The organism is Streptomyces sp. NPDC007205, from assembly GCF_040634095.1.
In the GTDB taxonomy this organism is placed as follows: domain Bacteria; phylum Actinomycetota; class Actinomycetes; order Streptomycetales; family Streptomycetaceae; genus Streptomyces.
In genome coordinates, this window is sequence record NZ_JBEYEW010000018.1 from 1 (window position 1) to 52,389 (window position 52,389).

The window sequence follows — 52,389 nt, forward strand, 5'->3', positions numbered from 1 at the left end:
CCGAGGGTGTAGCCGAAGCCCGGCTCCAGCGGCTCGATCACGAACCGGGAGCGGAACTCGTCGACGACCTCTTCGGTCAACGAGGGACGCTGAGCGATCAGCATGTGTGGATCAGATCCTTCATTCGTGGACGCCCGCTATTTGACGCCCGACGGAAACCGCGCCCGTGGAAAAGCGCGGGTACTGCAAGGGTACGGGCGATACGGCCCTTTTACGGAGCCGTACCGCCCGAAAAGCCCTGAAGCAGCCGGTGCGTCAGACGCGGCGGCGCTTCGGCGGGCGGCAGCCGTTGTGCGGGGTCGGGGTGACGTCCTGGATGGAGCCGACCTCGAGGCCCGTGGCCTGCAGGGAGCGGATCGCGGTCTCACGACCGGAGCCCGGGCCCTTGACGAACACGTCGACCTTGCGCATGCCGTGCTCCTGGGCACGACGGGCAGCCGACTCGGCGGCCATCTGCGCGGCGAACGGCGTGGACTTCCGGGAGCCCTTGAAGCCGACGTGGCCGGCGGAGGCCCAGGAGATCACGTTGCCGGACGGGTCCGTGATCGAGACGATCGTGTTGTTGAACGTGCTCTTGATGTGCGCGTGGCCGTGAGCGACGTTCTTCTTTTCCTTGCGGCGCACCTTCTTGGCAGCGCCCTGACGTCCCTTGGGGGGCATCTACTAACTCCTACGGGAGGTGGTCGGTCCTACAGCGAAGACCGTGGACAGGTGTCCGCTGCGGACTACTTCTTGCCCGGCTTCTTCTTGCCGGCGATGGCGCGACGCGGGCCCTTGCGGGTACGGGCGTTGGTGCTGGTGCGCTGACCGCGGACGGGCAGACCGCGACGGTGACGCAGACCCTGGTAGCAGCCGATCTCGACCTTGCGGCGGATGTCGGCCTGGATCTCGCGACGGAGGTCACCCTCGGTCTTGATGTTGTTGTCGACGTACTCGCGGATCGCGACCAGCTGCTCTTCGGTCAGGTCACGAACGCGGGTGTTCGGGTCGACGCCGGTCGCAGCCAGCGTCTCCTTCGAGAGGGTCCGGCCGATGCCGAACACGTAGGTGAGGGCGACCTCCACGCGCTTTTCGCGCGGGATGTCAACACCGGAAACGCGTGCCATTCAATGGCTCCTGGTGAATCTTCGGAGGTCTTCCACAGAACCGGATCCCGGCCGCCGTACCAGGTACGAACCGGGTCCCCGGCCTCCGAACCGGGGGTGTCAAGCCGCTCGCGACGACTTGGGTCCTGCGTATGAACATATTCAGCTCGCGTCGCGCGAATCTCTGCGATAGAGGTGCAGAGGGTTACGGTCGTGCGTCAGCCCTGGCGCTGCTTGTGGCGCGGGTTCTCGCAGATGACCATGACCCGACCGTGACGGCGGATCACCCTGCACTTGTCGCAGATCTTCTTGACGCTCGGCTTGACCTTCATTGGATTGAGGTTCTCCGGGTCAGTGCCACCACCCCGCCGAGGCGGGATGCGGGCAAGATCTACTTGTAGCGGTAGACGATCCGGCCACGCGTCAGGTCGTAAGGAGACAACTCCACCACGACCCGGTCGTCAGGGAGGATGCGGATGTAGTGCATACGCATCTTGCCGCTGATGTGTGCCAGGACCTGGTGGCCGTTCTGGAGCTCGACCTTGAACATGGCGTTCGGCAGAGACTCGACGACAGTGCCCTCGATCTCGATGGCACCTTGCTTCTTGGCCACGCTTCGCCCTTCGAATCGACTACCTTGACCGGCTTTCGTCACACTCGCAAGCACGCAGGCATGGGGGTGCACGAGAGCCGACGAGTCAGTCTACGTCGGCACACCGGGAAAGGCGAATCGAGAAAGTCTGCCCCACGCGGGAGATCCTTATGCCAGGGGGTCGGGAGCGGCCGTGATGCCGTACTCCGCCAGCTTTGCCTTGCCGCCGTCGGGAGCGGTGAGCACCAGCGGGCCCTCCGCCGTCAGCGCGACCGAGTGCTCCCAGTGCGAGGACCACGTGCCGTCCGTCGTGATGACCGTCCAGTCGTCCGACAGGACCTCCGTACGCGGAGTGCCGAGGGACACCATCGGCTCGATCGCGAGGCAGAAGCCGGGCACCAGCTTGGGCCCCTTGCCGCGGCGCCGGTCGACGTAGTTCAGCAGGTGCGGGTCCATGTGCATCTCGGTGCCGATGCCATGGCCGCCGTAGTCCTCGATGATCCCGTACTTGCCGCCGCCCGGCTTGGGCTGGCGGCGGATGTAGGTCTCGATGGCCCGCGAGATGTCGACCAGGCGGCTGCCCTGCTTCATGGCCGCGATGCCGGCCCACATCGACTCCTCGGTCACCCGGGAGAGCTCGACCAGCTCCGGCGCGTGACCGGAGCCCACGAAGGCCGTGTAGGCGGCGTCGCCGTGCCAGCCGTCGATGATCGCGCCGCAGTCGATGGAGATGATGTCGCCGTCCTTGAGGACGACGTCGTCGGAGGGGATGCCGTGGACGACGACGTCGTTCACGGAGGTGCAGATGGTCGCGGGGAAGCCGCCGTAGCCCAGGAAGTTCGACCTGGCACCGTGCTCGGCGAGGACCTTGCGGGCGACCTCGTCCAGGTCCTTGGTGGAGGCGCCGGGCACCGCGGCCTCACGGGTGGCCGCGTGGATGGCGGCTACGACCAGGCCCGCCGCACGCATCTTCGCGATCTGCTCGGGCGTCTTGATCTGCACCATGGGGCCTGCGCTCTCCCTCACTCACATCGACTGGGTTACGTACACAACAGTACGGCCGCGGCGCCCGGTGAAGGGCACCGCGGCCGGAAGGACCGCGATCTACTTGCTCTTGAGCGCTCCCAGCGCCCGCTGCGTGATCTCGTCCACCGGACCCAGGGCGGAGATCGTCACGACCAGGCCCTGCGCCTTGTAGTAGTCGATGATCGGCTCGGTCTGCGTGTGGTAGACCTCCAGCCGCTTGCGGACGGTGTCCTCGGAGTCGTCGTCGCGCTGGTACAGCTCGCCGCCGCAGACGTCGCAGACGCCTTCCTTCTTCGGCTGGCTGTACGTCACGTGGAAGACGTGCGAGGAGTCGTTGCGGCAGATGCGGCGGCCGGCGATGCGCTTGACGACCTCGTCCTCCGGGACCTCCAGGTCCAGGACCGCGTCCAGCGTGATGCCCTCGGTGCGCAGCAGCTCGTCCAGCGCCTGGGCCTGGGAGACGTTCCGGGGGAAGCCGTCCAGCAGGAAGCCGCCCTCGGCGTCCGGCTGCTCCATACGGTCCTTGGCCATGGCGATGGTGACCTCGTCCGGGACGAGGTTGCCGGCGTCCATGTAGGACTTCGCGAGCTTGCCCAGCTCCGTCTGCTGGCTGATGTTGGCCCGGAAGAGGTCACCCGTGGAGATGTGCGGGATCGCCAGCTTCTCTGCGAGACGGACGGCTTGCGTTCCCTTACCGGCACCCGGCGGCCCGACGAGGACGATACGCATCAGCGGAGGAACCCTTCGTAATTGCGCTGCTGGAGCTGGCTCTCGATCTGCTTCACCGTCTCGAGGCCGACACCCACGATGATCAGGATGCTGGTCCCGCCGAAGGGGAAGTTCTGGCTTGCCCCGAAGCCGACCAACGCCATTGTCGGTACGAGAGCGATCAGACCCAGATACAGCGAACCCGGCCAGGTGATCCGGTTGAGCACATAGCTGAGGTACTCAGCGGTCGGTCGGCCAGCCCGGATGCCCGGGATGAAGCCACCATACTTCTTCATGTTGTCGGCGACTTCCTCGGGGTTGAAGGAGATCGCCACGTAGAAGAACGCGAAGAACACGATGAGCAAGAAGTACATCGTGATGTAAATCGGGTGGTCGCCCTTGGTGAGGTTCTGCTGGATCCACTGCTTCCAGTGCGAATTGCCCCCCGCGAACTGCGCCACGAGCGCCGGGATGTAGAGCAGCGAGGAGGCGAAGATGACGGGAATCACACCCGCCTGGTTCACCTTGAGCGGGATGTACGTGGACGTACCGCCGTAGGAACGACGGCCGATCATGCGCTTGGCGTACTGCACCGGGATGCGGCGCTGGGCCTGCTCGACGAAGACGACCAGACCGACCATGACCAGGCCGACCAGGATCACGGTGCCGAACTCGATCCAGCCGCCGGCCAGCGTGCCCTGCTTCTTGATGGCCCACAGCGCGGACGGGAAGGTCGCGGCGATCGAGATGAACATCAGGATCGACATGCCGTTGCCGATGCCGCGGTCGGTGATCAGCTCACCGAGCCACATCACGACGGCCGTACCGGCGGTCATGCAGATGACCATGGTGATCGTCGTGAAGATCGCCTGGTCGGGAACGATGTTCGACGCGACCGAGCAGCCGCTGAAGAGGGCGCCGCTGCGGGCGGTGGCGACCAGGCCGGTGCCCTGCAGGATGGCGAGCGCCACGGTGAGATAGCGGGTGTACTGCGTGATCTTCGCCGTGCCGGCCTGGCCCTCCTTCTTGAGGGCTTCCAGGCGCGGGATGACCACGGTCAGCAGCTGAAGGATGATGCTGGCCGTGATGTACGGCATGATGCCGAGCGCGAAGACCGTGATCTGCAGCAGCGCACCGCCGCTGAACATGTTCACAAGGCCGAACAGGCCCTGGTTGCCCTGTGCCTCGGTCACACACCGCTGGACGGCCTGATAGTTGACGCCGGGGATCGGGATGTGGGTACCGACCCGGTAGACCACGATGATGGCCAGCGTGAAGAGCAGCTTCTTGCGCAGGTCGGGCGTCCTGAACGCCCGGGCGAACGCGGTGAGCACGGTGCCTCCTGCGACCCCCGCGCAACTGCGTCAAGGGTGACGGTCTTGAGGTTCGACGGATACAGACGAATAACTAACGGTCAACTGCCGCTCAGGGTGCCCCATGGGAGGCACCCGGTGAAAGTAGGCAGTGCTGGCCACCTTACCGGCGAGAGCCCCGCCCTAGGAACGACCAACCGGGGATACCCCTTTTGTGGGGTATCCCCGGTCGGGATCGTTCACGTCATCGAGTGGACCTGAGGGACTCAGACCAGCTCGGTGACCGTACCGCCGGCAGCGGTGATCTTCTCCTTGGCGGAGCCGGAGACGGCGTCGACCGTCACCTGCAGCGCCACGGAGATCTCGCCCTGGCCGAGGACCTTGACGAGGCTGTTCTTGCGAACGGCACCCTTGGCCACCAGGCCCTCGACGGTGACCTCGCCACCCTCGGGGTACAGCGCGGCCAGCTTGTCGAGGTTCACGACCTGGAACTCGGTCTTGAACGGGTTCTTGAAGCCCTTCAGCTTCGGGAGGCGCATGTGCAGCGGCATCTGGCCACCCTCGAAGCGCTCCGGAACCTGGTAGCGGGCCTTGGTGCCCTTGGTACCACGACCGGCCGTCTTACCCTTCGACGCCTCACCACGACCGACACGGGTCTTGGCGGTCTTGGCGCCCGGGGCGGGACGGAGGTTGTGGATCTTGAGCGGGTTGTTCTCCGCCATGATCAGTCGACCTCCTCGACCGTCACGAGGTGGCGGACGGTGTGCACCATGCCGCGGAACTCGGGGCGGTCCTCCTTGACGACCTGCGTGTTGATGCCCTTGAGACCAAGGGAGCGCAGGGTGTCACGGTGGTTCTGCTTGCTGCCGATGTAGGACTTGACCTGCGTGATCTTGAGCTGCGCCATGATTACGCACCCGCCCCGGCACGCGCACGCAGCAGAGCCGCGGGAGCGACGTCCTCGAGCGGCAGACCACGGCGGGCCGCGATCTCCTCGGGACGCTGCAGGCCCTTCAGGGCCTCCACGGTCGCGTGCACGATGTTGATGGCGTTGTCGGAGCCGAGCGACTTCGACAGCACGTCGTGGATACCGGCGCACTCGAGCACGGCACGCACCGGACCACCGGCGATCACACCGGTACCCGGAGACGCGGGCTTGAGCAGCACGACGCCGGCAGCCTTCTCACCCTGGATCGGGTGCGGGATGGTGCCCTGGATCCGGGGGACCTTGAAGAAGTGCTTCTTGGCCTCCTCAACGCCCTTGGCGATGGCGGCCGGCACCTCCTTGGCCTTGCCGTATCCGACACCCACGGTGCCGTCACCGTCGCCCACCACGACCAGCGCGGTGAAGCTGAAGCGACGACCACCCTTCACAACCTTGGCGACGCGGTTGATCGCGACGACGCGCTCAACGTACGCGGTCTTCTCGGCGGCAGCAGCGCCGCCGTCACGGCCCTTCCGGTCCCGCCGCTCGCCGCCACCGGCACCGCTTCCGCGGCGCTGGGGTCCAGCCATTGGATTACCTCTCTCTTTCCGCTAGCTACAAGCGGCTCAGAACTTGAGCCCGGCCTCGCGGGCGGCGTCCGCCAGGGCGGCGATGCGCCCGGCGTACTGGTTGCCACCACGGTCGAACACGACGGCCTCGACACCGGCGGCCTTGGCACGCTCGGCGACCAGGGCGCCGACCTGCTTGGCCTGCGCGGACTTGTCGGCCTCGCCGCCACGGATCGACGCGTCCAGAGTGGACGCCGACGCCAGGGTGTGACCCTTCAGGTCGTCGATCACCTGCGCCACGATGTGGCGGTTGGAGCGGGTCACGACCAGACGGGGGCGCTCCGCCGTACCGGAAATGTTCTTGCGGATCCGGATGTGACGGCGCTTGATCGCGGCGCGCTTGTAGGCGTCGCCCTTGAGGATCTTCTGCCCGTATGCCATGGCTTACTTACCCGCCTTTCCGACCTTGCGGCGGATGACTTCGCCCTCGTACTTGACGCCCTTGGCCTTGTACGGGTCGGGCTTGCGCAGCTTGCGGATGTTGGCCGCAACCTCGCCGACCTTCTGCTTGTCGATGCCCTCGACCTGGAAGCGGGTCGGGGTCTCCACCTTGAAGGTGATTCCCTCGGGCGCCTCGACGACGATCGGGTGGCTGTAGCCGAGCGCGAACTCGAGGTTCGAGCCCTTGGCCGTCACGCGGTAACCGACACCGCTGATCTCGAGCTTCTTCACGTAACCCTGGGTCACGCCGGTGATCATGTTCGCCACCAGCGTGCGGGACAGGCCGTGCAGGGCCTTGTTCTGACGCTCGTCGTTGGGGCGGGTCACCTGCAGGGTGCCGTCCTCGCCCTTGACGACCTCGATCGGTGCCGAGACGGTGTGGGTCAGCTCGCCCTTGGGGCCCTTGACCGCGACCGTACGGCCGTCGATGGTGACGTCCACGCCGGCGGGAACCGCGATGGGGAGCTTGCCGATGCGCGACATAGCTGTTTCCTCCGTTCCCTTCTGCTACCAGACGTAGGCGAGGACTTCCCCACCCACGCCCTTCTTGCCGGCCTGCTTGTCGGTGAGGAGCCCGTGCGACGTGGAGATGATCGCCACGCCGAGGCCGCCCAGCACCTTCGGCAGGTTGGTGGACTTCGCGTACACCCGGAGACCGGGCTTGGAGATCCGCTTGATGCCCGCGATGGAGCGCTCACGGTTCGGGCCGAACTTCAGCTCGAGGGTGAGGTTCTTGCCGACCTCGGCGTCCTCGACGCGCCAGCCCGTGATGAAGCCCTCCTGCTGGAGGATCTCCGCGATGTGCGACTTGATCTTGGACGCCGGCATCGTCACGGTGTCGTGGTACGCCGAGTTCGCGTTCCGCAGACGAGTCAGCATGTCTGCGATCGGATCAGTCATGGTCATGAATTGGCCTGTGGCCTTTCTCGCCGGGGTTTCCTATATGCGCCATCCCTCTCCCCGTACTTCTTGAGACGGGACGGGTGCGGTGCGGGGACCTACGGCGTAGTAAGTCGTTCAGGGCGGCAGAGGCCCAACCCTCCTAGCCTAAGCCATGAGGGCGGGGTCCCCTGCCGTCCCGGTTGCTTACCGAGAGGTCCAGGAATCCCTAATAAGGGGATTACCAGGAGCTCTTGGTCACGCCCGGCAGCTCGCCACGGTGAGCCATCTCACGAAGGCACACGCGGCACAGGCCGAACTTGCGGTACACGGAGTGCGGACGGCCGCAGCGCTGGCAGCGCGTGTAGCCACGCACACCGAACTTGGGCTTGCGAGCAGCCTTGGCAATCAGAGCCTTCTTCGCCATCTCGCTCACGCCTCCTTGAACGGGAAGCCGAGGTGACGAAGGAGCGCGCGGCCCTCAGCGTCGTTGGTCGCCGTGGTGACCACGGTGATGTCCATGCCCCGGGTACGGTCGATCTTGTCCTGGTCGATCTCGTGGAACATGACCTGCTCCGTGAGACCGAAGGTGTAGTTGCCACGGCCGTCGAACTGCTTGGGGGACAGGCCGCGGAAGTCGCGGATGCGCGGGAGCGCGAGCGACAGGGTGCGGTCCAGGAACTCCCACATGCGGTCGCCACGGAGCGTGACGTGGGCACCGATCGGCTGGCCCTCACGCAGCTTGAACTGCGCGATGGACTTGCGGGCCTTGGTGACGGCCGGCTTCTGACCGGTGATCGTGGTGAGGTCGCGGATGGCGCCCTCGATCAGCTTGGAGTCGCGGGCGGCGTCGCCCACACCCATGTTGACCACGATCTTGACGAGGCCGGGAACCTGCATGACGTTCTCGTACTTGAACTCGTCACGCAGCTTGCCCGCGATCTCCTCGCGGTACTTCGTCTTCAGACGCGGAGTGGTGGTGGTAGCCATCAGATGTCCTCACCCGTCCGCTTGGCAACGCGGATCTTGTTGCCCTCTTCGTCGAAGCGGTAACCGACACGCGTGACGACCTTGTTGCCGTCCTTCTCCACGACCAGCTGAACGTTGGACACGTGGATCGGGGCCTCGGTGGTCACGATGCCGCCGGCCTGGGAACCGCGAGCGGTCGGACCGGCCTTGGTGTGCTTCTTGACCCGGTTGACACCCTCGACCAGGACACGGTCCTCGCGGGGGTAGGCCGCGATGACCTTGCCCTGCTTGCCCTTGTCCTTACCGGTGATGACCTGGACCAGGTCGCCCTTCTTGATCTTCATGCTTACAGCACCTCCGGAGCCAGCGAGATGATCTTCATGAACTTCTTCTCGCGCAGCTCACGGCCGACCGGGCCGAAGATGCGGGTGCCGCGAGGGTCGCCGTCGTTCTTCAGAATGACGGCGGCGTTCTCGTCGAAGCGGATGTACGAGCCGTCCGGACGACGGCGCTCCTTGACGGTGCGAACGATGACCGCCTTGACGACGTCACCCTTCTTCACGTTGCCACCGGGGATCGCGTCCTTGACGGTGGCGACGATGACGTCACCGATGCCCGCGTAGCGGCGACCGGAGCCACCGAGCACACGGATGCAAAGGATCTCCTTCGCACCAGTGTTGTCGGCGACACGCAGTCGCGACTCCTGCTGGATCACGTCTATCTCCTGTTTGTCTGCCGGTTCCCGGCAGGGGCCGCCTCTTTACGAGGGGAGCCCCTGCCGAGCCTGGCGGAACTGTCCTGCGAGGGATGCCCCGCAGGAGAATTACTTGGCCTTCTCGAGGATCTCGACGACGCGCCAGCGCTTCGTCGCGGACAGCGGCCGGGTCTCCATGAGGAGGACGCGGTCGCCGACACCCGCGGCGTTCTGCTCGTCGTGGGCCTTGAGCTTGTTCGTACGGCGGATGACCTTGCCGTACAGCGCGTGCTTCACACGGTCCTCGACGGCGACGACGACGGTCTTGTCCATCTTGTCGCTGACGACCAGACCCTCACGGGTCTTGCGGAATCCGCGTGCCTCGGTGTTCTCAGTCACGTTGCTCTCGCTCATCAGGCGCTCTCCACCGTCTCGATGCCCAGCTCGCGCTCACGCATCAGGGTGTAGATCCGCGCGATGTCCTTACGGACGGCCTTCAGCCGACCGTGGTTCTCGAGCTGACCCGTCGCCGCCTGGAAGCGGAGGTTGAACAGCTCTTCCTTGGCCTCGCGGAGCTTAGCCAGAAGCTCCTCGTTGCCCAGCTCGCGCAGCTCGGACGCCTTGGTACCGGCCGACATCACGCTTCACCTGCCTCGCGCTTGACGATCCGGCACTTCATCGGCAGCTTGTGGGCCGCACGGGTCAGCGCCTCACGGGCGATCTTCTCGTTGGGGTACGACAGCTCGAACATCACACGTCCGGGCTTGACGTTGGCGATCCACCACTCCGGAGAACCCTTACCGGAACCCATGCGGGTCTCGGCCGGCTTCTTGGTGAGGGGACGGTCCGGGTAGATGTTGATCCAGACCTTGCCGCCACGCTTGATGTGGCGGGTCATCGCGATACGAGCCGCCTCGATCTGGCGGTTCGTCACGTAGGCCGGGGTCAGCGCCTGGATGCCGTACTCGCCGAACGCAACCTGCGTTCCACCCTTGGACATTCCGTTGCGCTTCGGGTGGTGCTGCTTGCGGTGCTTGACCCTACGGGGGATCAGCATGACGGTCAGGCCTCCGTTCCGGTGCTCTCAGCCGGAGCGGCGGCGGGAGCCTCGGCCTTGGGGGCCTCGGCGCCGGCAGCCTGCTGCGGCTTGCGACCGCGCCGCTCGCCACCGCGGCCACCACGGGCCGGGCGGTCGGCGCCACCGCGGGCCGGGCGGTTACCCGCACGGGCGGCAGCGTTCTCGGCGCGGACCTCGGCGATGTTCTTGACGTCGCCCTTGTAGATCCAGACCTTCACACCGATGCGGCCGAAGGTCGTCTTGGCCTCGAAGAAGCCGTAGTCCACGTTCGCGCGGAGCGTGTGCAGGGGCACGCGGCCCTCGCGGTAGAACTCCGAGCGGGACATCTCGGCGCCGCCGAGGCGGCCACCGCACTGGATCTTGATGCCCTTGGCGCCCGCCTTCATCGCCGACTGCATGCTCTTGCGCATGGCACGGCGGAAGGAGACGCGGGAGGACAGCTGCTCGGCGACGGCCTGGGCCACCAGCTGAGCGTCCGTCTCCGGGTTCTTGACCTCGAGGATGTTCAGCTGGACCTGCTTGCCGGTCAGCTTCTCCAGGTCACCGCGGATGCGGTCGGCCTCGGCGCCGCGGCGGCCGATGACGATGCCCGGGCGAGCCGTGTGGATGTCCACGCGGACGCGGTCACGGGTGCGCTCGATCTCAACCTTCGAGATACCGGCGCGCTCCATGCCGGACGTCATCATCCGACGGATGGCGACGTCTTCCTTGACGTAGTCCTTGTACAGCTTGTCGGCGTACCAACGCGACTTGAAGTCGGTCGTGACACCGAGGCGGAACCCATGCGGGTTAACCTTCTGGCCCATTACCGGGTTCCTTCCTTGCTGCTGACGACCACGGTGATGTGGCTGGTCCGCTTGCGGATCCGGTAGGCGCGGCCCTGGGCACGCGGACGGAACCGCTTCAGGGTCGGGCCCTCGTCGACGTAGGCCTCGGAGATGTAGAGGCTGTCGGCGTCGGTGTGGTCGTAGTTGTGCGCGGCGTTGGCAATGGCGCTGTCGAGCACCTTGCCGACCGGCACGGAGGCGGCCTGCGGAGCGAATCGCAGGACGGCCTGGGCCTCCGTGGCGTCCATGCCACGGATGAGGTCCACCACGCGGCGGGCCTTCATGGGCGTGACGCGGATGTACCGCGCCTGGGCCCTGGCTTCCATGGTTGTCCCTTCAGTTACTTACGTGTCTGAATGCGATCCGCTGCTAGCGGCGCTTCGACTTCCGGTCTTCCTTGACGTGACCCCGGAAGGTGCGCGTCGGCGAGAACTCGCCGAGCTTGTGGCCGACCATCGACTCGGTGACGAACACCGGGATGTGGGTCTTGCCGTTGTGCACCGCGATCGTGTGGCCGAGCATGGCCGGGACGATCATCGAGCGACGGGACCAGGTCTTGATGACGTTCTTGGTACCGGCTTCGTTCTGGACGTCCACCTTCTTGATCAGGTGGTCGTCGACGAAGGGTCCCTTCTTCAAGCTACGAGGCATCTCAACCCGTCCTTAGCGCTTCTTGTTCGTCTTGCGGCGGCGGACGATGTACTTGTTCGACGCCTTCTTGGGCGAACGAGTACGGCCTTCCTTCTTGCCCCACGGGGACACAGGGTGGCGACCACCGGACGTCCGGCCCTCACCACCACCGTGCGGGTGGTCAACCGGGTTCATCACGACACCACGGACGGTCGGGCGAACGCCCAGCCACCGCTTACGGCCGGCCTTACCCCAGTTGATGTTGCTCTGCTCGGCGTTGCCGACCTCACCGATGGTGGCGCGGCAGCGGACGTCGACGAGGCGGACCTCGCCGGACGGCATGCGCAGGTGGGCGTAGGAGCCCTCCTTCGCGAGCAGCTGCACGGAGGCACCGGCGGAGCGGGCGAACTTGGCACCGCCACCGGGACGGAGCTCGATCGCGTGGATCGTGGTACCGACCGGGATGTTGCGGAGGGCCAGGTTGTTGCCCGGCTTGATGTCGGCCCCGGGACCGTTCTCGACGCGGTCACCCTGCTGCAGGTTGCGCGGGGCGAGGATGTAGCGCTTCTCGCCGTCGGCGTAGTGCAGCAGCGCGATGCGCGCGGTGCGGTTGGGGTCGTACTCGATGTGCGCGACCTTCGCCGGCACGCCGTCCTTGTCGTGACGACGGAAGTCGATCACTCGGTAGGCGCGCTTGTGTCCGCCACCCTGGTGGCGAACGGTCACACGACCGGCGTTGTTACGGCCGCCCTTGCTGTGCAGGGGGCGGACCAGCGACTTCTCCGGCGTGGACCGCGTGACCTCGACGAAGTCGGCGACGCTGGCGCCACGACGGCCCGGCGTAGTCGGCTTGTACTTGCGGATTCCCATTTCTCAGTCCTCGTCCGATATCGGACGATCCGGACCGCCCTTAGGCGGTCGGACCGCCGAAGATGTCGATACGGTCGCCCTCGGCGAGGGTCACGATCGCGCGCTTGGTGGCGGCACGCTGACCGAAGCCGGTCTTCGTGCGCTTGCGCTTGCCCTGGCGGTTGATCGTGTTGACCCCGGTGACCTTGACCTCGAAGACCGCCTGGACGGCCTGCTTGATCTGGGTCTTGTTGGCGCCCGGGGCGACGACGAACGTGTACTTGTTCTCGTCGAGGAGCGCGTAGCTCTTCTCGGAGACAACCGGCTTGAGCAGCACGTCACGGGGGTCCGTGAAGGACTTGCTCAGCGGGGTCTCGACGGTGTTCTTGCCCTCGGCGGCGTGACGGCGCGCCTTGGCGACGCGCGCGGCCTTGGCGGCCTTGGCGGCCTTCGAGGCGATAGCGGGGTGACGGATGGCCATCAGACCTCGCTCCCTTCGGTGTCGTTGGCCTTCGGGCCGGCGACGAAGGACTCGAAAGCGGCCTGGGTGAAGACCACGTCGTCCGAGACGAGAACGTCGTACGTGTTCAGCTGGCCCGGCTCCAGGATGTGGACCTGGGGCAGGTTGCGGGCGGACAGCCACGCGGCCTCGTCGGCGCGCTCGACGACCAGGAGCAGGTTCTTGCGCTCCGAGATCTTGCCGAACAGCGACTTGGCGGCCTTCGTGCTGGGGTTCGCGCCCTCGACCACGCCGGAGACGACGTGGATGCGGTTGTGGCGGGCCCGGTCGGTGAGGGCGTGGCGCAGGGCCGCGGCCTTCATCTTCTTCGGGGTCCGCTGCGAGTAGTCACGCGGCTGCGGGCCGTGGACGACGCCACCGCCGGCGAACTGCGGCGCACGGGTCGAGCCCTGACGGGCGCGGCCGGTGCCCTTCTGGCGGTACGGCTTCTTGCCGCCACCGCGAACCTCGCCACGGGTCTTGGTCTTGTGCGTGCCCTGACGGGCCGCGGCCAGCTGCGCGACGACGACCTGGTGAAGCAGCGGAACGCTGATCTTCTCTACGTCGAAGATCTCCGCGGGGAGCTCGACGGTACCGGCCTTGTCGCCCGCCGGCGAAAGGATGTCAACAGTGCTCATCGGTTACCTCAGGCCCCCTTGGCCGCGGTGCGGACCAGGACGAGGCCGCCGTTCGGACCGGGAACCGCGCCCTTGATGAGCAGCAGACCCTTCTCCGCGTCAACGGCGTGGACGGTCAGGTTCTGGGTGGTGACCCGCTCGTTGCCCATGCGACCCGCCATGCGGAGGCCCTTGAACACGCGGCCCGGGGTGGCGCAGCCACCGATGGAACCGGGGGAGCGGTGCTTGCGCTGGGTGCCGTGTCCGGCGCCGAGGCCCTTGAAGTTGTGACGCTTCATGACACCGGCGAAGCCCTTGCCCTTGCTCTTGCCGGTGACGTCGACCTTCACGCCGGCCTCGAAGACCTCGGCGGTGATTTCCTGACCGAGCGTGTACTCGGCGGCATCAGCCGTACGGATCTCGACAAGGTGACGGCGCGGGGTGACGTCGGCCTTGGCGAAGTGGCCCTTGAGGGGCTTGTTCACCTTGCGCGGGTCGATCTCGCCGAAGGCGATCTGGACCGACTCGTAGCCGTCGACGTCGTTCGTACGGACCTGGGTGACGACGTTGGGGCCGGCCTTGACGACGGTGACCGGAACAACACGGTTGTTCTCGTCCCACACCTGCGTCATGCCGAGCTTCTCGCCCAGGATGCCCTTGATCTGCTTAGCCATTCTCAGCCCACCAGCCTCAGAGCTTGATCTCGATGTCGACACCGGCCGGGAGGTCGAGTCGCATCAGAGAGTCAACGGTCTTGGGGGTCGGGTCGAGAATGTCGATCAGGCGCTTGTGCGTGCGCATCTCGAAGTGCTCGCGCGAGTCCTTGTACTTGTGCGGCGACTTGATGACGCAGTACACGTTCTTCTCAGTGGGCAGCGGCACCGGGCCCGCGACCGACGCACCAGTGCGGGTCACCGTCTCGACGATCTTCTTCGCCGAAGAGTCGATGACCTCGTGGTCGTAGGCCTTGAGCCGGATGCGGATCTTCTGTCCCGCCATGGCTACTCAGTAGTCCTGTCTCTTCTCACGCTCTGGAACCCGGCGGATTCCTTCTGCTGCCTTCGTTTCTCCGACCCACGCGGTCGGGCGTGTCGCTCTCCCGCTGACACAGATGCCCCTTGTTCGAACATCCCTGCGGGGAATGCGACGGCCCTTCCGGAACCGCGGACCGGGGACCTCAGGCCCACCGGGCGCCTGGCCGGTGCCGCGCCCACACTTCCCGGAAGATTCCCGTACGTCCGCCCCAGTGCTGCCATTCAGGCAGTTAGGGCGACGAGTACTGTGGGACTCGCTTCCAGTCCTCCCGGCGGGAGGCGCGCAGCATCAACACTCGACCGAGCAACTCGGACAGTCTGCCATATGGGGCGGGGAGCTGGCCAATCGAGGCGAAGAGATTACCCCGAGGGTGACGTAGGTCAAACCGGGGGTGTGCACGTCAGTACTGGGTGTCGAGGTCCGTACCCTTGGGCGCCCGCCAGCAGCCGGATACGACGTTGATCAGGATTTTCGGCTCCTCCTCGTGGCCGGCCGTCGGGCTGGACACCCAGAGTTCCGCGTTCACGGAGAAGGGCTCGGACCGAGAGTCGGCCGTCAGCTCAAGCGTCTTGTCCTTGCTCTTGTTGGGGCCGTACTGAACGATCTTCCACCCCTTGCCGAGGAGGCCTTCCTTGAGGCGTTGGAAGCTGGCCTTGAGCTCATCCTCGGAGACGTCGTAGACGGACCAGGGGTGAACGGTCTTGTAGATATGCCCGGGGTCCTCGTCGCAGGGCGCGACACTGGGTCCCGGTTCGGTGACCTTGCCAGCCCGAATACCGATCAGCTCGTACATCTGGCTGGACACGGCCTTCGCCTTGTCCTTGGCCTTGTCCGGATCCAGGGTGGTGGCCCGTGATCCGCTGGTCTCGTGCCCTGACGGGGAGGCTTCGCTGTGGTTCATGGTGTGTGAACAACCTGTTCCGATGAGGGAGAGAACGGCGCCGGCGATGGCGACTCCCTCACAGCGCTGCCCGTCTTCTGACGTGGGTCGACCCGCGGCGTGAGGTGTGCTGGACTGGCCGCAGATCAGAATTGGGGGAGACATGACAGCCGAGGAAACGACGGAAACAGCCGGATCCACCGAGGGACGCTCCGGGGATCTCCGCCGGGACGGCGACCGCATCGAGAACTGGTCGATGGCGTGGACGCTGTTGGCATTGGTGATGTGGGGATGGTTCGCCTACCTGCTGCTCGCGGACTACGGTCCCGAGAACTCGGCGTCCGGCGAGACCCGCAGCGCGTGCCGGGGCCCGCTGCTCGACCCCTCGTCGATGAACGACGTCTGCGGCGAGGACCACCTGCGCCAGTGGCCGACGCTGCTGGGCTTCCTCGCGCTCGCCCTCCTGCCCACCGTCCTGGCGGCGGCGACCACGGTGTACGCCAAGGTTCTGTCCCGGCTGGCCGACCAGGCAAAAGCCCGGTCCTAGGCGGAGGTCCGCTGGGCCGCTCTCAGCGGTCCTCCCAGTTGACGAAGTAACCCACGACAGCGAGCACGCCGAAGATCCCCAAGCCGAAGGTGCCGAGGATCGTCCAGATCCCCTTCCCGTCCCACGCGGAGCGCACCCCGCCGGCGAGCCCGCCGACGGCCATGCACATGCCGAGGACGAGAAAACGCGAACCGCCCCGGGGCCTCAGCCAGTGCCGCAGGTCCGGGCGACGGCGCCCGCGCGTGGGAGGGCCAGCGGAGTGCGTCATCGGTACCTCACCGTTGCGCGATCCCGGCGCTCAATACACCCGGCCAGGCGGCTGTGGGCCCCACTGCGGCGAAGGGGCCCACGCGGCGGCGAGCCGTCGGCGGTGGCGGCTGCGGCGGACGGCGGTGACGACGATGATGGTCACGGCTGTGGCGAACGCGGCGATGAAGCAGCCGATCGCCGCGGCGATGCTGCCGATCGTGGCACCCACCCGGGGCCTGTCCCCCAGCGCGAACTCGGCCGGCAGTTCCGACGTGCAGGTGAGCGTGTAGTCGCCGCTGCTGCCCGGCTTCACCTCGAAGACGCGGTCCCAGGTGCGGGAGCCGACGGTGATGCGGAAGGTGCTGCCCGGCTGCGTCATCGACCCTGACCGCATCTCCGGGATCCGGCAGTCGACGTGCCCCTGCCCGGACTGGGAGACGTAGATCGCCTTGGTCTCTCCCTGGACGAAGCTGAACGTCCGCGCGTCGCCGCTGGAGAAGCTGTGGGCGGTGTCGATCGATCCCACCGTGTTCTTCACCGTCACCACGATGAAGGCGGTACCGACACCAGCCAGCACGAGACCCAGCAGTGCAGCTACCAGGTACCAGATGCGCCGGGGCCGCAAGTCCCTGGCCGGGATGGCCGGCGGCGGGATCGGCGGGCCGCCGTACGGGGTTCCCCAGGGCAGACTCATGGACGGGCGGCCTCGGCCGCGTACGGCAGGAAGCCGGCCCAGGCGGTAGGCGTGACGGCGAGCTGCGGGCCTTCGGCGTTCTTGGAGTCGCGGATGTGGATGGTGGTGGGGGTGGGGGCGACTTCGAGGCAGTCGCCGGGCTCGCTGCTGCTGCTGTAGCTGCTCTTGAACCAGTGGAGCGCGACTTCGACGCAGTCGCCGGGTTCGGCGCTGCTGCTGTAGCTGCTCTTGAACCAGTGGAGGTCCGCGGTGCTCATAGTCTCCCCAGCGCTCGCTCGATAAAGGCCTGCGACTCCCTCGGCGTGAGAGCCTGCGCCCGGATCATGCCATAGCGCAGTTCAAGGATCCGGAGGTCCTTGGGGCTTGAGATCGGGCGGCCGTTGAACGCGCCGTCGGAACGTCCGATCGCCGTGCCGTCAGAGAACTTCAGCACCTCCACCAGGCCCGACGCCGCCCCAGCGTTCTCTTGCCGGTCGGTCGGCATGACCTGGAGTGTGACGTTCCTCAACTGCCCCACCTCCAAGAGGTGTTCGAGTTGTCGGCGCAGCACCATCTTCCCACCGTAGGGACGTTCGAGCGTCACCTGTTCCTGGACGAAACTGAGCGTCGGCGCGGGATCCCGCCGCTCGAAGACGGCCTTTCGAGCCATGCGCGCGGCAGTTTCCCGCTCCACGACGTCTTCGGCGAGTGCGGGCTGCCTCATCTCGTACATCGCTCGCGCGTACTCGGGCGTCTGCAACAGGCCATGGATGTTGTGGTTGCTGTACAGCAGCATCTCCACGGCCCGCCCCTCCATGTCCGCCAGCTCCCGGACCTTCTTCGGGTACCGGGCCTTCTCCATGTCCTTCATGAAGGCCCGCAGATGCCCCTGCGCCTTCAGCAGCTGGTCCGCCCTGTCCAGGAACTCCGGCCGGGGAATGCGGGCGCCCCGCTCCATCTTCCGGATCATGTCCTCGCCGTACCCCATGGCGTCGGCCAGCTCGGACACCGTCACCCCGGCCGCCTCCCGGCAGACCTTGAGCAGCCGCCCCACCGCCTGCACCACGGGCTCGATCTCGTCCCCCGGCTCGACGTCCCAACCGGCCTCGTCCACACCCTCGCCCATGGCTCCTCCTCCGACGCGCACTCGTACCCGTACAACGCCCGAGACAGCCGGGACAGCCGAGACAAAGCGGGGACAGTCACCGTACGTAGAAGCGTTGTCACTCCCCTAAGAAAGCAGGTTCCGCCACGCTCAGTGACATGAATCAAGAGATGGCTGCCCCTGAAAACCAACTCAGCAGCAACATCCCCAACTTCAGCGTCCGCCTGTCTCCCACACCACGCGGCGCCCGTCTCGCCCGCCTGCTCACCGAACAGCAACTCCGCAGCTGGGGGCTTCCGTTGGAGAAGGCGACGCAGATCGTCGCCGAGCTGGCTGCCAACGCCGCCACCCACGGCCGTGTCCCCGGCCGTGACTTCCAGTTGCTGCTCTACGTCGTCGGCGACACACTCCGCATCGAGATCACCGACACGCGCAGTGACCGCCTGCCCCGGCTCCAACCCCCGGTCTCGGACGGCGAATCGGGCCGCGGACTGGTCCTCGTCGAAGCCCTCGCCGACCGCTGGGGCGTCACCCATGGACGGCATCCGCGCAAGACCGTCTGGGCCGAGGTCACCTTCCCCGCACCGGTAGCCGGTGGGCCGTGCTCCGGTGCCATGGGCGGCCCTTCCCAAGGAAGAAATCGAGGATGAAAGAACCCCACCAAACCCCACCCCTCCCGCCGGCGACGCAAACTCACCCCTGGCGTGCCCCCGTACGCCCAGTCCCGCGTTGCCGCCAACAAGCACCCGAACCGGCGGCGACCCGCATCGCCGCCGCCCTGCGCGAGCTGGGGCCCCCGGTTACCCGCGCCGCGAAAGGTCCGCGTCCCCGGCGGCCGTATCGTCACCCGCGCCGTCTCCTGCAACCAGCCGGGCCGACACCGCGACTCGTCCGCAGCACCACCGACCCAGGCCCCGGCTCGCCGCGCGGCCACCGCCCCGCAGCAGAAGCCCGCACGCCGCGCAGCCCTCCCCGCCGTGCCGAAGCCCGCGTGCCCCTCCCCCGCCCTGCTCCAGGCGGCCACCGACGTCCTCGCCAGCCTGCGCCGCACGGACCCCCGCCGGCGTCTGGAGAGGGTGATGCCGGACGAGCTGCTGGCCCACAACGGCACACCCGATGTGGAGGACGAGCCCGAGGGCATCATGCGGCACCCCGACGTCATGGTCATCGCCTGGACCGATCTCAACGTCGAAGGCTCCATCGACCCGCATACGGTCGCCGCCGCCATCGAGGTCGTCTCCCGCTCCAGCCCGGAGAACGACTGGGCGGGCAAACTGCGCGACTACCCCCTGATCGGCATCCCGGTCTACGCGGTCTTCGACCCCCGCACCGACACCGGCGCCGCAAAGCGAAGAGGCCCGTACGACCGGAGTCGTACGGGCCTCCTCTCAGGTCAATCAGTGACCTTCAAGCAAGCGGAACTTACTTGACGATCTTGGTGACCTGGCCGGCGCCCACGGTGCGGCCACCCTCACGGATGGCGAACTTCAGGCCCTCTTCCATGGCGACCGGCTGGATCAGCTGGACGGACATCTCGGTGTTGTCGCCCGGCATGACCATCTCGGTGCCCTCGGGGAGGGTCACAACGCCCGTCACGTCCGTCGTACGGAAGTAGAACTGCGGACGGTAGTTGTTGAAGAACGGCGTGTGGCGGCCACCCTCGTCCTTGGACAGGATGTAGGCCTGGGCCTCGAACTCGGTGTGCGGGGTGACCGAACCCGGCTTGATGATGACCTGGCCGCGCTCGACGTCCTCGCGCTTGATGCCGCGGAGGAGCAGACCGACGTTCTCACCGGCCTGGCCCTCGTCGAGCAGCTTGCGGAACATCTCGATACCGGTGACCGTGGTGGTGGTCTTCTCGGTCTTGATGCCGATGATGTCGACGGTCTCGTTGACCTTCAGGACACCACGCTCGATACGGCCGGTGACGACCGTACCGCGACCGGTGATCGTGAAGACGTCCTCGATCGGCATGAGGAACGGCTTGTCGACGTCGCGCTCCGGCTGCGGGATCGACTCGTCGACGGCGTTCATCAGGTTGAGGACGGAGTCCACCCACTCCTTCTCGCCCTCCAGCGCCTTCAGCGCGGAGACGCGGACGACCGGCAGGTCGTCGCCCGGGAACTCGTACTCGGAGAGGAGCTCACGGACCTCGAGCTCGACGAGCTCCATGATCTCCTCGTCGTCCACCATGTCGGCCTTGTTCAGGGCGACGACGATGTACGGAACGCCGACCTGGCGGGCCAGGAGCACGTGCTCCTTGGTCTGCGGCATCGGGCCGTCGGTCGCGGCGACCACCAGGATCGCGCCGTCCATCTGGGCGGCACCGGTGATCATGTTCTTGATGTAGTCCGCGTGACCGGGGCAGTCGACGTGGGCGTAGTGACGCGCCTCGGTCTGGTACTCGACGTGCGCGATGGAGATGGTGATACCGCGCTGACGCTCCTCGGGCGCCTTGTCGATGTTGTCGAACGGGGTGGCCTCGTTCAGGTCCGGGTACGCGTCGTGCAGCACCTTGGTAATGGCGGCCGTGAGGGTCGTCTTACCGTGGTCGATGTGACCGATGGTGCCGATGTTGACGTGCGGCTTAGTCCGCTCGAACTTCGCCTTCGCCACTGGGGTCCTCCTGTGGAGTGGTTCTGTACGCCTTACTTCATCGGCGCCAGGTGATCTTTGCTGGGAAGCCCGGAACCCGGGGCATTCATCCAGGATTGCGGCTGAATGCCCCTTGAGGCTCCGGAGTCAAGCCTAAAGCGTGTGAACGCGGTGCGTTACTCGCCCTTGGCCTTCGCGATGATCTCCTCGGCGACGTTCCGCGGAACCTCGGCGTAGGAGTCGAACTGCATCGAGTAGCTTGCGCGACCCGACGTCTTGCTGCGGAGGTCGCCGACGTAGCCGAACATCTCCGACAGGGGCACGAGGCCCTTCACGACGCGGGCACCAGCCCGCTCCTCCATGGCCTGGATCTGGCCACGGCGGGAGTTGATGTCGCCGATGACCTCGCCCATGTAGTCCTCGGGCGTGGTGACCTCGACGGCCATCATCGGCTCAAGAAGCACGGGGCTGGCCTTGCGCGCGGCCTCCTTGAAGGCCTGCGAACCGGCGATCTTGAAGGCGAGCTCGGAGGAGTCGACCTCGTGGTAGCCACCGTCGATCAGGATGACGCGCACGCCGGTCATCTCGTAACCGGCGAGGATGCCGAACTGCATGGCCTCCTGCGCACCGGCGTCGACCGAAGGGATGTACTCCTTCGGGATACGACCACCGGTCACCTTGTTCACGAACTCGTACGAGGCGTCGCCGCCCTCGATGGGCTCGATCGCGATCTGCACCTTGGCGAACTGACCGGTACCACCGGTCTGCTTCTTGTGGGTGTAGTCGACGCGCTCGACGGCCTTGCGGATCGTCTCGCGGTAGGCCACCTGCGGCTTGCCGACGTTGGCCTCGACCTTGAACTCACGGCGCATACGGTCGACCAGCACCTCGAGGTGCAGCTCGCCCATGCCACCGATGATGGTCTGGCCGGTCTCCTCGTCCGAGTGGACCTGGAAGGACGGGTCCTCCTCGGCCAGACGCTGGATCGCGACGCCGAGCTTCTCCTGGTCGCCCTTCGACTTGGGCTCGATGGCGACCTGGATGACCGGCGCCGGGAAGTCCATGGACTCCAGGATGACCGGGTTCTTGTCGTCGGACAGCGTCTCACCGGTGGTGGTCTGCTTCAGGCCCATGACGGCGACGATGTCGCCGGCGCCCACCGACTCGATCTCCTCACGCTTGTTGGCGTGCATGCGGTAGATCTTGCCGATGCGCTCCTTCTTGCCCTTGACGGAGTTCAGCACCGAAGAGCCGGACTCCAGGCGGCCCGAGTAAACCCGGACGAAGGTGAGCTTGCCGAGGTGCGGGTCGCTCATGATCTTGAACGCCAGCGCCGACAGCGGCTCGTCGTCGGACGGCTTGCGCTTGATGACCGTCTCCGGGTCCTTGACGTCGTGGCCCTCGATGGCCTCGATGTCGACCGGGGACGGCAGGTAGCGCACGACCGCGTCGAGCAGGGGCTGGACGCCCTTGTTCTTGAACGCGGTGCCACAGAACACCGGGGTGACCGTGGTGCCGGTGCCCTTGCCGGACGCGATGGTGATACGACGGACCGCGGCGTACAGCTGCTCCTCGGTGGGCTCCGTGCCCTCCAGGTACAGCTCCATGATCTCTTCGTCGTTCTCGGCCACGGCCTCGACCAGCTTGCCGCGGTACTCCTCGGCAGCCTCGGTGTGGGTGTCCGGGATGTCGACGACGTCGTACATCTCGCCCTTGGTGGCCTCGGCGGACCACACGAGCGCCTTCATGCGGACCAGGTCCACGACGCCCTTGAAGTCGGCCTCGGCACCGATCGGCAGCTGCATGACGATCGGCTGCGCGCCCAGGCGGTCGCTGATCATGTCGACACAGCGGTGGAACTCGGCACCGGTACGGTCGAGCTTGTTGACGAAGCAGATACGCGGAACGCCGTAGCGGTCCGCCTGACGCCACACCGTCTCGGACTGGGGCTCAACGCCGGCGACGCCGTCGAACACCGTCACGGCACCGTCGAGCACGCGCAGGGAGCGCTCCACCTCGACGGTGAAGTCGACGTGACCCGGGGTGTCGATGATGTTGATGGTGTGGTCGACGTCTTCCAGCGGCCAGTGACAGGTGGTGGCAGCAGAGGTGATCGTGATGCCACGCTCCTGCTCCTGCTCCATCCAGTCCATGGTGGCAGCGCCGTCGTGGACCTCACCGATCTTGTAAGACACACCGGTGTAGAACAGGATCCGCTCGGTGGTGGTCGTCTTGCCCGCGTCGATGTGGGCCATGATGCCGATGTTGCGCACCTTGGCCAGGTCAAGTGAAGTGGTAGCCATAAGGCTTCAGTCTTCTCTCGGTCTCGATGTGGGTAGCGACTACCAGCGGTAGTGCGCGAAGGCCTTGTTGGACTCGGCCATCTTGTGGGTGTCCTCGCGCTTCTTCACGGCCGCACCGAGGCCGTTCGAGGCGTCGAGAAGCTCGTTGAGGAGACGCTCGGTCATGGTCTTCTCGCGACGGGCGCGGGAGTAACCGACCAGCCAGCGCAGCGCCAGGGTGTTGGCACGGCCGGGCTTGACCTCGATCGGAACCTGGTACGTCGCACCACCGACACGGCGGGACTTGACCTCGAGGGTCGGCTTGATGTTCTCCAGCGCGCGCTTCAGCGTGATGATCGGGTCGTTGCCCGTCTTCTCACGCAGACCCTCCATGGCGCCGTAGACGATGCGCTCGGCGGTGGAGCGCTTGCCGTTCAGCAGCACCTTGTTGATGAGCGACGTCACCAGAGGAGAACCGTAGACCGGGTCAATGATGACCGGGCGCTTCGGGGCGGGGCCCTTACGAGGCATTCTTACTTCTCCTTCTTGGCGCCGTAGCGGGAACGGGCCTGCTTGCGGTTCTTGACACCCTGGGTGTCGAGGGAGCCACGGATGATCTTGTAGCGAACACCCGGCAGGTCCTTCACACGGCCGCCGCGCACGAGCACGATGGAGTGCTCCTGCAGGTTGTGTCCCTCACCCGGAATGTAAGCAGTGACCTCGATCCCGCTGGTCAGACGCACACGCGCGACCTTACGCAGGGCCGAGTTCGGCTTCTTCGGGGTGGTCGTGAACACACGCGTGCAGACGCCACGACGCTGAGGGGAACCCTCGAGTGCGGGCGTCTTGTTCTTTTCGACCTTGTCCTGCCGGCCCTTACGGACCAGCTGCTGGATCGTAGGCACTACTTCTCCGGTTTCTGTGTGCCGATGGGTACAGCTAACCTGGAACTTCGCCGACCCACGCGGTCGGGTGTGTCGTATCCCGCAGACTCTCGCCGCAAGGCGAGAAGGGCGCAGATTACGGTGGCCGCTCGCGGCTCGCCATGCGGTTTGAAGGCACGCACGAGAGCCAGGGCACACCCCAGGCACAAGGTCTGAGCGTACCTACCTCATCCAGCTGGGTCAAAACGAATGGGCTGGGCGCGAAGAACATCCGGGCTAGGATCCACCGCAGATGTCCGGGCAAGGGGCCCGAGAAGGCTGTGATGGGGTTCAGATGGCTGTCGGTAAGGTTCTTCGGTTCGACGGGGTGCGGGGCTACGGGTTCATCGCTCCCGAGCACGGCGGCGAGGACGTCTTCCTGCACGCGAACGATCTGCTGATACCGGAGTCCTCCCTGCGGTCCGGGACGTGGGTCGAGTTCGAGATCGAGGAAGGCGACCGCGGCCCCAAGGCGTCTTCCGTCCGGCTCGCCGACCGGGCGCAGCCGCCCCTGACGCCTCCGCCGGCGCGGCTCCAGGTGCCGCCGTCCGTGCAGGCCTTCACCGCCCAGCTGGACGACGGGGAAGACCCCACGTGCGATGTGCTCAGCGTCGCGGAGTACAGCTTCGAGGTGACCGAACTCCTGCTGACCTCGGCCCCCTGGCTGACCGGGGAACAGATCACGCAGCTTCGCCGGCAGCTGGTGCAGCTCAGCAAGAGCCACGGCTGGGTCGAGGGCTGACACTTCCATCACGCGCACGAACGCCGAAGGGCGGCCACCCCCCACGGGGAGTGGCCGCCCTTCGGCGCATGCTGCCGCTTACTGGTTGTACGGACCGTAGTCGTAGTCCTCCAGCGGAACGGCCTGGCCGGAGCCGGTGCCGAACGGCGAGTAGTCGATGTCGTCGTAGCCGACGGCCGAGTACATCGCGGCCTTGGCCTCCTCGGTCGGCTCGACCCGGATGTTGCGGTAGCGGGACAGGCCCGTACCGGCCGGGATGAGCTTACCGATGATGACGTTCTCCTTGAGGCCGATGAGGCTGTCGGACTTGGCGTTGATCGCCGCATCCGTCAGGACTCGGGTCGTCTCCTGGAAGGAGGCGGCCGACAGCCAGGACTCCGTCGCCAGCGAGGCCTTGGTGATACCCATCAGCTGCGGACGACCGGAGGCCGGGTGACCGCCCTCCTGGACCACACGACGGTTCTCGGTCTCGAACTTCGAGCGCTCGACCAGCTCGCCGGGCAGCAGCTCGGCGTCGCCGGACTCGATGATCGTCACACGGCGCAGCATCTGCCGGATGATGATCTCGATGTGCTTGTCGTGGATCGACACACCCTGCGAGTTGTAGACCTTCTGGACCTCGCCGACCAGGTGGACCTGGACGGCACGCTGGCCCAGGATGCGCAGCACGTCGTGCGGGTTGGTGGCACCCACGGTGAGCTGCTGGCCCACCTCGACGTGCTCGCCCTCGCTGACCAGGACCTTGGCACGCTTCGAGATCGGGTACGCCGTCTCGTCGCTGCCGTCGTCCGGGGTGACGACGAGCTTCTTGGTCTTCTCGGTCTCCTCGATACGCACGCGGCCGGAGGCCTCGGAGATCGGGGCGACACCCTTCGGGGTACGGGCCTCGAAGAGCTCGACGACACGCGGCAGACCCTGGGTGATGTCGTCACCGGCCACACCACCGGTGTGGAAGGTACGCATCGTCAGCTGGGTACCGGGCTCACCGATGGACTGGGCGGCGATGATGCCGACCGCCTCACCGATGTCGACCAGCTTGCCGGTGGCCAGCGAACGGCCGTAGCACATCGCGCAGGTGCCGACGGCGGACTCACAGGTCAGGACCGAGCGGGTCTTGACCTCCGCGACGTTGTTCTTGACCAGCTCGTCGATGAGCACGTCGCCCAGGTCGGTACCGGCCGGGGCCAGCACCTTGCCGTCGACCACGATGTCCTCGGCGAGGCAGCGCGCGTACACGGACGTCTCGACGTCGTCCGCCTTGCGCAGCACGCCGTCCGCGCCGACCTCCGCGATGTGGAGCTTGAGACCGCGCTCGGTGCCGCAGTCCTCCTCGCGGATGATGACGTCCTGGGAGACGTCGACCAGACGACGGGTGAGGTAACCCGAGTCGGCGGTACGCAGGGCGGTGTCCGCCAGACCCTTACGGGCACCGTGCGTGGAGATGAAGTACTCCAGCACGGACAGGCCCTCACGGAACGAGGCCTTGATCGGACGCGGGATCGTCTCGTTCTTCGCGTTCGACACCAGACCACGCATACCGGCAATCTGACGCATCTGCATCATGTTGCCTCGCGCACCCGAGTTGACCATCATCGAGACCGGGTTGGTCTTCGGGAAGTTCGCGTTCATGGCCTCGGCGACCTCGTTGGTCGCCTTGGTCCAGATCGCGATGAGCTCCTGCGTGCGCTCTTCCTTGGTGATCAGACCGCGCTCGTACTGCTTCTGGACCTTCTCGTCCTGCGCCTCGTAGCCCTTGACGATCTCCTTCTTCGCGTCGGGAACGACGACGTCGGAGATGGCGACGGTGACACCGGAACGGGTGGCCCAGTAGAAGCCGGAAGCCTTCAGGTTGTCGAGCGTCGCCGCCACGATGACCTTCGGGTAGCGCTCGGCGAGGTCGTTGACGATCTCGGAGAGCTGCTTCTTGCCGACCTCGTAGTCGACGAACGGGTAGTCCTCGGGCAGCAGCTCGTTGAAGAGCGCGCGGCCCAGCGTGGTGTTCAGCCGGAAGCTGTCACCCTGCTGCCACTCCGGCTCGCCCTCCTCGCGGGCCGGCGGGGTCCAGCCGCGCGGCGGGATGGTGCCCACCGGGAAGCGGATGTCCACGCGCGACTGCAGCGAGAGCTCGCCGGCGTCGAACGCCATGATCGCCTCGGCCACGGACGCGAACGAGCGGCCCTCGCCCTTGACGTCACGCATCTCGCCGTCGGTGGTGAGGAAGAACAGACCGAGGACCATGTCCTGGGTCGGCATCGTCACCGGACGGCCGTCGGCCGGCTTGAGGATGTTGTTCGAGGACAGCATCAGGATGCGGGCCTCGGCCTGCGCCTCCGCGGACAGCGGCAGGTGCACGGCCATCTGGTCACCGTCGAAGTCCGCGTTGAACGCGGTGCAGACGAGCGGGTGGATCTGGATGGCCTTGCCCTCGACCAGCTGCGGCTCGAAGGCCTGGATACCGAGGCGGTGCAGGGTGGGAGCACGGTTCAGCAGAACCGGGTGCTCGGCGATGACCTCTTCGAGGACGTCGTACACGACCGTACGGCCGCGCTCCACCATGCGCTTGGCGCTCTTAATGTTCTGCGCGTGGTTCAGGTCGACCAGGCGCTTCATCACGAACGGCTTGAAGAGTTCCAGCGCCATGGCCTTGGGCAGACCGCACTGGTGCAGCTTCAGCTGCGGACCGACGACGATGACGGAACGCGCCGAGTAGTCGACACGCTTGCCGAGCAGGTTCTGACGGAAGCGACCCTGCTTGCCCTTCAGCATGTCGCTGAGGGACTTCAGCGGGCGGTTGCCGGGGCCCGTCACCGGGCGACCGCGGCGGCCGTTGTCGAAGAGTGCGTCGACGGCCTCCTGGAGCATGCGCTTCTCGTTGTTCACGATGATCTCGGGCGCACCGAGGTCGAGAAGCCGCTTCAGGCGGTTGTTGCGGTTGATGACACGGCGGTACAGGTCGTTCAGGTCGGAGGTCGCGAAGCGGCCACCGTCCAGCTGCACCATCGGACGCAGGTCCGGCGGGATGACCGGGACGCAGTCCAGGACCATGCCCTTGGGGCTGTTGGACGTCTGCAGGAACGCGGAGACGACCTTCAGCCGCTTGAGGGCACGGGTCTTCTTCTGGCCCTTGCCGGTGCGGATGATCTCGCGGAGACGCTCGGCCTCCTCCTCGAGGTCGAAGGACTCCAGGCGCTTCTGCAGCGCCGCGGCACCCATCGAGCCGTCGAAGTACGTGCCGAAGCGGTCACGCAGCTCGCGGTAGAGCAGCTCGTCGCCCTCGAGGTCCTGGACCTTGAGGTTCTTGAACCGGGTCCACACCTCGTCGAGGCGGTCGATCTCGCGCTGCGCACGGTCGCGCAGCTGCTTCATCTCGCGCTCGGCACCCTCGCGCACCTTGCGGCGCACGTCGGCCTTGGCGCCCTCGGCCTCCAGCTCGGCCAGGTCGGTCTCGAGCTTCTTGGCGCGGGCCTCCAGGTCGGCGTCCCGGCGGTTCTCGATCTGCTGGCGCTCGACCGAGACGTGCGCCTCCAGGGAGGGCAGGTCGCGGGTACGGCGCTCCTCGTCGACGTACGTGATCATGTACGCGGCGAAGTAGATGACCTTCTCGAGGTCCTTCGGCGCCAGGTCCAGCAGGTAGCCGAGGCGCGACGGGACACCCTTGAAGTACCAGATGTGCGTGACGGGCGCGGCCAGCTCGATGTGGCCCATCCGCTCACGGCGCACCTTGGCGCGCGTGACCTCGACGCCACAGCGCTCGCAGATGATGCCCTTGAAGCGGACGCGCTTGTACTTGCCGCAGTAGCACTCCCAGTCCCGGGTCGGACCGAAGATCTTCTCGCAGAAGAGTCCGTCCTTTTCGGGCTTCAGGGTGCGGTAGTTGATGGTCTCGGGCTTCTTGACCTCGCCGTGGCTCCACTGACGGATGTCGTCAGCGGTGGCCAGGCCGATCCGGAGCTCGTCGAAGAAGTTGACGTCGAGCACTATGCGTCAATCCCTCTCAGGGTCGAAAGTCTGTGGTCTGAAACGGGGGCCTGGGGGTCGGCGGGGCCCTGTGGGTGAGGGCCCCGCCGGACTCCCGTCAGACCTCTTCGACGCTGCTCGGCTCGCGCCGGGACAGGTCGATACCGAGCTCCTCCGCAGCGCGGAAGACGTCCTCGTCGGTGTCACGCATCTCGATGGACATACCGTCGCTGGACAGCACCTCCACGTTCAGGCAGAGCGACTGCATCTCCTTGATGAGCACCTTGAAGGACTCGGGGATGCCGGGCTCGGGGATGTTCTCGCCCTTGACGATGGCCTCGTAGACCTTCACGCGGCCGGTGACGTCGTCGGACTTGATGGTCAGCAGCTCCTGGAGGGCGTACGCGGCGCCGTAGGCCTCGAGGGCCCACACCTCCATCTCACCGAAGCGCTGGCCACCGAACTGCGCCTTACCACCCAGCGGCTGCTGGGTGATCATCGAGTACGGACCGGTCGAGCGGGCGTGCAGCTTGTCGTCGACCAGGTGGTGCAGCTTCAGGATGTACATGTAGCCGACCGAGATCGGGTCCGGGAACGGCTCACCGCTACGGCCGTCGAACAGCCGCGCCTTGCCGGACGGAAGCACCATGCGCTCGCCGTCGCGGTTCGGGATGGTGTGCTGCAGCAGACCCGCCAGCTCGTCCTCACGGGCACCGTCGAAGACCGGGGTCGCGACGTTGGTGCGCGGGGCGACCTGGTCGGCGCCGATGGCCTGCAGGCGCTGGGCCCACTCGTCCGCGAGGCCGGAGACGTCCCAGCCGCGGCTGGCGAGCCAGCCGAGGTGGATCTCCAGGACCTGTCCCGGGTTCATTCGGGACGGCACACCCAGCGGGTTGAGGATGATGTCGACCGGAGTTCCGTCCTCGAGGAACGGCATGTCCTCGATGGGAAGGATCTTCGAGATGACACCCTTGTTGCCGTGACGGCCGGCGAGCTTGTCACCGTCGGTGATCTTGCGCTTCTGGGCGACGTAGACGCGGACCAGCTGGTTCACGCCCGGCGGCAGCTCGTCGCCCTCCTCGCGGTCGAAGACGCGCACACCGATGACCTTGCCGGTCTCGCCGTGCGGCACCTTCAGCGAGGTGTCACGGACCTCACGGGCCTTCTCACCGAAGATCGCGCGCAGCAGGCGCTCCTCCGGGGTCAGCTCCGTCTCACCCTTCGGGGTCACCTTGCCGACGAGGATGTCGCCGGCGATGACCTCGGCACCGATGCGGATGATGCCGCGCTCGTCGAGGTCGGCGAGGACCTCCTCGGAGACGTTCGGGATGTCCCGGGTGATCTCCTCGGGGCCGAGCTTGGTATCACGGGCGTCGACCTCGTGCTCCTCGATGTGGATCGAGGAGAGGACGTCGTCCTGCACGAGGCGCTGCGACAGGATGATCGCGTCCTCGTAGTTGTGACCCTCCCACGGCATGAACGCCACGAGCAGGTTCTTGCCCAGGGCCATCTCGCCGTTCTGGGTGGCCGGGCCGTCGGCGAGGACCTGGCCCTCGATGACACGGTCGCCCTCGTTGACGACGACCTTCTGGTTGACCGAGGTGCCCTGGTTGGACCGGGAGAACTTGTGCAGGCGGTACGTGATGTACGTGCCGTCGTCGTTGGCGGTGGTGATGTAGTCCGCGGAGACCTCCTGGACCACACCGTCCTTCTCGGCCTTGACCACGTCGCCGGCGTCGACCGCGGAGCGGTACTCCATGCCGGTGCCGACGAGCGGGGCCTCGGACTTAATCAGCGGCACGGCCTGACGCATCATGTTCGCGCCCATGAGGGCACGGTTGGCGTCGTCGTGCTCGAGGAAGGGGATCATGGCGGTCGCGACCGACACCATCTGGCGCGGCGAGACGTCCATGTAGTCCACGTCCTCGCCGCCGACGTAGTCGACCTCGCCGCCACGGCGGCGGACCAGCACGCGGGCCTCGGCGAACCGCATCTCGTCGGTCAGCGGCGCGTTGGCCTGCGCGATGACGAAGCGGTCCTCCTCGTCGGCGGTCAGGTAGTCGACCTCGTCGGTGACCTGGCCCTCGACGACCTTGCGGTACGGCGTCTCGATGAAACCGAACGCGTTGACCCGGCCGTAGGAGGCGAGCGAGCCGATCAGACCGATGTTCGGGCCTTCCGGCGTCTCGATCGGGCACATGCGGCCGTAGTGCGAGGGGTGCACGTCACGGACCTCGAAGCCGGCCCGCTCACGGGAGAGACCACCCGGGCCGAGGGCGTTCAGACGACGCTTGTGCGTCAGCCCCGACAGCGGGTTGTTCTGGTCCATGAACTGGGACAGCTGCGAGGTACCGAAGAACTCCTTGATCGACGCCACGACCGGGCGGATGTTGATCAGGGTCTGCGGCGTGATCGCCTCGACGTCCTGCGTGGTCATGCGCTCACGCACGACACGCTCCATACGGGCGAGACCCGTACGGACCTGGTTCTGGATCAGCTCGCCGACGCTGCGGATACGACGGTTGCCGAAGTGGTCGATGTCGTCGGTCTCGACCATGATCGAGCGGCCGGACTCGCCGAGCGTCTCGGTCTCGCCGGCGTGCAGCTTCACCAGGTACTTGATGGTGGCGATGATGTCGTCGGTGGTGAGCACACCGGCGTCCAGCGGCTCGTCCGCACCGAGCTTCTTGTTCACCTTGTAGCGGCCGACCTTGGCGAGGTCGTAGCGCTTGGGGTTGAAGTAGAGGTTCTCCAGCAGCGTCTGCGCGGCCTCACGCGTGGGGGGCTCGCCCGGACGCAGCTTGCGGTAGATGTCGAGCAGCGCGTCGTCCTGGCCCTGGGTGTGGTCCTTCTCCAGGGTGGCGCGCATGGACTCGTACTCGCCGAACTCCTCGAGGATCTGCTCGGTCGTCCAGCCGAGCGCCTTGAGCAGCACGGTGACCGACTGCTTGCGCTTGCGGTCGATGCGGACACCGACCATGTCACGCTTGTCGATCTCCATCTCCAGCCAGGCACCCCGGGACGGGATGATCTTGGCGGAGAAGATGTCCTTGTCGGACGTCTTGTCGATGCTGGAGTCGAAGTAGACACCGGGGGAACGGACCAGCTGAGACACAACGACACGCTCGGTGCCGTTGATGACGAAGGTGCCCTTGTTCGTCATGAGCGGGAAGTCGCCCATGAAGACCGTCTGGGACTTGATCTCACCGGTCTCGTTGTTGGTGAACTCGGCGGTGACGAAGAGCGGGGCGGCGTACGTGAAGTCGCGCTCCTTGCACTCGTCGATGGAGTTCTTCGGCGGCTCGAAGCGGTGGTCCCGGAACGTCAGGGACATCGACCCGGAGAAGTCCTCGATCGGGGAGATCTCCTCGAAGATCTCCTCCAGACCGGACTTGGTGGGGACGTCCTGACCGTTCTCCAGAGCCTCCTCGACCCGACTCTGCCAAGCGGTGTTGCCGAGCAGCCAGTCGAAGCTCTCGGTCTGCAGCGCGAGCAGGTTCGGAACCTCGAGAGGCTCCTTGATCTTTGCAAAGGAAATGCGCAGCGGGGCGGTGCTGGCGCCGTTGTTCGTATTCGCGGTCGAGGCGTTGCGCGAGGCGGCCAAGAGGGGGTCCTTCCGAGGGCTCGGACTCACTACGCGCGTACCGGCCCCTCTCCCGTACACAGAGACAGAAACCCCAGGTCAAGGTGGCTTCGGTCATCAGTGCTCGAGTGAGGGCAGACCCCTGGTGACGGGCAGGGGACAGCTAACAGGCAGCGCAAAGGGTCAGTGTAGCCACTTGGCACACTGATGTCCAGTGCGGGTTTGTCGAGACCCTCGCTGTGCTCACCGCTCTTGTCAACGCCCTCGGCATGCCTGCCCTCAACGCACGTTGATACTGCCCTCTTCGCCGTCGATCCATGCCTCGGATTCGGATCCTTGTGACGACGCGTCCTGAGAATTGCGCGCTGCGTGCGGTTCGTCAAGGCCCCTCAGTCCAAACGAGACTGGCCGGAGACACGACGAAGATCACCATACCCCTCGCCGTCGCGAGTGCAAGGCAACCCAGGTCGCTCCCCCGGATACGCCGAAGAGCGACCACCCGGATGGATGATCGCTCTTCGGTGCGTTCGCGTTACAGCCCTGCGGGGCACTTTTCAGAGTGCTACGGGGCTGCGCTCAGCGCGCGTCCGAGTCCTGGGGACCCGAGAGGTCTTACTTGACCTCGACGGAGGCGCCGGCGCCCTTGAGGGCCTCGGCGGCCTTGTCGGCGGCTTCCTTGTTGACCTTCTCGAGGACCGGCTTCGGGGTGCCGTCGACGAGGTCCTTGGCCTCCTTCAGACCCAGGGAGGTCAGCTCACGCACGACCTTGATGACCTGGATCTTCTTCTCGCCGGCGCCGGTGAGGATGACGTCGAACTCGTCCTTCTCCTCCTCGGCCTCGGCGGCAGCGCCACCGGCGACACCGCCGGCCATGACGACCGGGGCGGCAGCGGCAGCGGTGACGTCGAACTTGTCCTCGAAGGCCTTCACGAACTCGGAGAGCTCGATGAGGGTCATCTCCTCGAACTGGGCAAGCAGCTCGTCCTGGGTGAGCTTCGCCATGATGGCGGGTCCTTCCACTAAATCGGCAGGTGCCGGATGTACTGGGTAAGGCGGGCGTACGTCGGCCCGCTGCGACCCGCGCCGTTGGTGCGGGTCAGAAAGCGAGCCGAATTACTCGGCACCGCCCTGCTCGGCCTGCTTGGCGCGCAGCGCGTCCACGGTGCGGACGAGCTTCGACGGCAGCGCCTGGAAGACGGAGGCAGCCTGGGACTGCTTCGCCTTGAAGGCACCGGCCAGCTTGCTGAGCAGAACCTCGCGGGACTCGAGGTCCGCAAGCTTCTTGATCTCGTCGGCGGACAGCGCCTTGCCGTCAAGGACACCGCCCTTGATGACGAGATTCGGGTTGTCCTTGGCGAAGTCACGCAGACCCTTCGCCGACTCCACCGGGTCACCGGTGACGAAGGCGACGGCCGTCGGACCAGCGAAGAGCTGGTCGTCCAGCGTGATCCCGGCCTCGTTGGCCGCAATCTTGGTCAGCGTGTTCTTCACCACGGCGTACTGGGCGTTCTCACCGAGCGACCGGCGCAGCGTCTTGAGCTGCGCCACGGTGAGACCGCGGTACTCGGTCAGCACGGCGGCGTTGGAGCTGCGGAACTTGTCCGTCAGCTCCGCAACCGCGGCAGCCTTGTCGGGCCTCGCCATAGAGCCTCGGCCTCCTTCCGGGTGATTCGGACCGCGCGGACCCGAAGGAGGACTGGGGAAAACGAAACGCCCCGGCGCAGGTGCACGGGGCGGACTCGACCGGCGCACACGCGCTCTGCGCGCGCACTCCCGGGAGTTCTTCCACTGTCACCTGCGCGGGTCGCCCACTTTTCAGCGGATCCTTCGGCCACCGCGCCCTCGTTCGAGCGCACGGCAACGACCAGCGGTCTTTGGCTTCTGCAAGAGAGTACGGGACCCGGGCGCCGTCGAGCAAATCGACCTGTAACCGCCCCTCCACGGGGCCCATCAGCGGACCCTCCGACACGGCTGCCGTACGCGGCCCGGCCTCACCCCGCCACCGGCCCCCGGACGAGGTCCAGCGACGAGGTCCAGCGACGAGGTCCAGCGACGAGGTCCGGCCGCGAGCCCGCACCGACCCCGTGCGCGGCTCCACCGCAGGGTCTCGCGCCCGTGCTCCGCAGCCGCGGCCCGTCCGGCCCCAGGCCCGCCCTGGGGGCTTCAGTCGGCGTCTGAGTCCGGCGACGGGGAGCGTGCTGGTGCAGTGAGGGGTGCGGCGCGTGGTGCGGTGCTTGGTGCGGTGCTTGGTGCGGGTCGCCGCGACGGTCCCGGTGCCGGTGCGGCGGATGTGCTCGGCCGCAGCGCGGGACGCGGCATCGCGGGCAGGATTGCGGCCTCGTCGCGCAGGCAAGCGGTCATGTCCACGGGCAGGCCACCGCCGGAGCGGAAGTCCGGCGGTGGGGCCGACGTCGAGCCGGTGCCGGCCGTGGATCTTCCGGACCTCGTCGGCGGCTCCGCTCGCGGCAGGCGCCCGGTCGACCAGGCGCAGTCCGAGGGTGCCGGGCTGTCCGCCGTCGAGGGTCGTCATCCGCACACGGCCCGCCGAGGGCTCGGCCGAGCGTGCCGCGCGGGCTACGGCAGGCGCTGTGGGGCCGCCTGTGACCTGCTCGCCCGACGCGGCCGCCGTACAGGGCCGTGCCGGTGCTTCAGGAGAGGGTGCCGGTGCCGGAACCGCTCGACGTGTTCCCCGACCCGTGGGTCCGGAGGGACTTCATCAGGTCCTTGAAGTCCTTGGTGTCACTGGCCGACGGCGTCTCGGCGGAGACCGGCACACCGTAGTCGCTGTAGGAGGCGGTGCTGGTCAGGGCGCCCTTGGCGGTGTCCGCCTTCTCGGTCTTCTTCACCAGCAGGTTCTGGTCGTTGATCCAGATGTCGACGGAGTCGGTGGTAATGCCCGCCTGGCCGAGCTGCTTCTTCAGCGCCGCCAGCTGGTCCGCGCTGAGGTTGCTGCTCCGGCCCGCGAGGTCGGCGACGTTCACCGTGCCCGCGTAGTGCCTGGTGTGGACACCGGAGACCGTCTCCTCGCCGACCTTCTTCACGTCACCGGAGGCCAGCAGCATCTTCACGGCCTGGTTCGGCGACGAGCTCTGGGCCTGGTCCTTCAGGTACGAACCGGACGCGCCGGCGAACTTGGCGAGGTCGTCGTACGCGTACCTGACCCAGTGCTTGCCGCCCATCTGCTGGGCGAACTCCTCGCTCATCTTCACGTAGTAGGCGTCCGGCAGATAGCGGGCCTGCATCGACGGGGTACCGGCCTTGCGCATCATCTGGGCCATCTGCCCGCCGGTGTACGTCATGGTGAGGTTGCCCTTGACGCCGTGGCCCCAGGCGAGGGCGCCGTCCCCGGTCACCGACATCAGGTTGCCCAGGGACATGGTGGAGTGCACCTTGGCCGAGTCCGCCTTGTCGGTGGACTGCTCGGCCGTCCGCAGGACGGCGGCGACGGGGCTGAGGTGGATCGCGCCACCGCCGGCCGCCTTGCCGCCCTTCCCGGAGTCCGAGGAGCCGCAGGCGGCCACCCCGGTCAGCGCGGCCACCACCGCCACGGAGAGGGTCATCCGGCGCGCCGTCGTGCTCTTCATCTTGTCCTACCCCCATGCAAGTCGAGTGCCTGCACCGTAGCCCAGGCCACTGACAGTCGTCCCAGAGCCCCTGCGAAGGGAGCTCGTACGAAGACTCGTACGAAGAAAGGACGGGCCCCGCACCTGGAAGGTTGCAGGGCCCGCCCTTACTCACGCGTACCTGACGCGGCTACCGGGCTGAGCGGAGGGCTCAGACGGCGGCCGGGTCCTCCTCGACGAGGAGGTTGCGGGTGCGGTTCGGGTCGACCGGAATGCCGGGGCCCATCGTGGTGGTGATGGCGGCCTTCTTGATGTAGCGACCCTTGGCGGCGGACGGCTTCAGACGGAGGATCTCCTCCAGCGCGGCGCCGTAGTTCTCCACCAGCTTGGCGTCGTCGAAGGACGCCTTGCCGATGATGAAGTGCAGGTTCGAGTGCTTGTCGACGCGGAACTCGATCTTGCCGCCCTTGATCTCGGTCACGGCCTTGGCGGTGTCCGGGGTCACGGTGCCGGTCTTCGGGTTCGGCATCAGACCACGCGGGCCGAGGACGCGGCCGAGGCGGCCGACCTTGCCCATGAGGTCCGGGGTGGCGACGACGGCGTCGAAGTCCAGACGGCCCTTCGCCACCTCGTCGATCAGCTCGTCGGCACCGACGATGTCGGCGCCCGCGGCACGCGCGGCCTCGGCACGGTCACCGGTCGCGAAGACCAGGACCCGGGCGGTCTTACCGGTGCCGTGCGGAAGGTTCACGGTGCCACGGACCATCTGGTCGGCCTTGCGCGGGTCGACACCCAGACGGAAGGCGACCTCGACGGTGCCGTCGAACTTGGTCGTGGAGGTCTCCTTGGCGAGACGGACGGCCTCGAGCGGGGCGTACAGCTTCTCCCGGTCGACCTTGGCGTCCGCAGCGCGGAGAGCCTTGCTGCGCTTGCTCACAACTTGCTCCTGTGTGTTCTGAAAGGAGTCGTGGTCCCTGGGCCGAGCAGGCCCTGCCACGTGCGACCGGCTACGGCCGCATGACTGCTACGAAGGTGGGGATCAGCCCTCGACCGTGATGCCCATGGAGCGGGCGGTGCCGGCGATGATCTTCGACGCGGCGTCCAGGTCGTTGGCGTTGAGGTCGGGCATCTTGGTCTGGGCGATCTCGCGGACCTGCGCCTCGGTGATCTTGGCGACCTTGGTCTTGTGCGGCTCGCCGGAGCCCTTCTCGACGCCAGCGGCCTTGAGGATCATCTTCGCGGCCGGCGGGGTCTTGGTGACGAAGGTGAAGGAGCGGTCCTCGTAGACCGTGATCTCCACCGGGATGACCCAGCCACGCTGCGACTCGGTCGCGGCGTTGTAGGCCTTGCAGAACTCCATGATGTTGACGCCGTGCTGACCGAGCGCGGGGCCGACCGGCGGGGCGGGGTTCGCCGCACCGGCGTTGATCTGGAGCTTGATGAGCCCCGTGACCTTCTTCTTCTTGGGAGGCATAGCTCTCCGGGTCCTTTCATTCGGGTCCATGCCCGCGCGAGGATCGCGACCCTGACGCAGGCATACCGCACAACGATAACGGGTATAGATGCGCGGCCAAAAACCGAGCAGGTCAGACCGGCTGTGGACAGCCCGCCTGACCTGCGCGGAAGAGCGACGTCCAGAAATGGACTAGTTCTTCTGGATCAGTTCTTCTGGATCTGGTCGAAGGACAGCTCGACCGGCGTCTCGCGGCCGAAGATCTCCACCAGGCCCTTGACCTTCTTCGAGTCGGGGTTGATCTCGTTGATGGTCGCCTGCAGCGTGGCGAACGGGCCGTCGGTGACGGTGACCGAGTCGCCGACCTCGAAGTCCAGCACCTGGACCTCGACCTTGCGCTGCGGAGCGGGCTTGCCCTCGGCCTCGGCGGCCTCGCGGGCGGCCTTCTCCTCGGCCTCCGGGGCGAGCATCTTGACGATCTCGTCCAGGGTCAGCGGGTACGGGTCGTAGGCGTTGCCGACGAAGCCGGTGACACCCGGGGTGTTGCGGACGACGCCCCAGGACTCATTGGTCAGGTCCATGCGGACCAGGACGTAACCCGGCAGCTTGTTCTGCTTGATCGTCTTGCGGTCGCCGTTCTTGATCTGGACGACCTCTTCCTGCGGCACCTCGGCCTGGAAGATGTAGTCCTCGACGTTCAGCGAGACGGCGCGCTGCTCCAGGTTGGTCTTCACGCGGTTCTCGTAACCGGCGTAGGTGTGGATGACATACCACTCGCCGGGCAGGGTGCGCAGTTCCTCGCGCAGGGCCTGGACGGGGTCGACGGGCGCGGCCGGCTCCTCCTCGGCAGCTTCCTCGGCCTCGGCCTCGGCAGCGGCTTCCTCGCCGGCTTCCTCGTCCTCTTCGTCCTCGACGTTCAGGGCAGCCTCTTCAGCCGGCTCCCCCGCCTCGGCCTCGGCAGCCTCGAACTCGTCCTGCTCGTCCGCGCCCTCGACGATGTCGAGCTCGTCGTCCACCATCTCGGCAGCGGTCGCGCGCGACTCGATGGCGTCGTCGTTCAGGTTCGGGTCAGACACGGTGGCTGCTTCTTCCTGGATACATAGGGGTGGAACATGCGAAAAGGGGCGCCGGTACCACGGCGCCCTTCGCTCTTGGCTCAGCCGAAGACGTACTTGGCCGCGTGGTTGAGCCCATAGTCAATCACGGTCACCAGCGCGATCATGATGGCAACAAAGAAGATCACCACGGTGGTGTACGACGTCAGCTGGTTGCGCGTCGGCCAGACGACCTTGCGGAGCTCCGCGATGATCTGGCGGTAGAAGGTGGCCAGGCGCTTCAGCGGGCCCTTCTTGGCGCGCTTGCCGCCCTTGCGGGCCTTCTTCTTGGACTCCGGCAGCTCGTCCTGGGCGTCAGGCGTGTCGATGGAGCCCACGGCGTCCGTCATTCGTCCTCACCTGGTCCCGGGTCGTGGCCGTGCCGCGCCCGGTTTCTGAGCCGCACGGCGGTGCATTGCTGCTGTACGTACATGCGCACACATCCTGGCGGTGTGTGTAGCAGGGCCGGAGGGACTTGAACCCCCAACCGCCGGTTTTGGAGACCGGTGCTCTACCAATTGAGCTACGACCCTTTGTGTGCCCCCCAACGTACCGCATCCGGCCGGGTGCGCGGTGTGCACCGGTTGGGGCGGTGGCTGCTGAAGGCCAACGAGGTGAGAGTGTACGTGGTCCACGGCCCGGCGTCGAACAGAATGCGCCCGTCCGGAGCCACATGACCAAAGATCGTCCTGGCCGGGGGCCGGATTCGGACCCGTGTTCACGCCTCGACCCCTTGATGTTCAGTCTGTGAAACCCACATGCCGGGGGGATTTCCGGTCTGGAACGATGGGCTCCATGAGCGCTGCAACCCCACCCACCGAGCGCCGGGTCTCCGCCCGAGTCGGCGCGATCTCCGAGTCCGCCACCCTCGCCGTGGACGCCAAGGCCAAGGCCCTGAAGGCCGCCGGGCGTCCGGTGATCGGCTTCGGCGCCGGTGAGCCCGACTTCCCGACCCCGGAGTACATCGTCGAGGCGGCCGTCGAGGCCTGCAAGAACCCCAAGTACCACCGCTACACCCCGGCCGGCGGCCTGCCCGAGCTGAAGGCCGCGATCGCCGCGAAGACGCTGCGCGACTCCGGCTGGGAGCCCGACGTCTCGCAGATCCTCGTCACCAACGGCGGCAAGCAGGCCATCTACGAGGCCTTCGCCGCGATCCTCGACCCGGGCGACGAGGTCATCGTCCCGGCGCCGTACTGGACGACGTACCCGGAGTCGATCCGCCTCGCGGGCGGTGTCCCGGTGGAGGTCGTGGCCGACGAGACCACCGGCTACCGGGTCAGCGTGGAGCAGCTGGAGGCGGCGCGTACGGAGAAGACGAAGGTCGTCCTCTTCGTCTCCCCGTCCAACCCGACCGGCGCGGTCTACTCCGAGGCCGAGACCGAGGCGATCGGCCGCTGGGCCGTCGAGCACGGCCTGTGGGTGCTCACCGACGAGATCTACGAGCACCTGGTCTACGGCGACGCCGCCGCCGTGTCCGTGCCCGCGCTGCTGCCGGAGCTGCGCGACAAGTGCGTCGTGGTCAACGGTGTCGCGAAGACGTACGCCATGACCGGCTGGCGCGTGGGCTGGGTCATCGGCCCGAAGGACGTCGTCAAGGCCGCGACGAACCTCCAGTCGCACGCCACCTCGAACGTCTCCAACGTGGCCCAGGTGGCCGCCCTGGCCGCCGTATCCGGGGACCTGGACGCCGTGGCGACGATGCGCGAGGCCTTCGACCGGCGCCGCAGGACGATCGTGCGGATGCTGAACGAGATCGACGGCGTGCTCTGCCCGGAGCCCGAGGGCGCCTTCTACGCCTACCCGTCGGTCAAGGCCCTCCTGGGCAAGGAGATCCGCGGCAAGCGCCCGCAGGACACCGTCGAGCTGGCCGCGCTGATCCTGGAGGAGGCCGAGGTCGCGGTCGTCCCCGGTGAGGCCTTCGGCACGCCCGGCTACCTGCGCCTGTCGTACGCGCTCGGTGACGAGGACCTCGTCGAGGGCGTGAGCCGCCTCCAGAAGCTGCTGGCGGAGGCCAGGGACTGAGTGGTCCATTTTTGGACAGGGGCACCTCCGGTTTTCCGGAGGTGCCCCTGATTCGTTTGTGCGAGCAAGACCACGTACGGGGAAACGGCTACCGGTGTGACGGGTGCGTACGGCAGGATCCTGGAATGGAGCGTGTACGTGACCTCTCTGAGCTGCCGAAGGCCCATCTGCACCTGCACTTCACCGGGTCGATGCGGCCGGGAACCGTTCTGGAACTGGCCGACAAGTACGGCGTACGACTGCCCGAGACCCTGACCGAAGCCCTGACCAGCGGCGAACCGCCGAAGCTGCGGGCCACCGACGAGCGGGGCTGGTTCCGTTTCCAGCGGCTGTACGACGCGGCGCGCTCTTGTGTGCGTGAGCCGGAGGACATCCGGCGCCTGGTCCGGGAGGCGGCCGAGGAGGACCTGCGGGACGGCTCGGGCTGGCTGGAGATCCAGGTGGACCCGACGTCGTACGCACCCCGGCTGGGCGGGCTGATCCCGGCGCTGGAGATCATCCTGGACGCGGTGGACGCGGCGTCCAGGGAGACCGGGCTCGGTATGCGGGTCCTGGTGGCCGCGAACCGCATGAAGCACCCGCTGGACGCCCGTACGCTGGCCCGGCTGGCCGTGCGGTACGCGGACCGCGGCGTGGTCGGCTTCGGGCTCTCCAACGACGAGCGGCGGGGCATGGCGCGGGACTTCGACCGGGCCTTCCACATCGCGCGCGAGGGCGGTCTGCTGTCGGCCCCGCACGGCGGCGAGCTGACCGGCCCGGCCTCGGTGCGCGACTGCCTGGACGACCTGCACGCCTCGCGGCTCGGTCACGGGGTGCGCGCGGCGGAGGACCCGTGGCTGCTGAAGCGGCTGGCCGACCGGGGCGTGACCTGCGAGGTGTGCCCGGCGTCGAACGTGGCGCTCGGTGTGTACGAGAAGCCCGAGGACGTGCCGCTGAGGACGCTCTTCGAGGCCGGCGTCCCGATGGCGCTCGGCGCCGACGACCCGCTGCTGTTCGGCTCCCGGCTGGCCGCCCAGTACGAGATCGCCCGCCATGCCCACGGCTTCTCGGACGCCGAACTCGCGGAGCTGGCGCGCCAGTCGGTACGGGGCTCGGCCGCCCCCGAGGACGTCAAGGCGCGGCTGCTGGCCGGCGTCGACGACTGGCTGGCCCGTCCGGCCGCCTGAAGCAGGCGTAGGGCCGCCATCAGCGTGGCGTGTCCCTTGGCGACGTTCTTCTGAGCACCATCGTGGGCGCAGAGCCGCGCTTGCCGTCCTCACCGGCCCGTGGCCCGCCGCGTGCGCGCACAGGTGGCCGTCTCGGCGAACAGGCCCCGGCTGCCGAAGAAGAGGCAGAACGTACACGCGCGCGTGGCGTACCGCAGCACGTCTGGCGTTTGTCATGCCCTCGGCGTGGGGCTCACGTGGAGGCCGGTGTGACGGAGATTCCGCCCAGCAGCGTCTTCGCGAGCCGCGCGGCGAAGTCGCCGACCGGCGGCCGCTGCCCCGTCTCCGTCGCGTCGTAGGCGAACGCGCGCTGCGCGCAGGCGCCCAGCAGCATCGAGGCGGCCGCGAAGGTGTCGGCGTCGGCGCGGACGCGGCCGGCGGCCTGTTGGGCGCGGAGGTAGGCGTCCAGGTCCTGGATGGGCTGGTGCGGGCCGGCGCCGAGCTTGCGCAGTGCGTCGTCGTGGCGCTCCTTGAGCTGGGTCTCGGCGTACAGGGAGGCGGCGATCGGGAAGCTCTGCTCGTAGAAGAGGGCGGCCCGGCGGGCGATCTCGGTGAGGTTGCCTTCCAGGGTGCCCTGTCCCGGTTCGGCGGCGAGGCTGTCCAGCAGCGGGGTGAGCCGGGGAAGCCGCTCGGTGAGCACACGGACGAACAGGTCTTCCTTGCTGTCGAAGTACTTGTAGAGGGCCGCTTCGGAGCAGCCGGCCGCGCGGGCGATCTCCTTGGTGGTGGCGCGGGCGAGTCCGACGGTGAGCATGAGCTCGTGAGCGGCGTCGAGGATGCGGACACGCGCCGGCTTCTGCTCCATGGGGGTCCAATCGGGCTTGACGAATGGGTGAGTACTTACCCACTCTAGGACGAGCAGGGGTGAGTGAACACTCACCCACCTACTCGGGGTACGGAGTACTCATGAACCTCACCGTTTTCGGCGCCACCGGCGGCATCGGCCGGGAGATCGTGCGTCAGGCGCTCGGCGCGGGCCACCGGGTGACCGCCGTGGTCCGCGATCCGGCCCGGCTGGACATCAGGGGGGACGCGTTGGAGGTGTTCCGCGCCGATCTGACCGACCCCGAGGTACTGCGTGCCGCCGTCAGCGGCCGTGACGCGGTCCTCTCCGGCCTGGGCGCGCGCAGCCGCAAGGACGCCGGGGTCGCCACCCGGCTGACCCGTACCGTGCTGCGCGCCATGGAGGCGGAGGACGTACGACGGCTGGTCGTGGTCAGCGCCGCCCCTGTCGGCCCGGCTCCCGCGGACGACGGCCCGCTGGACCGTGCCGCGCGCGGCCTGGTGTCGGCCATCCTCAAGGACGTCTACGCCGACCTGCGCGAGATGGAGGCCGAAGTGGCCCGCAGCGGCACCGACTGGACGTCCGTACGACCGCCGCGCCTGCAGGACAAGCCGCTCACCGGCCGCTACCGCACCGTCGTCGGCGGCTTCCCGCGCAAGGGCCGCTTCATCGCACGTGCGGACGTCGCGCACGCGATGCTGGCGATGATCGACGACCGGGGAACGGTGAAACAGGGGGTCGGGGTGGCGTACTGAACGCCGCCTACAGGCTGACGCCGACGGTCACCGGTTCGTTGACGAGCGTGACCCCGAAGGCCTCGCGGACGCCCGCGACCACCTCACGGGCCAGCGCCAGCAGGTCCTCGGTGGTGGCCTCGCCCCGGTTGGTGAGGGCGAGGGTGTGCTTGGTGGAGATGCGGGCCGGGCCGGTGCCGTAGCCCTTGGTGAAGCCCGCCTTGTCGATCAGCCAGGCCGCGGAGGTCTTCGTACGGCCCTCCCCCGCCGGGTAGGCGGGCGGCTCGGCACCGTCCCCGAGCCGCTCGCGCACGCGCGCGTGGAATGCGGCGAACTGCTCGTCGGTGAGGATCGGGTTGGTGAAGAAGGACCCCGCGGACCAGGTGTCGTGGTCCTGGGGGTCGAGGACCATGCCTTTCCCGCTCCGCAGCTTCAGCACGGTCTCGCGGGCGTCGGCCAGCGGCACCCGGTCGCCGGGCTCGGCGCCGAGCGCGCGCGCCGCCTCGGCGTACTTCACGGGCGCGGACAGCCCGGCAGCGTCCTCCAGCTCGAAGCGGACGCGCAGCACCACATAGCGCTCGGGGTCGGCTTTGAAGCGGCTGTGGCGGTACGAGAAGGCGCACTCCTCGTTCGTCAGCGTGACGGTCTCGCCGGCGCGCCGGTCGTAGGCGATGACCTCGGTGATGGTGGAGGAGACCTCCTGGCCGTAGGCACCCACGTTCTGGATCGGGGTGGCGCCCGCGGACCCGGGGATGCCGGCCAGGCACTCGATACCGGCGAGCCCGGCCTCGACCGTGCGGGCGACGGCGTCCGTCCACACCTCGCCGGCCGCCAGCTCCAGGGTCGTGCCGCGCAGTTCGACACCGCGGGTGGCGATGCGCAGGGCGGTGCCGTCGAAGCCCTTGTCGCCGATGACCAGGTTCGATCCGCCGCCGATGACCAGCAGCGGCGTCCCGCTGTCGTCGGCCTCACGGACGGCGGCGATCACGTCGGCGTCGGTCACCGCGGTGACCAGCCGCGTCGCGGGACCGCCCAGCCGGAAGGTGGTCAGCGGGGCAAGAGGGGCGTCGTGGAGTACCTGCACGGGCCCAAGACTACGAGACGGCTCCGCCCGGACGGACGGGCACGGTCGGCCGCCCCGTCAGTACCGCCCCGCCCGCGAACAGGGCGGTCGGGACCGGGCTGCCGGTCCAGCCGTCGGAGGCCCCCGGACCAGGCCGTAGACGATGCCGAAGAGCCCGCCGCCGGCGAGCAGTAAGGGGCGCCCTGCAAGGGAGGGCGCCCCTTACGACACTGCTGTCGGCGGAGCCGTCAGGCCAGGCGTACGACCGCCCGGGACATACCCAGCACCTTCTGGCCGCCGCTGGTCGCCGTCAGGTCCACGCGCACGGTGTTGTCGTCCAGCTTGGCCGCGACCTTGCCGCTGACCTCGATCAGGGCACCGTGCTCGTCGTTCGGCACGACGACGGGCTTGGTGAAGCGCACGCCGTACTCCACGACCGCGCCGGGGTCCCCGGTCCAGTCCGTGACCACGCGGATCGCCTCGGCCATGGTGAACATGCCGTGCGCGATGACGTCCGGCAGGCCGACCTCCTTGGCGAACTTCTCGTTCCAGTGGATCGGGTTGAAGTCCCCGGAGGCGCCCGCGTAGCGCACGAGCGTGGCACGGGTCACGGGGAAGGTCTGCGCCGGCAGCTCGGTGCCGACCTCGACGTCCGCGTACGTGATCTTCGCCGTCATCAGGTCCTCACGCCTCCCCGGCCGCGCGGGCCACGAGCTTGGTCCAGGCGGTCACGACGTGCTCGCCCGCCTCGTCGTGCACCTCACCACGGATGTCCAGGATGTCGTTGCCCGCGAGGGACTTGATCCCCTCGATGGTGGAGGTGACCGAGAGCCGGTCGCCGGCGCGGACCGGGCGGCGGTAGGCGAACTTCTGGTCCCCGTGCACCACGCGGCTGTAGTCGAGCCCGAGCTGCGGGTCCTCGATGACCTGTCTCGCGGCCAGGAAAGTGATGGAGAACACGAAGGTCGGCGGGGCGATCACATCGGGATGTCCGTACGCCTTCGCGGCCTCGGAGTCCGTGTACACCGGGTTGGTCTCGCCCACCGCCTCGGCGAACTCTCGGATCTTCTCCCGGCCCACCTCATAGGGCTCGGTGGGCGGGTAGATCCGCCCTACGAAGGACTGGTCGAGCGCCATGGCCCGGCACCTCCTGATGATTGCTGTGATGGCCCAAAAACTAGCCGGAAACGACGCGAGGCCGCCCCCTCGGAAGGGGACGGCCTCGTGTACGAGCCTGATTTATCGCGTTTCGCGGTGCGCGGTGTGCGCGTTGCAACGCGGGCAGTGCTTCTTCATCTCAAGACGGTCCGGGTTGTTACGCCGGTTCTTCTTGGTGATGTAGTTCCGCTCCTTGCACTCCACGCAGGCCAGCGTGATCTTCGGGCGGACGTCGGTGGCAGCCACGTGAGTGCTCCTAAGACGAACGGGTGAACTGATTCAACGCAAGAAGAGTAGCCGATCGAAGGACCGACCCCGCAATCGGCTACTATCTGTAGCGGTGACCGGACTTGAACCGGTGACACAGCGATTATGAGCCGCTTGCTCTACCGACTGAGCTACACCGCTGAGATGCGATCGGACCCCACCTTTCGGCGGGAACCTCTCGCACCAGAGCCCCAAAACGGAATCGAACCGTTGACCTTCTCCTTACCATGGAGACGCTCTGCCGACTGAGCTATTGGGGCGAGCGATGAAGACATTACACGGTCCGCCGCCGTTCACCCAAATCCGTATCCGGCCGCCCACGACCGCCCCCATCCCCGCCCTCGCAGCGGCCTCACGAGTCGCACGGGCGGGGGCCTCGGGGTGAAGTGCGGCCCACGCGCGCGTGGGCTTCGTCGGCAGCGACGGGCCGGGGCCACACGTGTGGGCGACACGTGTACCGCCAAGGGCGGACCACACCGGTACGACTATTGCGCTCCTGCACGCCCTGCGCGGCTCACCACCCTAGGCTCGACTCACTCTGCGTGATCTTGGGGTGCGCGATCCCCGAAGCCTCACGCGGCCCGCCCCGGCCCCCGGCCCCGATCCAGGAGCGCGATGCCCGACAGCCAGCCGCAGCCGCACCCACCGTCGAACTCCTCGGGATCCTCCGGCCAGTCCGACACGGCTGCCCTGCTGCTGTGCGGGGCGCGGCTCACCGACGGCCGGACCGTGGACGTACGGCTGGGCGGCGGACGCATCGAGGCGGTGGGCACGGCCGGCAGCCTGGCGCCGGGTCCGGCCCGGACGGGCGCCACGCGCGTGGACCTGAACGGATACCTGCTCCTCCCGGCCCCGGCCGAACCGCACGCGCACAGCGACACCGCGCTGTCCGCCGAGCGCCCCGGACCGCTGTCGTACGCCCCCGAGGACGTCCAGCGCCGGGCGACGGAGGCGGCTCTGCTGCAGCTCGGGCACGGGGCCACGGCGGCACGCGCGCACGTACGCGTGGGCGACGTCCAGGGCCTCGGCGCACTGGGCGCCGTCCTTCAGGCGCGGCGCTCGCTGCACGGGCTCGCGGAGCTGACGGCGGTGGCGATGCCACGGCTGCTGACCGGGGTGGCGGGGGCCGACGGGCTGGCGATGCTGCGCGACGCGGTCAAGATGGGCGCCTCCGTGGTGGGCGGCTGTCCGGACCTGGACCCCGATCCCACGGGCTATGTGGAGGCGGTCCTGGAGGTGGCCTCCGAGCAAGGCTGCCCGGTGGACCTGCACACGGACGCCTCCGACCCGGCCCGCCTGTCCCGGCTCGCGGCCATGGCGGGAGGCTTGCGCCCCGGCGTGACGATCGGGCCGTGCGCCGGTCTCGCGCGCCTGCCCGCCGAGGCCGCATCACGCGCCGCCGACCAACTCGCGGCGGCCGGGGTGACGGTCGTGTGCCTGCCCCAGGGCGGCTGCTGCGGCACCGACCGGCGGGGCGTCGCTCCGGTACGGCTGCTGCGCGCGGCCGGGGTGCGGGTGGCAGCCGGCAGCGGTGCCCTGCGCGACCTCTCCAACCCCGTGGGCCGCGGTGACCCCCTGGAGGCGGCCTACCTCCTCGCCTCCGCCCACGGGCTGCGCCCACAGGACGCCTACGACGCCGTGAGCGCCTCGGCGCGCGCGGTGCTGGGGCTGCCGGAGGTACGCGTGGAGGCCGGTTTCCCCGCCGAGCTCCTGGCCGTGCGCGGCGACCGTCTGGCCGGCGCCCTGTCCCTGGCCTACAGCCGGATCGTGGTGCACCGGGGCCGGGTGGTGGCGCGCACGAGCGCGGTGCGCGAGTACTGCAACTCGGCGGCCGCGGCAGAACTGGGGCTGCCGCGGCAGGGGCGGGGCGAACTGTCCTGAAGGCCGGGCGGAGGCGCGCGGGTCGGAGGGCACGCGGGTCGGAGGGCGCGTCCAGGGGGCGCCGACTGCCTGGCGCGGGCGCACGGTTCGGCGCGCACGCGGGGCGCAGGCAAGTGCGCGTGAGCCCGGCGCGCAGTGGTCACGCCGGTTGACTCGTGCAGCAGATGCGCCCCTTCCGGCGTACGGTCGGATTCATGCGCATTGTCATCGCTGGTGGTCATGGTCAGATTGCGCTGCGGTTGGAGCGCCTGCTCTCCGCGCGCGGGGACGAGGTCGCGGGGATCATCCGCAAGGCTGAGCAGGGCGACGATCTGCGGGCGGCCGGTGCCGAACCGGTCCTGCTCGACCTGGAGTCAGCCTCGGTCGAGGAGGTCGCGGCGCATCTGCAGGGCGCCGACGCGGCGGTCTTCGCGGCGGGCGCGGGCCCGGGCAGCGGCACGGAACGCAAGCAGACGGTGGACAGGGGCGCGGCGGTGCTGTTCGCGGACGCGGCCGTCCGCGTGGGCGTGCGCCGCTTCCTGGTGGTGTCCTCGATGGGTGCGGATCCCACGCACCAGGGCGACGACGTCTTCGACGCGTACCTGCGCGCCAAGGGCGAGGCGGACGCGTACGTCACCCGCCAGGAGGCCCTGGACTGGACGATCCTGCGCCCCGGCTCGCTGACGGACGACGCGGGCACCGGACTGGTCCGGATGGAGGCGCACACCGGGCGCGGCGCGATCCCACGGGACGACGTGGCGGCCGTCCTCGCGGAGTTGGTGGACACCCCGGCGACAACCGGCCTGACGCTGGAGCTGATCAGCGGATCGACACCGGTGTCGGTCGCGGTGAAGTCGGTGGCGGGGAACTGAGCCCGGCCACCGGCCGTTGAACGATTGCCGCCCTCACTCAGAACAGAGGCAGCTGCCCGGGAAAGTCCGGTACGGCGTAGCCGTCCAACGTCGGCTGGAGCGCTCCTGGTTGTGCCTGCCGCCGTGATCCGGCACAGGAGACCAGTTCCCCGCTCTGCCGTGCCCCGGGCGGGTCGTGCCGCGCGAAGCGGCCGGCGACGACAGCGATCTCGCGGCGGCACGCGGGACAGGTTCTGCGAGGGAAGGACATGCCGTCAGTGTGCCCACAGGAACGTGGAGGCGACACCGCGTCAGGTGCGGGTCTCGGCTTCCCAGCGGTCGGGTCCCACTCCACGCCAGTCGATCAGCGGTGAGTCGGCCACCTGCTCCGGCTCGATCTCCAGCCCCGCCCGGCGCAGGAACTCCACCAGGTCCCGCACGCTGTGCGCCAGGCCGAGGATCTCGCCGTCCACCCGGACCCGGCGCCCGCCGGTCGGGGACGGCAGGTGCACGATGATGGGGCGCTTCCCGGCCATGCCTCCAGCATCGTCCGGACCACCCGGACCCGCACCCGGACCGGTCATTCCAGAATCCCCAGCACGGTGTCGGGGCGGCACAGCGGGCACGCGGGGACACCCCCTTCGGTGAGCGCGCGTACCGCCTGGTCCCGGCCGGCTCCCTTGGTCCGCCCGCCGGCGCCCGCACAGCCACCGACGTGGACGTACACCGCACGGCGGCCGTTCAGGCCGCGCTCGATCAGCCACTCCGGTGCGGCCTGCCCGGTCGTGATGCGGCGCTGCCGTTCGGCCTCCCTGCGCTCTTCGTCCGCGATCCACCGGTCCATCAGGGCAAGCTGCCTCGCGGCCTGATGTTCGACGACGCGGCGGGCGAAGCGCAGCATGTCGAGACGCGTCAGCGGACGGTCATCGTTCACACGTTCGATTCTAGTGAAGAGTCCGAAAAGCGCGACCAGCGGATACTGCTCTGTCGCAGCGAAGGTTGAGCATTCTCACCGAAGCCTGAGCGCCATGCGGGCCCTTACGCTCGGCTAGCCGTCTGCGTCCGCCGTGAGCTCGGCCAAGTGAGCCTGCCGGCTGCGCACCGCGCGCTCCAACTGCTCAACGTCCAGACTGGCACGTCGGTGGGCCGGGCTCCCTGGCTTGCTGTGTGCCAGCCGCTCTCGGGCTTTGGCCAGCGACGCTTCCCGAGCCGCAAGCCGACGCTGAGCCGTCTCGATGCTTTGCATAGCGCCCAGAATGGCGTATTCCCCCACTCGCGATGCGTTGTTCGGCCAGATCTGGACTGGTTGCTCAACCTTCGCTGCGAGAGGTCAGATACGGTCTGTCCGGTGACACCGGAGCGATCCGGTCGTTGCACAGGTCATGAAAACCATCCCCCGCATCCTCGCCGCTGCCGCCGCGGCCGGCGCCCTGCTGATGGCAGCCGCACCGGCGCACGCGGCCGACGGCTCCGACACACTCGACCTGATCAGCACCAAGCGCGTCCCGGTCTCCGTCCTCCCGGGCCCGGTACCCCTGGTCGAGCCGCTCCTCCACCCCCACACGATCTACGACAGCCAGGACAACAGCTTCGTGATCGAAAACCTGAAGAGGGACATCAACTAGGCGCCGGCCAGCAGGGCCGCCACGGAAACGACAAGAGCCCCGCGATCTGCTCTCGCAGATCACGGGGCTCTCGTTCCCGTGTGGCGGCGCCAGGATTCGAACCTGGGAAGGCTGAGCCGGCAGATTTACAGTCTGCTCCCTTTGGCCGCTCGGGCACACCGCCGGGTTGACCACCAGATCGAACCGCTTTTCGGCGGTGCTCTCCGGCGACGACGTAAACAATACCCGATACACAGGGGTGCTTCGCCACCCGATTGATCTCCACTCCCCGGCTCGTGGGGTGGCTAGGCTGGTGCGGATGCGGCCCGGCGCCACGCCGGGCCCGGCGGCCGTCGCCGCGCACGCCGGCACGCACCCGTTATGCACCCCATATGCACCCGATACAAGGAGCCACAGGACATGGCCGACTCCAGTTTCGACATCGTCTCGAAGGTCGAGCGGCAGGAGGTCGACAACGCCCTCAACCAGGCCGCCAAGGAGATCTCGCAGCGCTACGACTTCAAGGGCGTGGGCGCCTCGATCTCGTGGTCCGGTGACAAGATCCTCATGGAGGCGAACTCCGAGGACCGGGTGAAGGCAGTCCTCGACGTCTTCCAGTCCAAGCTGATCAAGCGCGGCATCTCGCTGAAGGCGCTGGACGCGGGCGAGCCCCAGCTGTCCGGCAAGGAGTACAAGATCTTCGCGTCGATCGAGGAGGGCATCTCCCAGGAGAACGCGAAGAAGGTGGCGAAGATCATCCGCGACGAGGGCCCCAAGGGCGTGAAGGCCCAGGTCCAGGGCGACGAGCTGCGCGTCTCCTCCAAGAGCCGGGACGATCTGCAGGCCGTGATCGCGCTGCTGAAGGGCAAGGACTTCGACTTCGCGCTGCAGTTCGTCAACTACCGGTAAGAGGCCGTAAGAGGTGGGCACCCCCGAGCGGTGCCCACCCTCCCGTGCCGCCGATGCCGCGCTCAGTCCCGGGAGTTGCCGAACAGGATGCGGTAGGCGATCAGCAGCACCAGGGAGCCTCCGATGGCCGCGGCCCAGGTGGCGCCGTCGAAGAAGCTCTTGCTGACCGGGTGGTGCAGCCAGCGGGCGGAGATCCAGCCGCCGATGAACGCGCCCGCGATGCCGATCAGGGTCGTACCGATGAAGCCGCCCGGGTCGCGGCCCGGCAGGAGGATCTTGGCGATGGCTCCGGCCAGCAGTCCCAGGATGATCCAAGCGATGATGCCCATGCCGTGAACCTGCCCTTCCGCGCTGTGTCCGCCCTGTCCGGCTGCTGAGAGTCCGGTGCGGACCGTTGTCCACGCGCGCGTGTTCGTGCCGTGTCGATGAAGAGGACGTCACAGGGCCACCCACGGTTGCCGTCGGCTCGATGATCGGAGCCGGCGTCTTCTCCGCCCGGGGGCCCGCCGCGCACGCCGCCGGGTCGGGACTGCTGCCCGGACTGGCCCTCGCCACCGTGCTGGCCTACTGCAACACCATGCCCTCGGCCCGTCTCGCCGCCCGCTATCCGCCTCCGGCGGCACGTACGTCTACGGGCGGGAACGGCTGGGCCCCTTCCGGGTGCTCGGCTCACTTCCCGCGCTGATCCTGGGCGTGTCCCGTTCGACGCTCGCCATGACCCGGGACGGCCATCTGCCGGGGGCGCTGGCGGGCGTGCGGCGAAGGGCTCGGCGGCGCGGCGGGCGACGCGCCGTCAGTGCGCCCGCTGCCGCACGCGTATCCGGCGTCCGGCTTCCGCCGGCCGGCTCAGCGGGCCGCGAAGGGCTGGTCTGTGGGGACGATTTCGCGCCCCAGTGGCAGCAGGGAGACCGGGATCAGCTTGAAGTTGGCGATGCCGAACGGGATGCCGATGATCGTGAGGCACAGCGCGATACCGGTGGCGATGTGCGCGAGCGCCAGCCACCAGCCGGCCAGGACCAGCCACAGGACGTTGCCCATGCAGGAGGGGGCGCCCGCGTCGCGGCGCTCGACCGTGGTGTACCCGAAGGGCCACAGGGCGTAGACGCCGATGCGGAACGCGGCTATGCCGAAGGGGATTCCGATGATCGTGACGCAGAGCAGGACGCCGGCGAGGAGATAGCAGAGGAACAACCAGAAGCCGCTCAGGATGAGCCAGATGAGGTTCAGGATGGTCTTCACCGGTAGCGACCTGCCATCTTCTCGAGCCGGGCGATGCGGTCCGCCATGGGCGGGTGCGTGGAGAACATCTTGGTCAGTCCCTGGCCTGCGCGGAAGGGGTTCGCGATCATCATGTGGCTGGCGGTCTCGATGCGGGGCTCGGGCGGCAGCGGGAGCTGCTGGGCGCCGGCCTCCAGCTTGCGCAGGGCACTGGCGAGGGCCAGCGGGTCACCGGTGAGCTGAGCGCCGGAGGCGTCCGCCTCGTACTCGCG

The 52,389-nt window shown here is 67.7% G+C and carries 67 protein-coding genes, 4 tRNA genes and 3 pseudogenes (1 of these 74 only partly in view); 12 read left to right on the forward strand and 62 right to left on the reverse strand.

The genetic code is table 11. The features are described from left to right. The 30 genes and pseudogenes from ABZ624_RS26445 to ABZ624_RS26590 all read right to left on the reverse strand — a co-directional run. A pseudogene (locus ABZ624_RS26445) lies at positions 1-104 on the reverse strand (DNA-directed RNA polymerase subunit alpha); the annotation flags it as partial. A 151-nt stretch (positions 105-255) separates the two neighbouring features. Then, complete coding sequence (rpsK, locus tag ABZ624_RS26450) at positions 256-660, reverse strand: 30S ribosomal protein S11 (protein WP_003956432.1); 405 nt, start codon at positions 658-660, stop codon at positions 256-258. A gap of 65 nt (positions 661-725) precedes the next feature. Then, the gene (rpsM, locus tag ABZ624_RS26455; protein WP_023547369.1) at positions 726-1,106 is read right to left on the reverse strand and encodes a 30S ribosomal protein S13; all 381 of its coding nucleotides are present in this window, start codon (positions 1,104-1,106) and stop codon (positions 726-728) included. Positions 1,107-1,303: 197 nt separating this feature from the next. Further along, positions 1,304-1,417 carry a 50S ribosomal protein L36 gene (rpmJ, locus tag ABZ624_RS26460; RefSeq protein ID WP_003998809.1) on the reverse strand — a complete coding sequence of 38 codons (114 nt, stop codon included), beginning with the start codon at positions 1,415-1,417 and terminating at the stop codon, positions 1,304-1,306. Positions 1,418-1,476: 59 nt separating this feature from the next. Continuing rightward, positions 1,477-1,698 (reverse strand): translation initiation factor IF-1, encoded by a 222-nt coding sequence (gene infA / locus ABZ624_RS26465; RefSeq protein WP_003948620.1) that lies wholly within the window; start codon positions 1,696-1,698, stop codon positions 1,477-1,479. Between the two features lie 147 nt (positions 1,699-1,845). After that, complete coding sequence (gene map, locus ABZ624_RS26470; protein WP_360093832.1) at positions 1,846-2,682, reverse strand: type I methionyl aminopeptidase; 837 nt, start codon at positions 2,680-2,682, stop codon at positions 1,846-1,848. A 99-nt stretch (positions 2,683-2,781) separates the two neighbouring features. Next, entirely contained in the window at positions 2,782-3,432 is a 651-nt protein-coding gene (locus ABZ624_RS26475) for an adenylate kinase (protein WP_360093835.1), read from the reverse strand. After that, a complete protein-coding gene (gene secY, locus ABZ624_RS26480) occupies positions 3,432-4,745 on the reverse strand; it encodes a preprotein translocase subunit SecY (protein ID WP_360093838.1) in 1,314 nt (437 codons plus the stop codon). Before secY ends, ABZ624_RS26475 begins: the two co-directional genes overlap by 1 nt. 245 nt (positions 4,746-4,990) lie before the next feature. Next, complete coding sequence (gene rplO / locus ABZ624_RS26485) at positions 4,991-5,446, reverse strand: 50S ribosomal protein L15 (protein WP_003974249.1); 456 nt, start codon at positions 5,444-5,446, stop codon at positions 4,991-4,993. 2 nt (positions 5,447-5,448) lie between these two features. Next, positions 5,449-5,631 carry a 50S ribosomal protein L30 gene (gene rpmD, locus ABZ624_RS26490; RefSeq protein WP_003974250.1) on the reverse strand — a complete coding sequence of 61 codons (183 nt, stop codon included), beginning with the start codon at positions 5,629-5,631 and terminating at the stop codon, positions 5,449-5,451. Positions 5,632-5,633: 2 nt separating this feature from the next. Next, on the reverse strand, positions 5,634-6,239 hold the full coding sequence (gene rpsE / locus ABZ624_RS26495) for a 30S ribosomal protein S5 (RefSeq protein ID WP_019753099.1): 606 nt from the start codon (positions 6,237-6,239) through the stop codon (positions 5,634-5,636). A 36-nt stretch (positions 6,240-6,275) separates the two neighbouring features. Beyond that, positions 6,276-6,659, reverse strand: coding sequence for a 50S ribosomal protein L18 (gene rplR, locus ABZ624_RS26500; protein WP_031167091.1), 384 nt, complete (start codon positions 6,657-6,659; stop codon positions 6,276-6,278). A gap of 3 nt (positions 6,660-6,662) precedes the next feature. Further along, positions 6,663-7,202, reverse strand: coding sequence for a 50S ribosomal protein L6 (gene rplF, locus ABZ624_RS26505; RefSeq protein ID WP_360093841.1), 540 nt, complete (start codon positions 7,200-7,202; stop codon positions 6,663-6,665). 24 nt (positions 7,203-7,226) lie between these two features. After that, positions 7,227-7,625, reverse strand: a complete 399-nt coding sequence (rpsH, locus tag ABZ624_RS26510; RefSeq protein WP_100827756.1) for a 30S ribosomal protein S8 — start codon at positions 7,623-7,625, stop codon at positions 7,227-7,229. 214 nt (positions 7,626-7,839) lie between these two features. Continuing rightward, positions 7,840-8,025, reverse strand: a complete 186-nt coding sequence (locus ABZ624_RS26515) for a type Z 30S ribosomal protein S14 (protein ID WP_003948630.1) — start codon at positions 8,023-8,025, stop codon at positions 7,840-7,842. A 5-nt stretch (positions 8,026-8,030) separates the two neighbouring features. After that, a complete protein-coding gene (rplE, locus tag ABZ624_RS26520) occupies positions 8,031-8,588 on the reverse strand; it encodes a 50S ribosomal protein L5 (protein WP_015658460.1) in 558 nt (185 codons plus the stop codon). Continuing rightward, on the reverse strand, positions 8,588-8,911 hold the full coding sequence (gene rplX / locus ABZ624_RS26525; protein WP_061920721.1) for a 50S ribosomal protein L24: 324 nt from the start codon (positions 8,909-8,911) through the stop codon (positions 8,588-8,590). The genes rplE and rplX overlap by 1 nt, the downstream gene beginning before the upstream one ends. A gap of 2 nt (positions 8,912-8,913) precedes the next feature. After that, on the reverse strand, positions 8,914-9,282 hold the full coding sequence (gene rplN, locus ABZ624_RS26530; RefSeq protein WP_003998823.1) for a 50S ribosomal protein L14: 369 nt from the start codon (positions 9,280-9,282) through the stop codon (positions 8,914-8,916). Positions 9,283-9,390: 108 nt separating this feature from the next. Then, positions 9,391-9,675: a 30S ribosomal protein S17 gene (gene rpsQ, locus ABZ624_RS26535; protein ID WP_014674375.1), complete on the reverse strand. Its 285-nt coding sequence runs from the start codon at positions 9,673-9,675 to the stop codon at positions 9,391-9,393. Next, positions 9,675-9,899: a 50S ribosomal protein L29 gene (rpmC, locus tag ABZ624_RS26540; protein ID WP_003974259.1), complete on the reverse strand. Its 225-nt coding sequence runs from the start codon at positions 9,897-9,899 to the stop codon at positions 9,675-9,677. Before rpmC ends, rpsQ begins: the two co-directional genes overlap by 1 nt. After that, positions 9,899-10,318 (reverse strand): 50S ribosomal protein L16, encoded by a 420-nt coding sequence (gene rplP, locus ABZ624_RS26545; RefSeq protein WP_009190136.1) that lies wholly within the window; start codon positions 10,316-10,318, stop codon positions 9,899-9,901. The genes rpmC and rplP overlap by 1 nt, the downstream gene beginning before the upstream one ends. 5 nt (positions 10,319-10,323) lie before the next feature. Continuing rightward, positions 10,324-11,145, reverse strand: coding sequence for a 30S ribosomal protein S3 (rpsC, locus tag ABZ624_RS26550; RefSeq protein ID WP_014674374.1), 822 nt, complete (start codon positions 11,143-11,145; stop codon positions 10,324-10,326). Then, positions 11,145-11,492 carry a 50S ribosomal protein L22 gene (gene rplV / locus ABZ624_RS26555; protein ID WP_019329637.1) on the reverse strand — a complete coding sequence of 116 codons (348 nt, stop codon included), beginning with the start codon at positions 11,490-11,492 and terminating at the stop codon, positions 11,145-11,147. Before rplV ends, rpsC begins: the two co-directional genes overlap by 1 nt. A 43-nt stretch (positions 11,493-11,535) precedes the next feature. Beyond that, positions 11,536-11,817 (reverse strand): 30S ribosomal protein S19, encoded by a 282-nt coding sequence (gene rpsS / locus ABZ624_RS26560; RefSeq protein ID WP_009190133.1) that lies wholly within the window; start codon positions 11,815-11,817, stop codon positions 11,536-11,538. 12 nt (positions 11,818-11,829) lie between these two features. Then, positions 11,830-12,666, reverse strand: coding sequence for a 50S ribosomal protein L2 (gene rplB / locus ABZ624_RS26565; protein WP_201832318.1), 837 nt, complete (start codon positions 12,664-12,666; stop codon positions 11,830-11,832). Between the two features lie 40 nt (positions 12,667-12,706). Then, positions 12,707-13,126: a 50S ribosomal protein L23 gene (gene rplW / locus ABZ624_RS26570; RefSeq protein WP_360093844.1), complete on the reverse strand. Its 420-nt coding sequence runs from the start codon at positions 13,124-13,126 to the stop codon at positions 12,707-12,709. Further along, entirely contained in the window at positions 13,126-13,782 is a 657-nt protein-coding gene (gene rplD / locus ABZ624_RS26575; protein WP_360093847.1) for a 50S ribosomal protein L4, read from the reverse strand. Before rplD ends, rplW begins: the two co-directional genes overlap by 1 nt. Before the next feature lie 8 nt (positions 13,783-13,790). Then, a complete protein-coding gene (gene rplC, locus ABZ624_RS26580; protein WP_360093850.1) occupies positions 13,791-14,435 on the reverse strand; it encodes a 50S ribosomal protein L3 in 645 nt (214 codons plus the stop codon). Between the two features lie 16 nt (positions 14,436-14,451). Beyond that, entirely contained in the window at positions 14,452-14,760 is a 309-nt protein-coding gene (gene rpsJ, locus ABZ624_RS26585) for a 30S ribosomal protein S10 (RefSeq protein WP_003948644.1), read from the reverse strand. Between the two features lie 436 nt (positions 14,761-15,196). Then, positions 15,197-15,697 carry a hypothetical protein gene (locus ABZ624_RS26590; protein ID WP_360093853.1) on the reverse strand — a complete coding sequence of 167 codons (501 nt, stop codon included), beginning with the start codon at positions 15,695-15,697 and terminating at the stop codon, positions 15,197-15,199. Between the two features lie 142 nt (positions 15,698-15,839). Here ABZ624_RS26590 and ABZ624_RS26595 point away from each other — a divergent pair, with 142 nt between their 5' ends. Further along, positions 15,840-16,223: a hypothetical protein gene (locus ABZ624_RS26595; protein ID WP_360093856.1), complete on the forward strand. Its 384-nt coding sequence runs from the start codon at positions 15,840-15,842 to the stop codon at positions 16,221-16,223. Between the two features lie 22 nt (positions 16,224-16,245). Here ABZ624_RS26595 and ABZ624_RS26600 read toward each other — a convergent pair whose 3' ends face one another. Genes ABZ624_RS26600 through ABZ624_RS26615 form a run of 4 tightly spaced genes read right to left on the reverse strand, consistent with a single transcriptional unit; the run spans position 16,246 to position 18,271 of the window. Further along, positions 16,246-16,491, reverse strand: a complete 246-nt coding sequence (locus tag ABZ624_RS26600; protein ID WP_360093859.1) for a hypothetical protein — start codon at positions 16,489-16,491, stop codon at positions 16,246-16,248. A gap of 30 nt (positions 16,492-16,521) precedes the next feature. Continuing rightward, the gene (locus tag ABZ624_RS26605) at positions 16,522-17,166 is read right to left on the reverse strand and encodes a serine/arginine repetitive matrix protein 2 (protein ID WP_360093862.1); all 645 of its coding nucleotides are present in this window, start codon (positions 17,164-17,166) and stop codon (positions 16,522-16,524) included. Then, on the reverse strand, positions 17,163-17,423 hold the full coding sequence (locus ABZ624_RS26610) for a DUF397 domain-containing protein (protein ID WP_360093865.1): 261 nt from the start codon (positions 17,421-17,423) through the stop codon (positions 17,163-17,165). Before ABZ624_RS26610 ends, ABZ624_RS26605 begins: the two co-directional genes overlap by 4 nt. Next, complete coding sequence (locus ABZ624_RS26615; RefSeq protein ID WP_360093868.1) at positions 17,420-18,271, reverse strand: helix-turn-helix transcriptional regulator; 852 nt, start codon at positions 18,269-18,271, stop codon at positions 17,420-17,422. The genes ABZ624_RS26610 and ABZ624_RS26615 overlap by 4 nt, the downstream gene beginning before the upstream one ends. A 137-nt stretch (positions 18,272-18,408) precedes the next feature. On the opposite strand from ABZ624_RS26615, the gene ABZ624_RS26620 reads away from it, so the two are divergent. After that, positions 18,409-18,900 carry an ATP-binding protein gene (locus ABZ624_RS26620; protein WP_360093871.1) on the forward strand — a complete coding sequence of 164 codons (492 nt, stop codon included), beginning with the start codon at positions 18,409-18,411 and terminating at the stop codon, positions 18,898-18,900. 411 nt (positions 18,901-19,311) lie between these two features. After that, positions 19,312-19,593, forward strand: a pseudogene (locus ABZ624_RS26625) (Uma2 family endonuclease); the annotation flags it as partial. A 79-nt stretch (positions 19,594-19,672) separates the two neighbouring features. Here ABZ624_RS26625 and tuf read toward each other — a convergent pair. From tuf to rpsL, 4 genes are all read right to left on the reverse strand, one after another. Continuing rightward, positions 19,673-20,866, reverse strand: a complete 1,194-nt coding sequence (gene tuf / locus ABZ624_RS26630; protein WP_360093874.1) for an elongation factor Tu — start codon at positions 20,864-20,866, stop codon at positions 19,673-19,675. Positions 20,867-21,021: 155 nt separating this feature from the next. Continuing rightward, positions 21,022-23,148 carry an elongation factor G gene (fusA, locus tag ABZ624_RS26635; protein WP_360093877.1) on the reverse strand — a complete coding sequence of 709 codons (2,127 nt, stop codon included), beginning with the start codon at positions 23,146-23,148 and terminating at the stop codon, positions 21,022-21,024. Between the two features lie 39 nt (positions 23,149-23,187). Beyond that, complete coding sequence (rpsG, locus tag ABZ624_RS26640) at positions 23,188-23,658, reverse strand: 30S ribosomal protein S7 (RefSeq protein ID WP_003992340.1); 471 nt, start codon at positions 23,656-23,658, stop codon at positions 23,188-23,190. 2 nt (positions 23,659-23,660) lie between these two features. Beyond that, positions 23,661-24,032, reverse strand: a complete 372-nt coding sequence (gene rpsL, locus ABZ624_RS26645) for a 30S ribosomal protein S12 (protein WP_003948652.1) — start codon at positions 24,030-24,032, stop codon at positions 23,661-23,663. Between the two features lie 313 nt (positions 24,033-24,345). On the opposite strand from rpsL, the gene ABZ624_RS26650 reads away from it, so the two are divergent. Then, a complete protein-coding gene (locus ABZ624_RS26650) occupies positions 24,346-24,792 on the forward strand; it encodes a cold shock domain-containing protein (protein WP_360093880.1) in 447 nt (148 codons plus the stop codon). 78 nt (positions 24,793-24,870) lie between these two features. Here ABZ624_RS26650 and ABZ624_RS26655 read toward each other — a convergent pair whose 3' ends face one another. From ABZ624_RS26655 to ABZ624_RS26700, 10 genes are all read right to left on the reverse strand, one after another. Next, a complete protein-coding gene (locus ABZ624_RS26655; protein ID WP_360093883.1) occupies positions 24,871-28,770 on the reverse strand; it encodes a DNA-directed RNA polymerase subunit beta' in 3,900 nt (1,299 codons plus the stop codon). A 97-nt stretch (positions 28,771-28,867) separates the two neighbouring features. Continuing rightward, positions 28,868-32,353, reverse strand: coding sequence for a DNA-directed RNA polymerase subunit beta (gene rpoB / locus ABZ624_RS26660; RefSeq protein WP_360093886.1), 3,486 nt, complete (start codon positions 32,351-32,353; stop codon positions 28,868-28,870). A 591-nt stretch (positions 32,354-32,944) separates the two neighbouring features. Then, positions 32,945-33,334 (reverse strand): 50S ribosomal protein L7/L12, encoded by a 390-nt coding sequence (gene rplL / locus ABZ624_RS26665; protein WP_360093889.1) that lies wholly within the window; start codon positions 33,332-33,334, stop codon positions 32,945-32,947. Between the two features lie 111 nt (positions 33,335-33,445). Then, the gene (rplJ, locus tag ABZ624_RS26670; RefSeq protein ID WP_030641169.1) at positions 33,446-33,976 is read right to left on the reverse strand and encodes a 50S ribosomal protein L10; all 531 of its coding nucleotides are present in this window, start codon (positions 33,974-33,976) and stop codon (positions 33,446-33,448) included. Between the two features lie 1,004 nt (positions 33,977-34,980). Then, positions 34,981-35,916, reverse strand: coding sequence for a hypothetical protein (locus ABZ624_RS26675; RefSeq protein ID WP_360093892.1), 936 nt, complete (start codon positions 35,914-35,916; stop codon positions 34,981-34,983). Between the two features lie 190 nt (positions 35,917-36,106). Continuing rightward, complete coding sequence (gene rplA / locus ABZ624_RS26680) at positions 36,107-36,832, reverse strand: 50S ribosomal protein L1 (protein ID WP_023547414.1); 726 nt, start codon at positions 36,830-36,832, stop codon at positions 36,107-36,109. A gap of 102 nt (positions 36,833-36,934) precedes the next feature. Next, complete coding sequence (gene rplK, locus ABZ624_RS26685; RefSeq protein ID WP_031167035.1) at positions 36,935-37,369, reverse strand: 50S ribosomal protein L11; 435 nt, start codon at positions 37,367-37,369, stop codon at positions 36,935-36,937. A gap of 185 nt (positions 37,370-37,554) precedes the next feature. Then, a complete protein-coding gene (nusG, locus tag ABZ624_RS26690) occupies positions 37,555-38,424 on the reverse strand; it encodes a transcription termination/antitermination protein NusG (protein ID WP_360093895.1) in 870 nt (289 codons plus the stop codon). Positions 38,425-38,504: 80 nt separating this feature from the next. Further along, the gene (gene secE, locus ABZ624_RS26695; protein WP_360093898.1) at positions 38,505-38,792 is read right to left on the reverse strand and encodes a preprotein translocase subunit SecE; all 288 of its coding nucleotides are present in this window, start codon (positions 38,790-38,792) and stop codon (positions 38,505-38,507) included. 110 nt (positions 38,793-38,902) lie between these two features. Then, a tRNA-Trp gene (locus ABZ624_RS26700) sits at positions 38,903-38,975 on the reverse strand. A 262-nt stretch (positions 38,976-39,237) separates the two neighbouring features. Between ABZ624_RS26700 and ABZ624_RS26705 the strand changes: the two genes are divergently transcribed. Further along, a complete protein-coding gene (locus ABZ624_RS26705; RefSeq protein ID WP_360093901.1) occupies positions 39,238-40,464 on the forward strand; it encodes a pyridoxal phosphate-dependent aminotransferase in 1,227 nt (408 codons plus the stop codon). Positions 40,465-40,589: 125 nt separating this feature from the next. Then, the gene (locus tag ABZ624_RS26710; RefSeq protein WP_360093904.1) at positions 40,590-41,630 is read left to right on the forward strand and encodes an adenosine deaminase; all 1,041 of its coding nucleotides are present in this window, start codon (positions 40,590-40,592) and stop codon (positions 41,628-41,630) included. A gap of 232 nt (positions 41,631-41,862) precedes the next feature. Here ABZ624_RS26710 and ABZ624_RS26715 read toward each other — a convergent pair whose 3' ends face one another. Further along, positions 41,863-42,474 carry a helix-turn-helix domain-containing protein gene (locus ABZ624_RS26715; RefSeq protein ID WP_360093908.1) on the reverse strand — a complete coding sequence of 204 codons (612 nt, stop codon included), beginning with the start codon at positions 42,472-42,474 and terminating at the stop codon, positions 41,863-41,865. A 101-nt stretch (positions 42,475-42,575) separates the two neighbouring features. Here ABZ624_RS26715 and ABZ624_RS26720 point away from each other — a divergent pair, with 101 nt between their 5' ends. Next, positions 42,576-43,208: an NAD(P)H-binding protein gene (locus ABZ624_RS26720; RefSeq protein ID WP_360093911.1), complete on the forward strand. Its 633-nt coding sequence runs from the start codon at positions 42,576-42,578 to the stop codon at positions 43,206-43,208. A gap of 7 nt (positions 43,209-43,215) precedes the next feature. Here ABZ624_RS26720 and ABZ624_RS26725 read toward each other — a convergent pair whose 3' ends face one another. The 6 genes from ABZ624_RS26725 to ABZ624_RS26750 all read right to left on the reverse strand — a co-directional run bounded on the left by ABZ624_RS26725 (position 43,216) and on the right by ABZ624_RS26750 (position 45,935). Further along, positions 43,216-44,271 (reverse strand): UDP-N-acetylmuramate dehydrogenase, encoded by a 1,056-nt coding sequence (locus tag ABZ624_RS26725; protein ID WP_360093914.1) that lies wholly within the window; start codon positions 44,269-44,271, stop codon positions 43,216-43,218. A gap of 227 nt (positions 44,272-44,498) precedes the next feature. Then, on the reverse strand, positions 44,499-44,927 hold the full coding sequence (locus ABZ624_RS26730) for a MaoC family dehydratase (protein ID WP_360093917.1): 429 nt from the start codon (positions 44,925-44,927) through the stop codon (positions 44,499-44,501). A gap of 7 nt (positions 44,928-44,934) precedes the next feature. Beyond that, positions 44,935-45,387, reverse strand: coding sequence for a MaoC family dehydratase N-terminal domain-containing protein (locus tag ABZ624_RS26735; RefSeq protein WP_360093920.1), 453 nt, complete (start codon positions 45,385-45,387; stop codon positions 44,935-44,937). A gap of 102 nt (positions 45,388-45,489) precedes the next feature. After that, on the reverse strand, positions 45,490-45,654 hold the full coding sequence (gene rpmG, locus ABZ624_RS26740) for a 50S ribosomal protein L33 (RefSeq protein WP_003948671.1): 165 nt from the start codon (positions 45,652-45,654) through the stop codon (positions 45,490-45,492). Between the two features lie 89 nt (positions 45,655-45,743). After that, positions 45,744-45,816: transfer RNA gene (locus ABZ624_RS26745), tRNA-Met, on the reverse strand. A 46-nt stretch (positions 45,817-45,862) separates the two neighbouring features. Beyond that, a tRNA-Thr gene (locus tag ABZ624_RS26750) sits at positions 45,863-45,935 on the reverse strand. Between the two features lie 355 nt (positions 45,936-46,290). On the opposite strand from ABZ624_RS26750, the gene ABZ624_RS26755 reads away from it, so the two are divergent. Further along, positions 46,291-47,556 carry an amidohydrolase family protein gene (locus ABZ624_RS26755; protein ID WP_360093923.1) on the forward strand — a complete coding sequence of 422 codons (1,266 nt, stop codon included), beginning with the start codon at positions 46,291-46,293 and terminating at the stop codon, positions 47,554-47,556. A gap of 194 nt (positions 47,557-47,750) precedes the next feature. After that, a complete protein-coding gene (locus ABZ624_RS26760) occupies positions 47,751-48,407 on the forward strand; it encodes an SDR family oxidoreductase (RefSeq protein ID WP_360093926.1) in 657 nt (218 codons plus the stop codon). A gap of 37 nt (positions 48,408-48,444) precedes the next feature. Here ABZ624_RS26760 and ABZ624_RS26765 read toward each other — a convergent pair whose 3' ends face one another. Genes ABZ624_RS26765 through ABZ624_RS26775 form a run of 3 tightly spaced genes read right to left on the reverse strand, consistent with a single transcriptional unit; the run spans position 48,445 to position 49,320 of the window. Next, the gene (locus tag ABZ624_RS26765; protein ID WP_360093929.1) at positions 48,445-48,657 is read right to left on the reverse strand and encodes a hypothetical protein; all 213 of its coding nucleotides are present in this window, start codon (positions 48,655-48,657) and stop codon (positions 48,445-48,447) included. 40 nt (positions 48,658-48,697) lie between these two features. After that, positions 48,698-48,922: a hypothetical protein gene (locus ABZ624_RS26770; protein ID WP_031167006.1), complete on the reverse strand. Its 225-nt coding sequence runs from the start codon at positions 48,920-48,922 to the stop codon at positions 48,698-48,700. Positions 48,923-48,966: 44 nt separating this feature from the next. After that, positions 48,967-49,320 carry a DUF6233 domain-containing protein gene (locus ABZ624_RS26775; RefSeq protein ID WP_360093932.1) on the reverse strand — a complete coding sequence of 118 codons (354 nt, stop codon included), beginning with the start codon at positions 49,318-49,320 and terminating at the stop codon, positions 48,967-48,969. Between the two features lie 448 nt (positions 49,321-49,768). On the opposite strand from ABZ624_RS26775, the gene ABZ624_RS26780 reads away from it, so the two are divergent. After that, the gene (locus ABZ624_RS26780; RefSeq protein ID WP_360093935.1) at positions 49,769-50,011 is read left to right on the forward strand and encodes a hypothetical protein; all 243 of its coding nucleotides are present in this window, start codon (positions 49,769-49,771) and stop codon (positions 50,009-50,011) included. A gap of 81 nt (positions 50,012-50,092) precedes the next feature. Here the strand turns inward: ABZ624_RS26780 and ABZ624_RS26785 are convergent. After that, a tRNA-Tyr gene (locus ABZ624_RS26785) sits at positions 50,093-50,174 on the reverse strand. A 236-nt stretch (positions 50,175-50,410) separates the two neighbouring features. On the opposite strand from ABZ624_RS26785, the gene ABZ624_RS26790 reads away from it, so the two are divergent. Then, a complete protein-coding gene (locus ABZ624_RS26790; RefSeq protein WP_019756392.1) occupies positions 50,411-50,899 on the forward strand; it encodes a YajQ family cyclic di-GMP-binding protein in 489 nt (162 codons plus the stop codon). A 62-nt stretch (positions 50,900-50,961) separates the two neighbouring features. On the opposite strand, the gene ABZ624_RS26795 is transcribed toward ABZ624_RS26790, so the two are convergent. After that, on the reverse strand, positions 50,962-51,228 hold the full coding sequence (locus ABZ624_RS26795) for a GlsB/YeaQ/YmgE family stress response membrane protein (protein ID WP_360093938.1): 267 nt from the start codon (positions 51,226-51,228) through the stop codon (positions 50,962-50,964). 140 nt (positions 51,229-51,368) lie between these two features. Between ABZ624_RS26795 and ABZ624_RS26800 the strand changes: the two are divergent. Then, a pseudogene (locus ABZ624_RS26800) lies at positions 51,369-51,556 on the forward strand (amino acid permease); the annotation flags it as partial. 189 nt (positions 51,557-51,745) lie between these two features. Here the strand turns inward: ABZ624_RS26800 and ABZ624_RS26805 are convergent. Both ABZ624_RS26805 and htpX read right to left on the reverse strand, forming a co-directional pair. Then, entirely contained in the window at positions 51,746-52,138 is a 393-nt protein-coding gene (locus ABZ624_RS26805; protein ID WP_360093941.1) for a YccF domain-containing protein, read from the reverse strand. Then, positions 52,135-52,389, reverse strand: partial view of a zinc metalloprotease HtpX gene (htpX, locus tag ABZ624_RS26810; protein WP_360093944.1) — the final stretch only. The gene runs 609 nt beyond the window's last position; the window shows 255 of its 864 coding nt (coding positions 610-864); its start codon lies off the right edge, out of view — the gene reads right to left on this strand; the stop codon is at positions 52,135-52,137. The genes ABZ624_RS26805 and htpX overlap by 4 nt, the downstream gene beginning before the upstream one ends.

Coding starts and splice junctions, on each gene's coding strand:
- rpsK (WP_003956432.1), bottom strand. CDS start 660: ATGCCCCCCAAGGGACGTCAGGGCGCTGCCAAGAAGGTGCGCCGCAAG.
- rpsM (WP_023547369.1), bottom strand. CDS start 1,106: ATGGCACGCGTTTCCGGTGTTGACATCCCGCGCGAAAAGCGCGTGGAG.
- rpmJ (WP_003998809.1), bottom strand. CDS start 1,417: ATGAAGGTCAAGCCGAGCGTCAAGAAGATCTGCGACAAGTGCAGGGTG.
- map (WP_360093832.1), bottom strand. CDS start 2,682: ATGGTGCAGATCAAGACGCCCGAGCAGATCGCGAAGATGCGTGCGGCG.
- ABZ624_RS26475 (WP_360093835.1), bottom strand. CDS start 3,432: ATGCGTATCGTCCTCGTCGGGCCGCCGGGTGCCGGTAAGGGAACGCAA.
- rplO (WP_003974249.1), bottom strand. CDS start 5,446: ATGGCGGAGAACAACCCGCTCAAGATCCACAACCTCCGTCCCGCCCCG.
- rpmD (WP_003974250.1), bottom strand. CDS start 5,631: ATGGCGCAGCTCAAGATCACGCAGGTCAAGTCCTACATCGGCAGCAAG.
- rpsE (WP_019753099.1), bottom strand. CDS start 6,239: ATGGCTGGACCCCAGCGCCGCGGAAGCGGTGCCGGTGGCGGCGAGCGG.
- rplR (WP_031167091.1), bottom strand. CDS start 6,659: ATGGCATACGGGCAGAAGATCCTCAAGGGCGACGCCTACAAGCGCGCC.
- rplF (WP_360093841.1), bottom strand. CDS start 7,202: ATGTCGCGCATCGGCAAGCTCCCCATCGCGGTTCCCGCCGGCGTGGAC.
- rpsH (WP_100827756.1), bottom strand. CDS start 7,625: ATGACCATGACTGATCCGATCGCAGACATGCTGACTCGTCTGCGGAAC.
- ABZ624_RS26515 (WP_003948630.1), bottom strand. CDS start 8,025: ATGGCGAAGAAGGCTCTGATTGCCAAGGCTGCTCGCAAGCCCAAGTTC.
- rplE (WP_015658460.1), bottom strand. CDS start 8,588: ATGGCTACCACCACCACTCCGCGTCTGAAGACGAAGTACCGCGAGGAG.
- rplX (WP_061920721.1), bottom strand. CDS start 8,911: ATGAAGATCAAGAAGGGCGACCTGGTCCAGGTCATCACCGGTAAGGAC.
- rpsQ (WP_014674375.1), bottom strand. CDS start 9,675: ATGAGCGAGAGCAACGTGACTGAGAACACCGAGGCACGCGGATTCCGC.
- rpmC (WP_003974259.1), bottom strand. CDS start 9,899: ATGTCGGCCGGTACCAAGGCGTCCGAGCTGCGCGAGCTGGGCAACGAG.
- rplP (WP_009190136.1), bottom strand. CDS start 10,318: ATGCTGATCCCCCGTAGGGTCAAGCACCGCAAGCAGCACCACCCGAAG.
- rpsC (WP_014674374.1), bottom strand. CDS start 11,145: ATGGGCCAGAAGGTTAACCCGCATGGGTTCCGCCTCGGTGTCACGACC.
- rplV (WP_019329637.1), bottom strand. CDS start 11,492: ATGGAAGCCAGGGCCCAGGCGCGGTACATCCGCGTCACGCCCATGAAG.
- rpsS (WP_009190133.1), bottom strand. CDS start 11,817: ATGCCTCGTAGCTTGAAGAAGGGACCCTTCGTCGACGACCACCTGATC.
- rplB (WP_201832318.1), bottom strand. CDS start 12,666: ATGGGAATCCGCAAGTACAAGCCGACTACGCCGGGCCGTCGTGGCGCC.
- rplW (WP_360093844.1), bottom strand. CDS start 13,126: ATGGCCATCCGTCACCCCGCTATCGCCTCGAAGGCCGCCAAGGCCGCC.
- rplD (WP_360093847.1), bottom strand. CDS start 13,782: ATGAGCACTGTTGACATCCTTTCGCCGGCGGGCGACAAGGCCGGTACC.
- rplC (WP_360093850.1), bottom strand. CDS start 14,435: ATGGCTAAGCAGATCAAGGGCATCCTGGGCGAGAAGCTCGGCATGACG.
- rpsJ (WP_003948644.1), bottom strand. CDS start 14,760: ATGGCGGGACAGAAGATCCGCATCCGGCTCAAGGCCTACGACCACGAG.
- ABZ624_RS26590 (WP_360093853.1), bottom strand. CDS start 15,697: ATGAACCACAGCGAAGCCTCCCCGTCAGGGCACGAGACCAGCGGATCA.
- ABZ624_RS26595 (WP_360093856.1), top strand. CDS start 15,840: ATGACAGCCGAGGAAACGACGGAAACAGCCGGATCCACCGAGGGACGC.
- ABZ624_RS26600 (WP_360093859.1), bottom strand. CDS start 16,491: ATGACGCACTCCGCTGGCCCTCCCACGCGCGGGCGCCGTCGCCCGGAC.
- ABZ624_RS26605 (WP_360093862.1), bottom strand. CDS start 17,166: ATGAGTCTGCCCTGGGGAACCCCGTACGGCGGCCCGCCGATCCCGCCG.
- ABZ624_RS26610 (WP_360093865.1), bottom strand. CDS start 17,423: ATGAGCACCGCGGACCTCCACTGGTTCAAGAGCAGCTACAGCAGCAGC.
- ABZ624_RS26615 (WP_360093868.1), bottom strand. CDS start 18,271: ATGGGCGAGGGTGTGGACGAGGCCGGTTGGGACGTCGAGCCGGGGGAC.
- ABZ624_RS26620 (WP_360093871.1), top strand. CDS start 18,409: ATGAATCAAGAGATGGCTGCCCCTGAAAACCAACTCAGCAGCAACATC.
- fusA (WP_360093877.1), bottom strand. CDS start 23,148: ATGGCTACCACTTCACTTGACCTGGCCAAGGTGCGCAACATCGGCATC.
- rpsG (WP_003992340.1), bottom strand. CDS start 23,658: ATGCCTCGTAAGGGCCCCGCCCCGAAGCGCCCGGTCATCATTGACCCG.
- ABZ624_RS26650 (WP_360093880.1), top strand. CDS start 24,346: ATGGCTGTCGGTAAGGTTCTTCGGTTCGACGGGGTGCGGGGCTACGGG.
- rplL (WP_360093889.1), bottom strand. CDS start 33,334: ATGGCGAAGCTCACCCAGGACGAGCTGCTTGCCCAGTTCGAGGAGATG.
- rplJ (WP_030641169.1), bottom strand. CDS start 33,976: ATGGCGAGGCCCGACAAGGCTGCCGCGGTTGCGGAGCTGACGGACAAG.
- ABZ624_RS26675 (WP_360093892.1), bottom strand. CDS start 35,916: ATGAAGAGCACGACGGCGCGCCGGATGACCCTCTCCGTGGCGGTGGTG.
- rplK (WP_031167035.1), bottom strand. CDS start 37,369: ATGCCTCCCAAGAAGAAGAAGGTCACGGGGCTCATCAAGCTCCAGATC.
- secE (WP_360093898.1), bottom strand. CDS start 38,792: ATGACGGACGCCGTGGGCTCCATCGACACGCCTGACGCCCAGGACGAG.
- ABZ624_RS26705 (WP_360093901.1), top strand. CDS start 39,238: ATGAGCGCTGCAACCCCACCCACCGAGCGCCGGGTCTCCGCCCGAGTC.
- ABZ624_RS26710 (WP_360093904.1), top strand. CDS start 40,590: ATGGAGCGTGTACGTGACCTCTCTGAGCTGCCGAAGGCCCATCTGCAC.
- ABZ624_RS26715 (WP_360093908.1), bottom strand. CDS start 42,474: ATGGAGCAGAAGCCGGCGCGTGTCCGCATCCTCGACGCCGCTCACGAG.
- ABZ624_RS26720 (WP_360093911.1), top strand. CDS start 42,576: ATGAACCTCACCGTTTTCGGCGCCACCGGCGGCATCGGCCGGGAGATC.
- ABZ624_RS26730 (WP_360093917.1), bottom strand. CDS start 44,927: ATGACGGCGAAGATCACGTACGCGGACGTCGAGGTCGGCACCGAGCTG.
- ABZ624_RS26735 (WP_360093920.1), bottom strand. CDS start 45,387: ATGGCGCTCGACCAGTCCTTCGTAGGGCGGATCTACCCGCCCACCGAG.
- ABZ624_RS26755 (WP_360093923.1), top strand. CDS start 46,291: ATGCCCGACAGCCAGCCGCAGCCGCACCCACCGTCGAACTCCTCGGGA.
- ABZ624_RS26760 (WP_360093926.1), top strand. CDS start 47,751: ATGCGCATTGTCATCGCTGGTGGTCATGGTCAGATTGCGCTGCGGTTG.
- ABZ624_RS26765 (WP_360093929.1), bottom strand. CDS start 48,657: ATGTCCTTCCCTCGCAGAACCTGTCCCGCGTGCCGCCGCGAGATCGCT.
- ABZ624_RS26770 (WP_031167006.1), bottom strand. CDS start 48,922: ATGGCCGGGAAGCGCCCCATCATCGTGCACCTGCCGTCCCCGACCGGC.
- ABZ624_RS26780 (WP_360093935.1), top strand. CDS start 49,769: ATGAAAACCATCCCCCGCATCCTCGCCGCTGCCGCCGCGGCCGGCGCC.
- ABZ624_RS26790 (WP_019756392.1), top strand. CDS start 50,411: ATGGCCGACTCCAGTTTCGACATCGTCTCGAAGGTCGAGCGGCAGGAG.
- ABZ624_RS26795 (WP_360093938.1), bottom strand. CDS start 51,228: ATGGGCATCATCGCTTGGATCATCCTGGGACTGCTGGCCGGAGCCATC.